The organism is Nocardia sp. NPDC059229 (genome assembly GCF_042754165.1).
In the GTDB taxonomy this organism is placed as follows: Bacteria; Actinomycetota; Actinomycetes; order Mycobacteriales; family Mycobacteriaceae; genus Nocardia.
This window is the reverse complement of sequence record NZ_JBHZAK010000004.1, coordinates 281963-331257: the sequence shown is the minus strand read 5'-3', so window position 1 is coordinate 331257 and position 49295 is coordinate 281963. Positions and strand designations below refer to the sequence as shown.

General features: G+C 69.1%; 46 protein-coding genes and 2 tRNA genes (1 of these 48 cut by a window edge). 27 read left to right on the top strand and 21 right to left on the bottom strand.

The annotated features are described in order from the left end of the window. Positions 1-195 precede the first annotated feature (195 nt). A complete protein-coding gene (locus tag ACFXHE_RS12825) occupies positions 196-1032 on the top strand; it encodes a phosphoribosylaminoimidazolesuccinocarboxamide synthase (RefSeq protein ID WP_354834694.1) in 837 nt (278 codons plus the stop codon). Here the strand turns inward: ACFXHE_RS12825 and ACFXHE_RS12820 are convergent. Continuing rightward, positions 1029-1724, bottom strand: coding sequence for an NAD(P)H oxidoreductase (locus ACFXHE_RS12820; RefSeq protein ID WP_379382610.1), 696 nt, complete (start codon positions 1722-1724; stop codon positions 1029-1031). The genes ACFXHE_RS12825 and ACFXHE_RS12820 overlap by 4 nt on opposite strands. A 120-nt stretch (positions 1725-1844) precedes the next feature. Between ACFXHE_RS12820 and ACFXHE_RS12815 the strand changes: the two genes are divergently transcribed. Then, positions 1845-2798, top strand: a complete 954-nt coding sequence (locus tag ACFXHE_RS12815) for an AraC family transcriptional regulator (protein ID WP_379382608.1) — start codon at positions 1845-1847, stop codon at positions 2796-2798. Positions 2799-2969: 171 nt separating this feature from the next. On the opposite strand, the gene ACFXHE_RS12810 is transcribed toward ACFXHE_RS12815, so the two are convergent. The 3 genes from ACFXHE_RS12810 to ACFXHE_RS12800 form a co-directional block, all read right to left on the bottom strand. Further along, positions 2970-4226 (bottom strand): RNA polymerase sigma factor, encoded by a 1257-nt coding sequence (locus ACFXHE_RS12810; RefSeq protein WP_379382606.1) that lies wholly within the window; start codon positions 4224-4226, stop codon positions 2970-2972. Next, positions 4226-4627 (bottom strand): YciI family protein, encoded by a 402-nt coding sequence (locus ACFXHE_RS12805; protein WP_354834706.1) that lies wholly within the window; start codon positions 4625-4627, stop codon positions 4226-4228. Before ACFXHE_RS12805 ends, ACFXHE_RS12810 begins: the two co-directional genes overlap by 1 nt. Before the next feature lie 105 nt (positions 4628-4732). Further along, positions 4733-5929 (bottom strand): NAD(P)/FAD-dependent oxidoreductase, encoded by a 1197-nt coding sequence (locus ACFXHE_RS12800; RefSeq protein ID WP_379382604.1) that lies wholly within the window; start codon positions 5927-5929, stop codon positions 4733-4735. A gap of 169 nt (positions 5930-6098) precedes the next feature. Here ACFXHE_RS12800 and ACFXHE_RS12795 point away from each other — a divergent pair, with 169 nt between their 5' ends. After that, the gene (locus ACFXHE_RS12795) at positions 6099-6746 is read left to right on the top strand and encodes a DsbA family protein (protein ID WP_379382602.1); all 648 of its coding nucleotides are present in this window, start codon (positions 6099-6101) and stop codon (positions 6744-6746) included. 181 nt (positions 6747-6927) lie between these two features. Here ACFXHE_RS12795 and ACFXHE_RS12790 read toward each other — a convergent pair whose 3' ends face one another. Next, positions 6928-7941, bottom strand: a complete 1014-nt coding sequence (locus ACFXHE_RS12790) for a M48 family metallopeptidase (RefSeq protein WP_379382849.1) — start codon at positions 7939-7941, stop codon at positions 6928-6930. A 238-nt stretch (positions 7942-8179) separates the two neighbouring features. Between ACFXHE_RS12790 and ACFXHE_RS12785 the strand changes: the two genes are divergently transcribed. Both ACFXHE_RS12785 and ACFXHE_RS12780 read left to right on the top strand, forming a co-directional pair. Next, positions 8180-8650 (top strand): ribose-5-phosphate isomerase, encoded by a 471-nt coding sequence (locus tag ACFXHE_RS12785; protein ID WP_040860227.1) that lies wholly within the window; start codon positions 8180-8182, stop codon positions 8648-8650. A 3-nt stretch (positions 8651-8653) separates the two neighbouring features. Then, a complete protein-coding gene (locus ACFXHE_RS12780) occupies positions 8654-9466 on the top strand; it encodes an Fpg/Nei family DNA glycosylase (protein WP_379382600.1) in 813 nt (270 codons plus the stop codon). A gap of 100 nt (positions 9467-9566) precedes the next feature. On the opposite strand, the gene ACFXHE_RS12775 is transcribed toward ACFXHE_RS12780, so the two are convergent. Continuing rightward, positions 9567-10460, bottom strand: coding sequence for an NAD(P)H-binding protein (locus tag ACFXHE_RS12775; RefSeq protein WP_379382598.1), 894 nt, complete (start codon positions 10458-10460; stop codon positions 9567-9569). Between the two features lie 67 nt (positions 10461-10527). Between ACFXHE_RS12775 and ACFXHE_RS12770 the strand changes: the two genes are divergently transcribed. Further along, positions 10528-11334 carry a LysR family transcriptional regulator gene (locus ACFXHE_RS12770; protein WP_379382596.1) on the top strand — a complete coding sequence of 269 codons (807 nt, stop codon included), beginning with the start codon at positions 10528-10530 and terminating at the stop codon, positions 11332-11334. 169 nt (positions 11335-11503) lie between these two features. Here the strand turns inward: ACFXHE_RS12770 and ACFXHE_RS12765 are convergent, their stop codons facing one another. From ACFXHE_RS12765 to ACFXHE_RS12745, 5 genes are all read right to left on the bottom strand, one after another. Next, positions 11504-12790 (bottom strand): glycosyltransferase family 87 protein, encoded by a 1287-nt coding sequence (locus tag ACFXHE_RS12765; protein WP_379382595.1) that lies wholly within the window; start codon positions 12788-12790, stop codon positions 11504-11506. A 61-nt stretch (positions 12791-12851) separates the two neighbouring features. Beyond that, the gene (locus tag ACFXHE_RS12760; RefSeq protein ID WP_379382847.1) at positions 12852-14174 is read right to left on the bottom strand and encodes a phosphatase PAP2 family protein; all 1323 of its coding nucleotides are present in this window, start codon (positions 14172-14174) and stop codon (positions 12852-12854) included. A 168-nt stretch (positions 14175-14342) separates the two neighbouring features. After that, a complete protein-coding gene (locus tag ACFXHE_RS12755) occupies positions 14343-14510 on the bottom strand; it encodes a hypothetical protein (protein ID WP_379382593.1) in 168 nt (55 codons plus the stop codon). 23 nt (positions 14511-14533) lie between these two features. Next, positions 14534-14610, bottom strand: a tRNA-Pro gene (locus ACFXHE_RS12750). Between the two features lie 38 nt (positions 14611-14648). After that, positions 14649-14719, bottom strand: a tRNA-Gly gene (locus ACFXHE_RS12745). A 394-nt stretch (positions 14720-15113) separates the two neighbouring features. On the opposite strand from ACFXHE_RS12745, the gene ACFXHE_RS12740 reads away from it, so the two are divergent. Both ACFXHE_RS12740 and ACFXHE_RS12735 read left to right on the top strand, forming a co-directional pair. Further along, positions 15114-16127 carry a diguanylate cyclase domain-containing protein gene (locus ACFXHE_RS12740; protein WP_379382592.1) on the top strand — a complete coding sequence of 338 codons (1014 nt, stop codon included), beginning with the start codon at positions 15114-15116 and terminating at the stop codon, positions 16125-16127. 98 nt (positions 16128-16225) lie between these two features. Then, positions 16226-17038 (top strand): DUF1542 domain-containing protein, encoded by an 813-nt coding sequence (locus ACFXHE_RS12735; protein WP_379382845.1) that lies wholly within the window; start codon positions 16226-16228, stop codon positions 17036-17038. Positions 17039-17054: 16 nt separating this feature from the next. Here ACFXHE_RS12735 and ACFXHE_RS12730 read toward each other — a convergent pair whose 3' ends face one another. Continuing rightward, positions 17055-17957, bottom strand: a complete 903-nt coding sequence (locus tag ACFXHE_RS12730; RefSeq protein WP_379382590.1) for an alpha/beta fold hydrolase — start codon at positions 17955-17957, stop codon at positions 17055-17057. A 114-nt stretch (positions 17958-18071) separates the two neighbouring features. Here ACFXHE_RS12730 and ACFXHE_RS12725 point away from each other — a divergent pair, with 114 nt between their 5' ends. The 3 genes from ACFXHE_RS12725 (at position 18072) to ACFXHE_RS12715 (ending at position 20788) form a co-directional block, all read left to right on the top strand. Continuing rightward, complete coding sequence (locus ACFXHE_RS12725; RefSeq protein ID WP_354834734.1) at positions 18072-18665, top strand: TetR/AcrR family transcriptional regulator; 594 nt, start codon at positions 18072-18074, stop codon at positions 18663-18665. A gap of 57 nt (positions 18666-18722) precedes the next feature. Further along, complete coding sequence (locus ACFXHE_RS12720) at positions 18723-19553, top strand: hypothetical protein (protein ID WP_379382588.1); 831 nt, start codon at positions 18723-18725, stop codon at positions 19551-19553. A 215-nt stretch (positions 19554-19768) separates the two neighbouring features. Beyond that, complete coding sequence (locus ACFXHE_RS12715) at positions 19769-20788, top strand: zinc-dependent alcohol dehydrogenase family protein (protein WP_379382586.1); 1020 nt, start codon at positions 19769-19771, stop codon at positions 20786-20788. Between the two features lies 1 nt (position 20789). Here ACFXHE_RS12715 and ACFXHE_RS12710 read toward each other — a convergent pair whose 3' ends face one another. Next, complete coding sequence (locus ACFXHE_RS12710; protein WP_379382584.1) at positions 20790-21269, bottom strand: hypothetical protein; 480 nt, start codon at positions 21267-21269, stop codon at positions 20790-20792. A 332-nt stretch (positions 21270-21601) separates the two neighbouring features. Here ACFXHE_RS12710 and ACFXHE_RS12705 point away from each other — a divergent pair, with 332 nt between their 5' ends. Next, on the top strand, positions 21602-22813 hold the full coding sequence (locus ACFXHE_RS12705) for a GAF domain-containing protein (RefSeq protein WP_379382582.1): 1212 nt from the start codon (positions 21602-21604) through the stop codon (positions 22811-22813). Between the two features lie 27 nt (positions 22814-22840). On the opposite strand, the gene ACFXHE_RS12700 is transcribed toward ACFXHE_RS12705, so the two are convergent. After that, positions 22841-23593, bottom strand: a complete 753-nt coding sequence (locus ACFXHE_RS12700) for a hypothetical protein (protein ID WP_379382580.1) — start codon at positions 23591-23593, stop codon at positions 22841-22843. Positions 23594-23804: 211 nt separating this feature from the next. Between ACFXHE_RS12700 and ACFXHE_RS12695 the strand changes: the two genes are divergently transcribed. The 6 genes from ACFXHE_RS12695 (at position 23805) to ACFXHE_RS12670 (ending at position 28867) form a co-directional block, all read left to right on the top strand. Continuing rightward, the gene (locus ACFXHE_RS12695) at positions 23805-24284 is read left to right on the top strand and encodes an NUDIX domain-containing protein (protein ID WP_379382578.1); all 480 of its coding nucleotides are present in this window, start codon (positions 23805-23807) and stop codon (positions 24282-24284) included. Between the two features lie 123 nt (positions 24285-24407). Continuing rightward, positions 24408-25598, top strand: coding sequence for a cytochrome P450 (locus ACFXHE_RS12690; RefSeq protein ID WP_379382576.1), 1191 nt, complete (start codon positions 24408-24410; stop codon positions 25596-25598). Positions 25599-25613: 15 nt separating this feature from the next. Next, a complete protein-coding gene (locus ACFXHE_RS12685) occupies positions 25614-25808 on the top strand; it encodes a ferredoxin (RefSeq protein WP_379382572.1) in 195 nt (64 codons plus the stop codon). Continuing rightward, entirely contained in the window at positions 25808-27004 is a 1197-nt protein-coding gene (locus ACFXHE_RS12680) for an NAD(P)/FAD-dependent oxidoreductase (RefSeq protein WP_379382570.1), read from the top strand. The genes ACFXHE_RS12685 and ACFXHE_RS12680 overlap by 1 nt, the downstream gene beginning before the upstream one ends. Positions 27005-27023: 19 nt before the next feature. After that, positions 27024-28196: a sensor histidine kinase gene (locus tag ACFXHE_RS12675; protein ID WP_379382843.1), complete on the top strand. Its 1173-nt coding sequence runs from the start codon at positions 27024-27026 to the stop codon at positions 28194-28196. Next, the gene (locus tag ACFXHE_RS12670; RefSeq protein WP_379382568.1) at positions 28193-28867 is read left to right on the top strand and encodes a response regulator; all 675 of its coding nucleotides are present in this window, start codon (positions 28193-28195) and stop codon (positions 28865-28867) included. The genes ACFXHE_RS12675 and ACFXHE_RS12670 overlap by 4 nt, the downstream gene beginning before the upstream one ends. Before the next feature lie 9 nt (positions 28868-28876). Here ACFXHE_RS12670 and ACFXHE_RS12665 read toward each other — a convergent pair whose 3' ends face one another. Next, on the bottom strand, positions 28877-31456 hold the full coding sequence (locus ACFXHE_RS12665; protein WP_379382566.1) for a polynucleotide kinase-phosphatase: 2580 nt from the start codon (positions 31454-31456) through the stop codon (positions 28877-28879). Continuing rightward, a complete protein-coding gene (locus tag ACFXHE_RS12660; protein WP_379382564.1) occupies positions 31456-33072 on the bottom strand; it encodes a 3' terminal RNA ribose 2'-O-methyltransferase Hen1 in 1617 nt (538 codons plus the stop codon). Before ACFXHE_RS12660 ends, ACFXHE_RS12665 begins: the two co-directional genes overlap by 1 nt. 302 nt (positions 33073-33374) lie before the next feature. Here ACFXHE_RS12660 and ACFXHE_RS12655 point away from each other — a divergent pair, with 302 nt between their 5' ends. The 6 genes from ACFXHE_RS12655 (at position 33375) to clpX (ending at position 39975) form a co-directional block, all read left to right on the top strand. Beyond that, positions 33375-34565, top strand: coding sequence for a hypothetical protein (locus ACFXHE_RS12655; RefSeq protein ID WP_379382562.1), 1191 nt, complete (start codon positions 33375-33377; stop codon positions 34563-34565). A gap of 126 nt (positions 34566-34691) precedes the next feature. Further along, entirely contained in the window at positions 34692-35261 is a 570-nt protein-coding gene (locus ACFXHE_RS12650) for an FKBP-type peptidyl-prolyl cis-trans isomerase (RefSeq protein ID WP_379382560.1), read from the top strand. 162 nt (positions 35262-35423) lie between these two features. Next, the gene (gene tig, locus ACFXHE_RS12645; protein WP_379382558.1) at positions 35424-36833 is read left to right on the top strand and encodes a trigger factor; all 1410 of its coding nucleotides are present in this window, start codon (positions 35424-35426) and stop codon (positions 36831-36833) included. Between the two features lie 230 nt (positions 36834-37063). Continuing rightward, positions 37064-37654 carry an ATP-dependent Clp protease proteolytic subunit gene (locus ACFXHE_RS12640; protein WP_379382556.1) on the top strand — a complete coding sequence of 197 codons (591 nt, stop codon included), beginning with the start codon at positions 37064-37066 and terminating at the stop codon, positions 37652-37654. 37 nt (positions 37655-37691) lie between these two features. Further along, positions 37692-38366, top strand: coding sequence for an ATP-dependent Clp protease proteolytic subunit (locus tag ACFXHE_RS12635; RefSeq protein WP_354834779.1), 675 nt, complete (start codon positions 37692-37694; stop codon positions 38364-38366). Between the two features lie 328 nt (positions 38367-38694). Continuing rightward, positions 38695-39975: an ATP-dependent Clp protease ATP-binding subunit ClpX gene (gene clpX / locus ACFXHE_RS12630; RefSeq protein WP_033086574.1), complete on the top strand. Its 1281-nt coding sequence runs from the start codon at positions 38695-38697 to the stop codon at positions 39973-39975. 423 nt (positions 39976-40398) lie between these two features. Here clpX and ACFXHE_RS12625 read toward each other — a convergent pair whose 3' ends face one another. The 5 genes from ACFXHE_RS12625 to ACFXHE_RS12605 form a co-directional block, all read right to left on the bottom strand. Beyond that, positions 40399-40923 carry a hypothetical protein gene (locus ACFXHE_RS12625; RefSeq protein ID WP_379382554.1) on the bottom strand — a complete coding sequence of 175 codons (525 nt, stop codon included), beginning with the start codon at positions 40921-40923 and terminating at the stop codon, positions 40399-40401. A gap of 73 nt (positions 40924-40996) precedes the next feature. Continuing rightward, entirely contained in the window at positions 40997-41368 is a 372-nt protein-coding gene (locus tag ACFXHE_RS12620; RefSeq protein ID WP_379382552.1) for a nuclear transport factor 2 family protein, read from the bottom strand. 101 nt (positions 41369-41469) lie between these two features. Next, a complete protein-coding gene (gene fdhD / locus ACFXHE_RS12615; RefSeq protein ID WP_379382550.1) occupies positions 41470-42282 on the bottom strand; it encodes a formate dehydrogenase accessory sulfurtransferase FdhD in 813 nt (270 codons plus the stop codon). Then, positions 42279-44582 carry an FdhF/YdeP family oxidoreductase gene (locus tag ACFXHE_RS12610; RefSeq protein ID WP_379382548.1) on the bottom strand — a complete coding sequence of 768 codons (2304 nt, stop codon included), beginning with the start codon at positions 44580-44582 and terminating at the stop codon, positions 42279-42281. The genes fdhD and ACFXHE_RS12610 overlap by 4 nt, the downstream gene beginning before the upstream one ends. Before the next feature lie 541 nt (positions 44583-45123). Continuing rightward, complete coding sequence (locus ACFXHE_RS12605) at positions 45124-45660, bottom strand: hypothetical protein (RefSeq protein ID WP_379382546.1); 537 nt, start codon at positions 45658-45660, stop codon at positions 45124-45126. A gap of 61 nt (positions 45661-45721) precedes the next feature. Between ACFXHE_RS12605 and ACFXHE_RS12600 the strand changes: the two genes are divergently transcribed. The 3 genes in view from ACFXHE_RS12600 to ACFXHE_RS12590 are tightly spaced (each overlapping or abutting the next) and all read left to right on the top strand, a layout consistent with a single transcriptional unit that may run on beyond the window. Next, positions 45722-46201 carry a hypothetical protein gene (locus tag ACFXHE_RS12600; RefSeq protein ID WP_379382544.1) on the top strand — a complete coding sequence of 160 codons (480 nt, stop codon included), beginning with the start codon at positions 45722-45724 and terminating at the stop codon, positions 46199-46201. Next, positions 46198-47904, top strand: a complete 1707-nt coding sequence (locus ACFXHE_RS12595; RefSeq protein ID WP_379382542.1) for a hypothetical protein — start codon at positions 46198-46200, stop codon at positions 47902-47904. The genes ACFXHE_RS12600 and ACFXHE_RS12595 overlap by 4 nt, the downstream gene beginning before the upstream one ends. After that, on the top strand, positions 47901-49295 hold the 5' portion of the coding sequence (locus ACFXHE_RS12590) for a protein kinase (RefSeq protein WP_379382540.1). The gene runs 954 nt beyond the window's last position; only the first 1395 of its 2349 coding nucleotides appear in the window; its start codon is at positions 47901-47903; its stop codon lies beyond the right edge, outside the window. Before ACFXHE_RS12595 ends, ACFXHE_RS12590 begins: the two co-directional genes overlap by 4 nt.

Genomic DNA, 49295 nt, shown 5'->3' with positions numbered 1-49295 from the left:
CGGCCTTGTGCAGCCCCTATCCCTCCGGGTCGGGGGCCGGGGTGGGGGGGGCGCCGGGGTGGGCGTTGACCGCCGCCCCGCGCGGGCCGGTTGCTCCAGGTCGACTGCGATCGGGCGTTCGACCGGGCGTCGAGGCGGACGGTGCCCGTCGGTAAGCTCTGCGGCGGCAGCAATCGCCCAGCACGAGGAGGACCGTTGAAGCACATCCACGCCGGTAAGGTGCGCGACCTGTACGAGGACGGCGATTCGCTGATCCTGGTCGCATCCGACCGGGTGTCGGTGTACGACGTGGTGCTGCCGACCCCGATTCCGGACAAGGGCGCGCTGCTCACCCAGCTGTCCAACTGGTGGTTCGGGTTCTTCTCCGATGTGCCCAACCACATTCTGTCCACCACCGATGTGCCCGCCGAGTTCGCGGGCCGCGGGGTGCGGGTCAAGCCGCTGAAGATGCTGAAGGTGGAGTGCATCGCGCGCGGCTACCTGACCGGCGGCGGCCTGGCCGAATACCAGCGTTCCGGCACCGTGTCCGGTATCGCGCTGCCGCCCGGCCTGCGTGACGGCGACAAGCTACCCGAACCCATCTTCACCCCCACCACCAAGGCAGACGCCGGGCACGACGAGCCCATCAGCTTCGCGGACGTGGTGAACCAGGAGGGCAGGGAGGTCGCCGAGCAGCTGCGCGACCTGACCCTCGAGATCTATGCCCGGGGCGCCGAGCACGCCGCCGCGCGCGGGGTCATCATTGCCGACACGAAGATCGAACTCGGTTGGGACGGCGACGTTCTCACCGTCGGCGACGAGGTGCTGACGTCGGACTCGTCCCGCTTCTGGCCCGCCGACGACTATGAGCCCGGCCGCCCGCAGAAGTCGTTCGACAAGCAGTTCGTGCGCGACTGGTCCACCTCCACCGGGTGGAACAAGGAGTACCCGGGCCCGGAGATTCCGGCCGAGGTGATCGAGGTGACCCGCCAGAAGTACGTCGCGGCCTACGAGCTCATCACCGGCAATACCTGGAGCGGCGTTCAGGGCTAGGCCGGAACCGCTTCGGCGGCAAGGAAGTTCGTGACGAAGGCGTCGGCCCGGCGCTCCAGCTCGGAGTACTGGGCCACGCGTTCCGCGCCGGCGGTGGCCGCGTCGATGAGGAGCTGCCCGTCGGCGTCGAGGCGCTGGCGGCGCTCCTCCGCATCGGGGAGCAGGCCGACGGCGGAGTACGAGAATCCGCAGTAGTAGGCGATTCCCATATTGAGCTGGCCCTCCAGCGCCTGCTGCATGAAGTCGACGGTCGGATCGCCCGCGGCGACTCCGCCCAGGCCGAGCCACAGCATCCGCTTGCCCGCGAGGCGAGGCTTGCTGCGGCCGTAGGCGAATCCGTAGTTCCACACCCGATCGATCCAGCCCTTGAGCAGCGCGGGGACGCTCGCCCAGTAGACCGGGAAGACGGCGACCACGACGTCGGCGGCCAGGATGCGGTCCATGTGCTCATGGACCTCGGGAGAGTAGGTCTTCTCGCGATTACCCCAGTCGGGTTGGTCGGCCTCGGTCATGCGCGGGTCGAAGCCCTCGGCCCGCAGATCCAGCAGGTCGACGCGGTATCCGGCGGACTCGAGCCGGGCGACGGTCCGGCGGGCGATGTGCGCGCTGAGGGAATCGGATCGGTGATGGGCAACCACGACCAGGCCAGTGCGGATCTGCTGGCCGACCTGGTCGATACCGTTGTGCGACAAGGGGTTTCCTCCTGGATCGAGCGGTAGTGCATTCCGATGGCCTTCAGTACACCGAAATCGACGTGGACGATCCATGGGTAAAGCGCTCCACTGGATAGGAATTCGTCTACCGTCGACGGGGTGGATCCCCTGAGCAAATTGCTGAGTGGTGTTCGAGCCGAGGGCTCGATCGTGACGCACGCGGTCATGCCCGCGCCCTGGATCATCCGCTTCGCCGATCACGCCCCGTTGACTATGGTGACCGTCATGCGCGGCGGCGGCACGCTGCTGCTGCCGGGCGGTGGCAGCCGGCCGCTCGTGGTAGGCGACACCGCGCTGGTGCGCGGACCCGGCGAATTCCGGCTGGTATCAAGCGATGTCGGGAACGGCGCCGCCGCCCGCCCGGGAGTTCGTGATACCGCGCCCACCGAGTACGAGATCGCCTGCTTCCATTCCGATTCCGAGTGCTCCGGACAGGAGCTCACCGGAATCCGGTGGGGCAGTGAGGCCGACGCCACCGCCCTGATGGTCGGGGCCTACCGGACCTCGACGCGCCGCCACGAACGCCTCCTGCGGGCGCTCCCACCGGTCGTGGTGATCAGCGAGGATTTCCAGACCTGCGGCTGGTACGAGTCGGCGGCCGCCGCGGCGGTCGGGCAGAGCGCGGGTTCGCAGGCGATGATGGACCGCCTCTTCGACTGGAGTCTGGTCTGCACGCTGCGCAACTGGTTCGAGCAGGCCGGACCGGAGGCCCCGACCTGGTTCCGCGGTCTGTCCGACCCGATCGTCGGCCCCGCATTGCACGCCATCCACACCGATCCCGGCGCGCCCTGGACCGTCGCCTCGCTGGCCGCCGAGGCGGGAGTCTCCCGCTCCCTGTTCGCCAAGCGCTTCACCGCGGTCCTGGGCCGGCCGCCGCTGAACTACCTCACCGAATCCCGCATGGAAGAGGCCGAGGAACTGCTCACCGACACTGATCTCACCATCGCCCAAATCGCCAAAGCAGTTGGCTACGCAGACCCTTTCGGCTTCTCCGCTGCTTTCAAACGCCACCGCGGGCAGAGCCCCACCGCCTTCCGCGCCACCGCCGCCTGACCTGCAGCGGTACCTGAATATGTGGTGCCGCAGCCTTCTGGCCATGTCACCGCTGGGTAGCGAACGGCCATGGACCCGGGTGCATGCCGCGAGCGCGCCGCGATGGCGCGGAACAATCCGCGCCGCAATGAATCCGCGAGGCGAAACGTCGGCCGCACAACGACGGGTCGGTTACTGGCGGCGGAGGCGGGCGGCGCGGATGGTGAGGTAGTCGCGTTCGGGGAGGCTGGTGGTGTGGCGGGCGGCGGCGGTGTAGGCGGCGATGGCTTCGTCGGGATCGCCGGCCATTTCGTGGAGGTGGCCACGGACGGCGTCGAGGCGGTGGTTGCCCGCGAGCGAGTCGGTGAGGGTGTCGGTGAGGTCCAGGCCCGCCTGGGGTCCGTGGACCATGGCGGTGGCGACCGCGCGGTTGAGGGTGACCATCGGGTTGGGGGACTGGCGTTCGAGGGCGTTGTACAGCAGCAGGATTCGGGGCCAGTCGGTGTCCTCGGGGCGCAGCGCCTGGGCGTGCAGGGCGGCGATCGCGGCCTGGATCTGGTACGGGCCGATGAGGCCGCTGCGCACCGACGCGGTCGCCAGCCGCACGCCCTCGATGATCATTTCGCGATCCCAGAGGCCGCGATCCTGTTCGGCGAGCGGGATCAGTTCGCCGCGGCTTCCGGTGCGCGCCGCCCGCCGGGCATCGGTCAGCAGCAGCAATGCGAGCAACCCGGTGACCTCCGGATCGTCCGGCAGGACGCGGGACAGGGCCCGCGCCAACCGAATCGCCTCGCTCGACAGATCTCCCCGCCGCAGTCGCTCGCCACCACTGGTGTGCCCCTCGGTGTAGATCAGATAGAGCACCCGCAGCACACTGCCGAGCCGCTCATTCCATTCTTCCCGTTGCCCGTTCGACCCCGCGGGCGTGGCGAAGGGCCGCTCCTCGGCCGCCAGGCGCTTCTTGGCCCGCGTAATCCGCTGCGCCATGGTCCTTTCCGGTAGCAGGAAGGCTCGCGCGATCTCCTCGGTGGTGAGCCCGCCCACCGCCCGCAGCGTCAGTGCGATCGCACTCGCGGGCGACAGGGCCGGATGGCAGCACAGGAAGAACAGCGTCAGCGTGTCGTCGCGATCCTCGGCGATGACGGCGTCGGCCGGATCGGGGGCGGCGGCACCGAGTCGTTCGGGATCGCGGATGGCGTTGGCGGCCTCGCGGTTTCGGCGGGCCGACTCGGCGCGGATGGTGTCGATGAGACGCCGTGCGCCGACCTGGATGAGCCAGCCGCGCGGGTTGTCGGGCAGGCCGTCGGCGGGCCACTGGGTGGCAGCGGCGAGCAGGGCCTCCTGGAGGGCGTCCTCGGCGGCGTCGAAGTCGCCGTAGCGGCGGACCAGGGTACCGAGGACCTGCGGCGCGAGGTCGCGCAGCAGGTCCTCGATCGCGGTGTCCGGCATCAGAGATCGGCGGCGGGGGCGCTCATGATCGGGCGGATCTCGATGTACTCGCCGATCGGCTTGCCGCCGGGGCCGGGCGCGGCCGATGCCTTGGCCGCGATCTCGAGCGCGCGGTCCGGGCTGTCGACATCGACGATCCAGAACCCGGCCAGGAACTCCTTGGTCTCGGGGAAGGGCCCGTCGGTGACCACCGGCGCGGAACGGCCGTCGGACGTGACGGTGCGGGCCTGGCCCGGGTCGGCGAGGCCCTGGGCGTCGACGAGTTCGCCGGACTTGGCCAGCTCCTCGCCGAGGGCGCGCTGGAAGTCGATGTGGGCCTGGATCTCCTCGGGCGCCCACTCGTTGATCGGGGTGTCGCAGTAGGCGGCGGCGGAGTAGGTCTTGATCAGGATGTACTTCACGGTCGGCTCCTTTCGTCGGTGCACCCTCGCGGGCGCTCTCGTCCAGAGGTCGGAGCCCAGTACGCCGGGACGACGTACTCCGTACTCCGGATTATATGAGGGTCGTCACAGCTCCTCGGGGTTCACGGCCTCGCCGCTCAGGATCAGCTTCTTGATCTTGTCCTGCACATCCCAGATGTTCACGTTCATCCCCGCCAGCACCCGGTTTCCCGAGTCCAGCCAGTACGCCACGAACTCGCGCTTGCCGAGGTCACCGCGCACCACCACACGCGCCTGCTGCCCGGGCGCCACGTACCCGGTGTACTCCATCCCGAGGTTGTATTGGTCGGTGAAGAAGTAGGGCAGCCGGTCGTACACGGCGGGCTTGCCCAGCATGGTCAACGCCGCGACCGCGGGCTGGTTGAGCGCATTCGCCCAGTGCTCCACCCGGATTCGCTGTCCCAGCACCGGATGCTGCTGATCGGCGATGTCACCGACCGCGACGATATCCGGGTCGCTGGTGGCCAGGCTCTCGTCGACCAGGACGCCGCCGCCGACCGCCAGCCCGGCATCGGCGGCGAGCTCGATATTGGGCCGCGCACCCACGGCGACCAGCACCGCGTCCGCCTCGATATGGGTGCCGTCGTCGAGCCGCACCCCGGTGGCCCGGCCGTCGGCGGTGGTGATCTCGCCGACCTTCACCCCGAGCCGCAGATCCACCCCGTGTGCGCGGTGCAGTTCGGCGAACACCGCGCCCATCTCGGCCCCGAGCGCGGCCTGCAGCGGCACCGATTCCGCCTCCAGCACAGTCACTTCCACACCAGCGGCGCGTGCGGCGGCAGTCACCTCGAGCCCGATCCACCCCCCGCCGATGACGGCCAGTCGCCGCGCGGAGTCGAACATCGCGAGCAGGGCGTCGGACTCCTCGATGGTGCGCAGCACGTGCACCCCCTCGGCGTCCGCGCCGGGCAGCCGCAGCAGCCGCGGCCGCGAACCGGTGGCCAGCGCCAGCTTGTCGTAGGGCAGTGTCGTACCGTCCGGCAGCGCAATGGTTTTGGTGCTGCGATCCAGCGCGGTGACGGTGGTGCCGGGCATCATCTCGATATGGTGGTCGCGATACCACTGCGCCGGATCCACGGTGAAGTCGCTGAGCGCCTGCTTGCCCAGCAGATGCTCCTTGGACAGCGGCGGCCGCTCGTACGGCAGATGATCCTCCGCGCTGACGAGCGTGACCGAACCATCGAAATCATTGGCCCGCAAGGCTTCCGCGAGCTTTGCGGCGGCCAGTCCACCGCCCGCGATGACGAACCTGGATGTGGTCATGCCGAAACCTCCCTGCTAGTACGGTCGGGACCGCCGTCGATGAGGCCGATAGTCCGACCCTAGCCCGGGTGGAGTCGGGCGGAGCGGAAATATCGGCAACAATCGGGGTTGTTGCGCATTGAGTACGGCCCTGCCCTCGGCCGTCGATCGACTGCGAAAGGACTTCCCTGTGAGCGACACCAAGAAGGACCGGGTCGACTTCTGGTTCGACCCGCTGTGCCCGTGGTGCTGGATCACCTCCCGCTGGATCCTCGAGGTCGAGCAGGTACGCGATATCGAGACGCACTTCCACGTGATGAGCCTGTCCGTGCTGAACGAAGGCCGCGAGGGCCTGCCCCCGCAGTACGAGGAGCTGCTCGCGACCGGTTGGGGCCCGGTGCGGGTCGCCATCGCGGCGGCCCAGGATCACGGCGACAAGGTGCTGGCCCCGCTCTACACCGCCATGGGCACCCGCCTGCACAACCGCCGCGCCGAGTACGAGCGCGCGGACGGCTCCCGCGCGGACCTGCTCGCCCAGATCATCGCCGAGTCGCTGGCCGAGGTGGGCCTGCCCGCCGACCTGGCCGAGGCCGCCAAGGGCACCGACTTCGACGAGGCCCTGCGCGCCTCGCACCACGCCGGCATGGACAAAGTCGGCCCGGATGTCGGCACGCCGACCATCCACATCAATGATGTCGCCTTCTTCGGGCCGGTGCTCTCGCGCATCCCGCGTGGGGAGGAGGCGGGCAAGCTGTGGGACGGCGCGGTCGCGCTGGCCGCCTACCCGCACTTCTTCGAGCTCAAGCGGACCCGCACCGAGGATCCCGTCTTCGACTGAGCTCCCCCGCCTCCCCGGGTCTTCAGCGCACGGCCGGGAGCCGTTCACCGGCGGGCCCGCGTGCCTGCGGTGGAGCAGCAGCCCGATTCCCGGCGGTACTCGGGGAGGCACCCTCGCCTCACGAAATGAATTGTGCCGTCACATATTTGGAGACGTCGCCCGATCACGCTGCCGCGAGACGTCATTGCGGCCGGTACTCGTGATATGTGGTGGTATCGCCGTATCCGGGCGGCGGACCGCCGTATCCGCCCGGGTGCGGCGGCTGGTACCCGCCGTAGGGCGGGGCCGCGACCGGACGCTGCGGCACGTCGGGCCGCCAGAACAGCTTGCCGTGGCGGCTGCGGTCGCGCAGCGCCCACATGCGCCAGGTCAAGACCGGATGACTGGACATGGCGTTCACGATCCAGACGAAGAAGCCCTTCTCCTGGGCCGCCCGGTCGGCCATCTCGTCGAAGCCGACCAGATTGTTCAGGTACTTGCCGCCCGCCAGCGTCTGCATGGCCGGGGGCGCGCCCTGCGGCCGGTTGCAGAAGCCGTGATTGTCGGCGGTGTACTCCTGGGAGCGGATCAGCGAGCTGCCCAGGATCGGCAGGAACGGCGCCATGAACATGCCCAGCTGCCGCCAGTACGAGACGTGCCCGGCCGCGATGTGCCCGACCTCGTGGCCGATGATGAAGGCCAGCGCCTCGGGATTGCGTGCCGCGCCGCCGATTTCGAACAGATCGCTGTACACCACCACGTAGCGGCGGAAGCCGTGCCCGGAGGCGAACGCATTGATCTGGCCGTTGCCCAGCACCACGTAGGCGTCGGGCACCTTCGGCATACCGAACCGGGCCGCGGCCTCCTGCACCATGCGATAGCCCTCGGGGAACTGGGTCGGCGACATCTTCACGCCGTTGACCCGCTGGGTCGCGTAGTTCAGACCGCGGCCCAGGTAGACCAGCAGCGGCGCGAACACCGCGGCCAGCACCAGTTGACCGGCATAGCCGGACACCAGCAGCAGTAGCGCGAACAGATACGCCAGCACGGTGGCCACGATCACGACCACCAGCAGCGGGATCTCCCAGCTGTGCCGTGCCGGCATCCCGAACGGGGACAGGCCCCGGGTCTGCTGCACCACCGGCGGCTGGGGCGGCGAATACGGTTGCTGCGGAGCCCATCCCGGCGGGCCCAGCCGCGGATCCCATCCGGTCATGCCGGTCACGGGGTTCCAGGCCGGACTGCTTCCGGCGGTCGGCGGTCCCGGTAGGCCGCCAGCGGATTGCCCCCCGTAGGCGTTCGGCGGTTGTGAACTGTCGTCGGACGTCATGCCTGGATAGTACGTTTCACCGGCGTCGACGCGCGGTCGTCGCTGCGGGGCAGCTCACGCGACGGGCTGCGGGGGTGAGAGCCCCGTGCGGACCGGGGGCGGGCGTGCTGACAGAATCGCAGCCATGCGCGTATACCTGGGTGCCGACCATGCCGGCTTCGAACTGAAGAACCACGTCAAGGCTCACCTCGAGGGCCAGGGCCACGATGTCGTCGATTGCGGCGCGCTGGAATACGACGCCCTCGACGACTACCCGGCCTTCTGCATCGAGGCCGCCCGCCGCGTGGTCGCCGAGCCGGGTTCGCTGGGCTTCGTCTTCGGCGGCTCCGGCAATGGCGAGCAGATCGCCGCCAACAAGGTGCCCGGCGCCCGCTGCGCCCTGGGCTGGAGCGTGGAGACCGCGCAGCTCGCCCGCCAGCACAACAACGCCCAGCTGCTCGGCATCGGCGGCCGCATGCACAGCACCGAGGAAGCCCTCGCCATCGTCGACGCCTTCATGACCACCCCGTGGTCCAACGAGGAGCGCCACCAGCGCCGCATCGACATTCTCGCCGAGTACGAGAAGACCGGCGTGCCCCCGGCCCTCCCGAACTGACCTGTGCCCGAAGGCCATACGCTGCACCGCCTGGCGAAGCTACACCACAAGCGCTTCGCCGGCGGTCAGGTCCGAGTCTCCAGCCCGCAGGGGCGATTCGCCGAGGGCGCGGCGCTGATCGACGGCCGGGTGCTGACCCGCGCCGAGGCGTGGGGTAAACACCTGCTCCACCACTATGATTCGGGCGTCACCCTGCACATCCACCTGGGGCTGTACGGCAAGTTCACCGAATCCGCTGTGCCCATGGACGATCCGGTCGGCGAGGTCCGCATGCGCCTGATCGGCGGCGGCCGCACCGGCGACCTGCACGGCACCGACCTGCGCGGCCCAACCGCGTGCGAGATCCTGCTCGACCCCGAGGTCGAAGCGCTCACCTCCCGCCTGGGCCCCGACCCGCTGCGCCGGGACGCCGAACCCGACCGCGCCTGGGACCGCATCCGCCGCTCGCAGCGGCCGATCGGCGCGCTGCTCATGGATCAGAAGATCCTGGCCGGGGTCGGCAATGTCTACCGCGCGGAAGTCCTCTTCCGTCACGGCATCTCGCCCGATCGTCCGGGAACCCAGCTCTCTTACGAAGAGTGGCAGGCGATCTGGTCCGACCTGGTCGACCTGATGAAGGTCGGCGTGCGTCGCGGCAAGATCGTGGTGGTCCGCCCCGAAGACGACCACGGCGCACCGGCTTACGCCAAGGACAAGCCGCGAACCTACGTGTATCGGCGGGCGGGAGATCTGTGCCGTCTGTGTGGCACCACCGTCCTGCATTCGGTGCTGGACGCCCGAAACCTGTTCTGGTGCCCCACCTGTCAGCCCCGCTGAACCCGTCGCGGACCGGAGTGGCACGACCGTCTCGGGCTGGATCCGAATTGGTGTTCCCACCAACGCACGCTCATGGCGAGATCCGCGCGGTTCGGGGTGGTTATGCGCGGACCGCCGGCGCGAGGATCTGTTCGCACCATTCGCGGAAGGTTGTCGGGCTCGTGGTTGCGGCGGTGCGGGGGACGGCGTCGTCGAGGCCGTTGTTCTTGGCGTGCATCATGTCGACGTAGGCGGTCGCGATCGGGTCGCCGATGCCGCGCGCGGTCAGGGTGGCGCGGAAGTCGTCGAGAGATTGCTGCTGGTAACGGATTCGGCGGCCGAGTACCTCGGACATGGTGTGCGCCATCTCGTTCGGTGTCAGGTCCTGCGGGCCCAGTACCGGGACCTCGCCGGTTCCCGTCCAGGAGCGGTCGAGCAGCAGGCGGGCGGCCGCCGCGGCGATATCGCGGGTGGCGACCATCCGCGTCGGGCGGTCGGCGGTCTCGGTGCCGGTGAACACGCCGTCGTCCCGGATCGAAACCGCCTGCCACAGTAGGTTGTCCATGAACGACGGGTTCGCCAGTGCGCGGTAGGCCACGCCCGTGCTCGCGATGAGATCGTCCAGCGCCAGCGATGCCGTCACGTGCCCGGCCCGACCCGCGAGGGGAGTGCCCCGCCCGAGCGACGAGACGCCGACGACGTGCCCGACCCCGTGGGTGGTGAACGCCTTCGCGGCGGCGTGCGTGAATCCGGTGAACACGTCGTCCAGGCTCGGCGCGTCCAGGTCGGGCGGGGCCAGCCAGAAGACCGCGTCCGCGCCGGCGAAGGCCCGGTCCACGACATCGGCATCGCCGTGCGATCCGGTGACGATGTCGACGCGGGCGCGGATCGCCTCCGGGAGCTTCCCGGGATCACGCACGATGACGCGCAATTCTTCACTGCGAGTAGATGTTTCGAGTAGGCGGTCCAGCAGCTGGCTGCCGATCTGGCCGGTGGGGGAGGTGATGACGATCATGCTTCGAGTCTGGTAACGGTTCGTCGCGGCGTCCAAGACCCTTTCCGCGCATTGATACCGTGAGGGTATGGATCTGGATCTGCGCAAGCTCCGCTACTTCGCCGCGGTGGCCGAGCATCGGCACTTCGGCCGGGCGGCGGAGAAGCTCTACATCGCCCAGCCCGTGCTGAGCCGTCAGATCAAGGCTTTCGAGCAGGAATTGGATTGCGCGCTGCTCGTGCGGACCACCCGCACGGTGGAGCTGACCGCCGCCGGACAGCAGCTCTACGAGGAGGCGCAGGGGATTCTCGCTGCCGTCGACGCGGCGGTGCGGCGCGTGCACGATGCCGATCACGGCGTGCGACGCCTGGTGGTCGCCTTCTCGGCCGGACTGTACGTCTCGGAGGCGATCCGGGAATTCTCGACACGGCACCCGGAGGTCGAAACCGATGTCGTGCCCGCACGCTGGTGGGAGCCGGACGCGCCGCTACGGGACAGCCGAGCCCAGATCGGTTACCTCCGGAGGCCTTTCAACGAATCCGGACTGCACACCATCCCCGTCGGCCACGACCCCAGGGTCGCCTGCATGCCCGCCACCCATCCGCTGGCCGCGCGCCGGGAACTCACCCTGGCCGATCTCGACGGCGAGCGAATGCTCGACACCCCGAAACGCCGCACCGCCTCGCTGGAAGAAAAGTTCGAGCTGATCGCCTCCGGCCACGGCATGGCCCTGGTTCCCCGCAGCGTCGCCCGCGCCTACGTGCGCCCCGACCTCGTCCACCGCCCCGTCACCGACGCCCCCAGCGCCGAAACCTGCCTGGCAGTCGCCTCGGACCATCGCGACAAGCTCCTCCGCGAATTCCTCGACATCGCCACCGCAACCCTGCGGTCCTGAACCATGCCGGAATCCGCACGCTACGGACCGCTGGAATTCGCGACCGCACAGGGCATCCGCACCTCCGGGATGATGGCGTTGAAGAACGCCTGAACCTGACCCGGGTCGGAAACGTCGGCAGCGCATCCATTTTCGTCATCCTCGACGAGAGGATGATCGAGGGCATGATCTACGCGGTCCGATCGAGGACGGCGCGGGCCCGCAGCCTGAGCAGCTGCCCGACACCGACGGCGAGCAGGGCCGCGGTGGCGATGATGTAGATGTCGCCCGGAATGTGCTGCCACCACGACCACGCGAGTTCCTGATGCTTGCCATTGGGGACGATGCCCGGGCCGATCAGGAAGAACAGCGCGAAGGCGCTGGTCACCGCGAACGGGGTGACACGTGGATTCGTGGTGGTCCAGGCGGCGGCCGTGATCAGGGCGGGCGCCACCCAGACCCAATGATGAGTCCAGGACACCGGCGAGATCAGCAGCAGGACCGCGGCATTCACGAGCAGTGCGGTCACCGAGAGAATGGTCACCGGGCCCGCCGGGCCGGTCGAGTCCGCGGTGCGGCGTTCGAGGCCGACCAGGTGGTGCATCAGGGCGGCGCCCGCGCAGACCGCCACCACGGCCAGGCCCAGCCAGACCGCGGTGGCCGCGGGGTTCGACAGGCCGAGGCGGAAGACCATGCCCTTGAGGGATTGGTTGCCGACATAGTCGGGGGAGCCGATGCGGTTGGTGTCGGCGATGGCGTGCAGCCAGTAGTCGCGCGATTCCCTTGGGAACAGTACGAATCCGGCGCCGATCACGCCCGCCGCGGTGGCGGCCGCCGTGCCCGCGGCCTTCCAGTCGCGGCGGATGAGGAAGTACAGGACGAAGGCGGCGGGCGTCAGCTTGGTGACCGCGGCGACGCCGATCAGGACGCCCCGCGGCCAGCGGGGCTTCTCGGTCAGGCAGTCGAGGGCGACGGCGGCCATGAGAACGAGGTTGATCTGCCCGAACCACAGTGTGGTGCGGACGGGTTCGACAGCCAGCATGAGCACGACCGCGGTCACACTGAGCGTGAGTTTCGCGCGCGGGTCCAGGTCCGGGCGGACGCGGGAGAGCACCAGCCAGATCGTGACGCCCAGACAGGCCAGCGAACTGGCGGTCACCATGAGCTCGGCCAGCCACAGCGGCATGATGGCGAGCGGGATCATCAGCACCGCCGCGGACGGCGGGTAGGTGAAGGGCAGGTCGGTGTGGCCCGCCACCGGCAGGGTCGGGCCGTACAGGGTGCCGTGCTCCAGCCAGCCCCGGGTGTCGACCCGGTACACCTGCAGGTCGAGGAAACCGTGCATGGCGGAGAAGATCGCCGTGATCGCCACCGACACCAGGATTCCGATCACGATCGGAATGCGGGGCAGGCCCGGGCTGCCCTCCGACTTCAGATTGCGCAGCAAGTTACGTTGCCCCGCCCGCGTAGTGATCATCAGGGAGACAGTAACCCTTTCGGCTGGTGCGCAGGATGTCCGGATTGCATTGGGAGACTGGTTAATCGATGGCAAATCCATCGATCGGGGTTCGGCCGCCCCAGTGCGCCAACCGGCTGCCCGGACGCGCGAACCAGGTCGCGTAGAAGAGGAAGGATACGGCGGCCAGCGCGCCCAGCACGACACCCCCTGCGGGTACCGGATACTCCGCCATGGTTGCCGCCAGGAACCGATAGGACAGCAATAAACCGGCGAGCACCGCCGCGCCGAGCGACACGATCCGGGCCCGGGACAGGTCCCAGCCGCGCTCCGGATCGCGCAGCGCCGACTCCACCGTCAGGCACAGCACCGCGCCCGCCACCAGATCGCTGCCGTAGTGGTAGCCGAAGCCCAGCGTCGCGAGCAGCGTGCACACCAGCCAGAAGGCGCCGGCCCAGCGCAGCCAGCGCGGCGCGGTGCGGGAGTGGATGAACAGGGCCGTGGCCCAGGCGGTGTGCATGGAGGGCATGCAGTTGCGGGCGGTCTCGGAGTCGAACAGCATCGGCTGCGGATCGTGGGTCAGCGCGGGCCAGACCTGCGGCCAGTCACCGATCTCCAGGCCGTGGCCGAGCGGGCCGTAGGCGAAGACCGGACCGACGACGGGGAAGAGCACATAGCCGAGCGGGCCGATCACGCCCAGCACCAGGAAGGTTCGCACCAGGTGGTGCCGCGGCCACGCGCTCGTCGAGACATGGCGCAGCTGCCAGACCGCGACGACCACCGCCGCCACCGGCAGCTGGATGTAGACCACGTGCAGCACGTGCGAGGGCACCGGGCCCAACGCCTCGAGCGCGCGGCCGACCAGCCATGCCGGTTCGCCCAGCGCCTGGTCGGCCAGCTGGACGTACTGATCGAGCACGCGGGGTCCGGCGACGATGCTGACCATCAGCCAGGTGTCGGCGAGCTTGGAGGCCATGACCAGCAGCACGCCGAAGGCGATGGCCTGCAGGGCGGTTCGGCGACGCTCGCCCTCCCAGCGGAGCACGACCACGGTCAGGGCGGTCAGGGCCAGCGTCGGTCCGGTGCCGATCGATATGTGCCAGCCGCAGGCCGCTTGCAGAGCCAAGGTCAACAGGTCCAGCACCGCGGCGGCAACCAAGCTGAATACCCGGACCCGGGTGGGCACCCCGATGCACGCCAGCCCCAGTCCGGCCCATGAAACGGCCGCCGACTGCGGGTTCGCGAAGTAGTCGTCGATCAGGCTGCGGAGCGGGCCCATCACCCCGTGTGCCGACGCCCATACCTGCGCGACGGTCAGCAACACCACCGCCACGCCCAGCCCGGCGGCCGGGAGGAGCCGAGAACGAGTCCCGGTGCCGGACAGCACCGAGCTGGAAACGTTCATCTTGTGGTCGACCAGCACTGTAAATCGATAACACAGCGCAAACGGAGGCACAACATCCGGTTACCGGAATCCCATTTTCGGGCGGGTCCGGCGTGTGCGATGCCATAGTGTCGCCCGCCGATCGCGCGGCGCGTGTTCGCCGCCGGTTCGGGCGACGCCACGGGTTGATCACCAGGGCTGCCCGTTCACCTGGGACGGGTCCGGAGGCAGCGGAATCGTGGATCGATCACCGGTGAACGGATTCCGGCGGGCATCGAGGTGGACGCTGACCACGCAGGGTGCGAGGACCGTAACGCGCTGCGCCGCATGGCCATTGCCCGCGGTGAGCGGTGACATCCGTGGTGGTGCGAATCGAAAGATGGTCGGGGTGACAGGATTTGAACCTGCGACCCTCCGCTCCCAAAGCGGATGCGCTACCAAGCTGCGCTACACCCCGTTGCGCGTCGAACTCGACGCTCCCGCTGAACGGGAAAGAGCGGGTGACGGGAATCGAACCCGCACCATCAGCTTGGAAGGCTGAGGTTCTACCATTGAACTACACCCGCAACGACCGCATCCATGGATGCCGTGTGCGTTGAGCACTGTACCGAACCTCACTCCTGGAATGCCAATCAGGTGCCGTTGCCGCATGTCGCGGCTGGTAGGACGAGTCGTTCGGCGAGTCGCCGAAGACCCGCCGAAATTGGGTGTAACACCGGGGCCTCACCAGCGATGAGACATCCGATCGCCATTCGCGAGGCAGCGGGAACCTGTTCTGAATCAGGGGTTTTCGATGTCGGGTGGCTTGCTAGGATCCTTTTTGTCCGGACGGGGGTATCTGGAAAGGGGGCGGTGAGCATGCACCACTGGTGTGGCCGACCGCGTAGTAGTGAGTTCGATCCGAAGGGCGTGACCGGCGTGGCGGCCGGTCCTGGCATCTTCTGCGTCGGGTGAGCGCGCATGTCCATCCGTCTCGACACCCGAACCTCCGCCATTGTGGCGGCGACCATCCGCGAATGGGTGCGGGCAGTGCACCCCGGCGCGAGCAACGCCGCGCTGGGCCAGGCGCCTGCGGTTCCCTCCGATGAACTCGAGCGCATCTTCGGCCGGATCATCGACGATCTGCTGGAATTGGCCGGGTCCGAACCGTTTCCGGTGAAGGCCGCCCGCCGCATCGGCCGCAGTCTGGCCGAGTCGCCGTTCGAACGCACCCGCATGCTCGCCCCCGCCAGCCGCGCGCTGCTGGGGCTCTCGCCGGGCCAGCGCGGTTCGCTGATCGCCACCCGCTGGTCGTTCATCGCCAGCCAGGCCATCGACGCCTATGCCGAGGCGCTGCAGCAGCGCGCCCTGGCCCAGCAGGAACGCAGTCTCTCGGAGGCGGTGTCGGTGCGGGTGCAGGAGATCGCGGCACTGCAGACCCGGCTGCGGCACGAGGCCACGCACGACGCTCTCACCGATCTGGCCAATCGCTCACTGCTGCAGGAGCGGGTCCGGGTGATGTCCACCGATCCGGCGCGCGGGGTGGGGCTGCTGCTCATCGATCTGGACGACTTCAAGGTGATCAACGACACCTACGGCCACACGGTCGGCGACGAGGTACTGGTCACCATTGCCCAGCGGCTGCGCTCGACCTGCCCGCCCGACACCGTGATCTCGCGCTACGGCGGCGACGAATTCGTGGTCGCACTGCCGTCCCGCCGCAATACCCTGGGCGAGCTGGCCATGCGGGTGCTGGCCGCGCTGTGCGAGCCGGTGCCCACGGCGGCCGGTCCGGTCCCGGCGTCGGCGAGTGTGGGCACGGCGTTCTGTCCGCCCGGACGGGAGTGCGACTTCTCCGATCTGCTGCGCAGCGCCGACCGGGCCATGTATTCGGCGAAAACGGCGGGCAAACGTCAGTTCGCGGTGTCGGAGCTGGACGAAGAGGAGGTTGATCCAGGTCGCCGTAACTCGCGTTTTGCCGCGGTGGCTGGATAATTCGGGGCTCAGGGAAGCTCGCAGTGAGTAGCAATAGTTCGGCGAATTCTGCCGCGTAGGCTGGTCGCGTGGCTACGGTCGTCGTTCTGCTCATTGTCATGGTGGTTGTCCTGCTTGCGGTGGTGGCGGTCAACCGCGCGCAGCAATCGCGTTCCAACACCCAGCTCGAGGATGCCAAGGCCGATGCGCGCCGGGTGATCGAGCGCCTCGGCGGGCAGGTCTACAACCTCGTCGGCACCGACGATGCGTCGAAGCAGGCCCTCGCCGATGCGGGGGAGCGGTTCAATGCCGCGGGCTCGCAGATCGAGCAGGCCACCACGCCCGCGCAGGCTCGGCTTGCGAAAGAGACGGCGCTCGAAGGGCTTTACTACGTGGGGGCCGCGCGGACGGCCATGGGCCTGGACCCCGGTCCGGCCGTTCCGGAGCTCGACGGCCAGCGCAGTGCCGGCCGGGTCACCGAGGACCGCGCGATCGAATACGACGGGCGGCGCATCGAGGCCTCGCCCACGCCGTCGGCCTCCACTCCGAACTATTACCCGGGCGGTCGCGTCGCCGGCCGTCCCGTTCCGGCTGGTTGGTACTCCGAACCGTGGTGGAAGACCGCCCTGGTCGCCGGTGCCTGGGGCGTCGGCTCGGCGGTGCTGTTCAACGCCCTCTTCAGCGGCATGTCCGGGGTCGGGTACGACTCGGCCGCCTTCGAAAGCGGTTACGGCGACGGCTACCAGGCCGGACTGGACGCCGCCGACGGCGGATATGCCGACGGCGGCTACGACCAGAACGCCTCGGACCCCGGCTACGACCAGGGCGGCTATGACCAGGGCGGCTACGACCCCGGGGCCGACCTGAGCGGCCAGGACTTCGGCGACTACGGCAATTTCGGCGGCTTCGACGGATTCGACAGCGACTTCTGACGCCTCGGGACCGGAATCAGTGCCGGGTCTCGGCGCGGGTCGTGTCCAGGAAGAAGCGGATCGCGCTGGTCAGCTGTTCGGGCTGATCCTCGGGGGAGAAGGTGCGCGAATCGTGGATCCATTCGATGCGGGCGTCGGGGAATTCGGCGGCCAGGCGTTCGGCGTAGCGGTCCGGGAAGAAGCGGTCGCCCGCCGACCAGGCCAGTAGCACCGGCTTCTTGAAATCGGCGAAAGTCTTTGCGGCGGCGAGGGTGTACTGGCTGTCCAGGCCGCCGATGGCGCGGCGGACGTCCTCGCGGATGGCCTTGGTGCCGACCGGCAGGGCGTACGAGTCGCTGACCGCGCGGTCGATCGGGCCGCGGGCCAGCCAGCCGTAGGCGATGGGCAGGCGGCGAACGGCGCGGATGCGCAGACTCAGGGCCAGCGAGGCGAGCGCCCCCGGAGTGCGGGCAGCCAGGCCGATGTAGTCGAAGAACGGCGGCGGGAAGTTCTCGTAGGCGTCGCAGGAGGTCAGTACCAGGCGGGCGATGAGGTCCGGGCGGGCGGCCACGACCAGCTGGCTCACCGCGCCGCCGGAGTCGTTACCCACCAGGGTGACCGGGCCGAGGCCCAGTTTCTCGATGGCCTGGATGACCAGCTGGGCCAGGCCGGGGGCGCTCAGGTCGGCGCCGGGCATGGCGGTGGTGTGCGAACCGAAGGGCAGATCGATTGCCACGCAGCGGAATTCGCCGGCGAGCGCTGGAACGACCCGGCGCCACAGGTTGGCATTGACCAGCAGTCCGTGCACGAAGACGACGGGATCGCCGCTGCCGCTGTCGAAGACGGTCAGCGTGCCCTGCGGCAGGGTGAGCTCGCGTCGGGAGCCGAGGGCGGGGTCGCGCCAGGCGGCGCGGGATTCGGGGGAGATGGTGTGCGTCATCTGGATGACTCCTCTAGGAGCAGTGACGGTGAAGACGATTTCAAACTAACAAACAGGCTGCCTGTTTTCAATGGTTTCGCGTTACGATCCAGGCACCGAGCCAGAAAGGTGTCGATGATCAGGCAAGCCGAACGGTCCGAGTCGACCCGCGCGAATCTGATGGCCGCCGCGCGCGAACTCTTCGCCGAGCGCGGCTACGCGGCGGTCAGCACCCCCGAGATCGTGGAGCGCGCCGGCAGCTCCCGCGGCGCGCTGTATCACCAGTTCAAGGACAAGAAGGACCTGTTCCGCGCCGTCTACGAGCAGGTGCAGCAGGAGATCCTCCAGCAGGTCGCCGAGACCATGGCCGAGGCCCCGCCGACGGACACCATGGCCGTTCTCGAAGCCGGACTGCACAACTTCCTGCTCTCTTGCGTCGACCCCGAACGCGTCCGTATCACTCTCATCGACGCGCCGTCGGTGCTCGGCTGGCAGGAGTGGCGCGCGGTCGACGAGAAGTACGGCCTGGGCTTGGTCGTCGCGGGCCTCGAATCCGGTATCCAGGCCGGCATCCTGCGGGCCGACCTCGACGTCCGCCCCCTGGCCCTGATGATTCTCTCCGCCCTCGGCGAGGCCGCCATGTTCATCGCCAATGCCGACGATCCCGAAACCGCCCGCGCGCAAACCGAACCCGCGGTGCTGGCCTTGATCAACGGTCTACGGGTCTAGACACCGAATCGCGCGACACGCCCCGGAATCCGAGCCGGCGGCCCCAGACTCGATGGGGTGACGGACCTGGCGCTCACCCCGCAACGCCGAGCCGAACTGGTCGCCCTGCTCGGCGACGAGCTGCGGCTGCGCACCGAATTCCCCAGGGTCGCAGACTATCTCGACACCGCCTCCCGGCTGTCCGGCAACGGCGACGAACACGCCGACGCGGCCTTCGACCTCCGTCTGGTCCACTACCTGACCGGCGACAGCGCGGCAAACCCGTACTGGGACATAGTCGGACCATCCGTCTCCACGGTTGCGGGCCGCCGCGTGGTCGATGGCGGTCGCGCCACCGGCAGCACCAGACTCGGCTTCGCCCAGACGATCCTGCAATCCGCCTACGCCTACGCCATCCCCGCCCCGGAAACCATCGCCTGGATCGCCACCCGCTGCGCCGGCCGTCCACTGACCGAAATCGGTGCCGGCCGCGGCTATTGGGCCGCCCAACTGGCCCACGCCGGCCTCACCGTCCGCGCCTACGACACCGACCCCCCGAACACCACCGAAAACCCGTCCTTCCCACCCTCTCCCGGCCAGCGCTCCCTCTGGCACCCCGTCGGCCCCGCCACCCCTGACGCGGCCGCCACCGCCGGCCGCGACCACCACACCCTGCTCCTGTGCTGGCCCCCCGGCTGGGGCAATCACATGGCCTCCACGGCTCTCGCCGACTTCACGACCGCCGGCGGCACCCACCTCATCTACCTGGGCGAACCCCGAGGCGGCAGAACAGCCGACACCGCCTTCTTCGACACCCTCGCCTCCACCTGGCACCTGGATTCCGAAGATTCCCACTACGTCTCATGGTGGAACCTCACCGACACCGCTCAATCCTGGACCCGCCCCTGACCCACCACTCCGAGATCGGAACCTCATGAACACCCGTGGGCCGATCCGCCACTGCAAGGGAGGCGGACCCAACAACCCCTGCGTGGCAGCATTGGAGGGTAGTAGGGCTGGAATTGGGCCGCGCTGTTTCGAATCTTCGCCGTCGTAGGGCGGGGCGACGATCTGCACGTCGAACCGCTGTGGGACCTGGATCCGACCGAAGGAGCGTCAGGAAGATGAGAACCATGCAGTCTGTCGTCGCCGACACGGTGGGAGAACCGTCCGAGGTTCTGCGCCTGCAGACCCGCCCCATTCCGGAGCCTGGTCCCGGCGAGGTCCGGATCCGGGTGGCTGCTGCACCCGTTCATGCCAGCGACCTGCATACCGTCCGTGGTAGATACGGATTCGCGCCGGAGTTCCCCACCGTGCCCGGAATCGAATCCGTTGGTGTGATCGACGAACTCGGTAGCGGCACAGACGGTCTGACCGTCGGGCAACGTGTCATTACGGTCGGAGTCAGGGGAACGTGGCAGGAGTATGTCGTTGCCGATGCCGAGCGGGTCTTGCCTGTTCCCGTCGGCATGAGCAATTCGACGGCCGCCCAGATTCTCAGCAATCCGCTCACCGCCGTGATCCTGACCGGCGATGAACTCGATGTTCGACCGGGTGAATGGCTCTTGCAGACGGCGGCCGGTTCAACCGTGGGCCAGTCGGTCATCCAGCTCGGCGTGCACGTCGGCTTCAAGACCCTCAATGTGGTCCGCCGTCGATCCGCGGTCGAGGACATCCTCGCGTTGGGCGGCACCGCGGTGATCTGCACGGAGGACGAGGACCTGCGCGAACGGGTGGCCGACATAGCGGGCCACGACGGCGTGTCCAAGGCGATCGACTGTGTCAGCGGTCAGGTGGGTGCGGACGTGTCGCGTGCGCTGGCACCACACGGTGAGCTGGTCGTCTTCGGTGCGCTGTCCACGCACCGCCAAACCGATCCCGACAAACTCACCATCCCCGTCTTCGCGCGCTCGCTGATCTACGAAACCAAGACCGTTCGGGGGTTCTGGCTGTTCCGCTGGTTTACCGAGACCCCGAAGGATCGGATGGCCGCAACGATCGACCGGACACTTCAGCTCGCCGGCAGCGGCGCGTTGCGGGTGCCGGAGGGCCGTCCGATTCTCGTCGAAAAGTTCAGCGAAGCTGTCTATCTGGCCGAAGCTCCCGCACACGGGGGCAAACCGCTGCTGGTATTCGAACCGTAGTTCACCTTCCTGGCGTCTGCGTGTTCTTTCCACTCGCGCCGCCGCCGCGAGCTTCGATGGCCTTGATGGACTTCTCGAACGGCTTTCCCAGGACGCGGGTGCCGAAGAGTCCGAGCACCATCGCGAGCAGCCGTCCCCTGAGGTTCTTACCGTCGCGGACCACGACGGCGTCCACGTCGGTCATGCCCGTGGGCAGCTGCGTGAGGGTGTAGGTGTGGCCCGAGGCGCCACCCCACAGGTTGGAGTCGGTGGTCGTCATCACCACGTGACGGGGGTCGCTCCAGTCGTAGTGCAGGCGTTCCCAGATGCCGGTCGAGCCCTCCGTGACATCAGCGTCATGGGGGCCTTCGTGATGCACCTCGAGGTAGCTGTCTGCGCTGTTGCCGAAGAGTTCGTGCCGGCCCGGCCCGAAGTCGGTGAGGCCGGCCAGGAACTGCTCGGGCGTCGCGGTGGTCGTCTTGTGGAGATGGATCGTGGTCATGGCGCACGCCTTCCTTGACACTCGAATGATCCGCTCCGGTTCTGAAGACCGGGGTCGGTGACCCACATCCAGAACACCACTCGTTCGAGCGTCACGGAAGAGGTCTGCTCGACCTGATCTTGCGCGTCCACCATCACCCGGTGATGACGACTGTCCCCCGGGTGGCTGCAGTGCGATCGCGGGAAGCGTGGATAAGCCTGCGCCCCAGTCGCTCTCACAGCGACTGCGGCTCTGTCTCCTCGGTCCGAAAGGTCTGATTTCATTGTTCTTCTCGGCGACACCCGGCCCGAGAGACAAATATCCTCAGGTTGCCGGTGGGTAGCCTGTGCCACATGTCCGATGAGCTGTGGGGTGTCGTACCGGACGAGCTGCGTGAACTGACGGCCTCGCGAGAACGGCTACACGATCTGGTCGAGGCGGTGTACACGGTGGTCTCGGACCTGGATGTGGATCTGGTGCTGCGGCAGCTGGTGACCGCGGCGGTCCGGCTGGTCGGTGCCCAGTACGGCGCACTGGGTTTGCTCGAACCCGAGAACGGGACCGGTGAACGGCAGCTGGCGCAATTCGTCCCGGTCGGTATGGATGAGGAGACGATTCGCCGGATCGGGCACTGGCCGCACGGCCGGGGCGTGCTCGACGCGGTGCTGTCCGGGGAGCATCCGGTCCGGCTGGCCGACCTCACCAAGAGTCCCGCCTTCGAGGGCTGGCCCGACGGGCATCCGCCCATGCGCAGCTTCCTCGGGGTGCCGCTGCGCTATCGCGGCACGGTCCTGGGCGACCTGTACCTGACGAACAAGCGCGGCGGCGCGTTCAGCGACGAGGACGAACGGATCATCGAGGCGCTGGCCGTCATCGCGGCCGTGAAGATCGTCAATGTGCGCATGTACGACCAGGTGCAGCGCGACACCGTACGCCGCCGGCAGGACTCGGCCACGATCGCCGTGCTGGCGGAGCGCGATCGCATCGGCCGCGACCTGCACGACTCCGTGATCCAGCGCATCTACGCCTCGGGCCAGGCCCTGCAGGGCGCGCTCCGGATGAACCCGGCGCCCGAGATCGGGGAGCGGCTCGCCCGCGTGGTGGCCGACCTGGACGACACCATCCAGGACATTCGTGCCACCCTCTTCGCGCTGCCTCCGACCGCCGGTGGGCAGGGTGGATTACGCAGCGAGATCACCGAATTGGTGTCCACCGCCGCCCGCCACCTCGGCTGCACACCGAGCCTGCGGCAGGACGGTCCCCTCGACACCCGGGTGCCGCCGGAGACCGGGCGGCAGGCGCTGGCCGTACTGCGTGAGTCACTGTCGAATGTGGCGCGCCACGCCGAGGCCACCCGCATCGACGTGGACGTCAGCGCGGCCCGGGGGGAACTGCGAATCTCGGTGGCGGACAACGGTATCGGCGTGGGCGACGCGCCCCGGCGGGGCGGGCTGCGCAAGATCGCCGAACGCGCCACCGATCTCGCCGGCGCGCTCGAACTTGGGCCGGGTCTGGACGGGTACGGCACCACGCTGGTCTGGCGGGTGCCGATTCCGCAGGTCTGAGCCGCCGGCCGCTTCCGGCCGGGTGCGTCAGTTACTCGGCTGCGCAGGCTGCGCAGCCGCCGGGGTCGTGGTCTTGTCCGCCCACTTGGTGGTGCCGTCGGGGGCCTGCAGGGTGGACAGCAGATCGATGCCCGAGGCGATGAGGGTCGGGCCGCCGAGGACGATGGTGCCGATGATGCCGCCCGCCGCGGCGCCTGTGGTCAGACCCGGGACACAGCCCGCTACCAGGGTGGCGATGCAGCCGATGGTTGCGCCGATGGCGGTGCCGACGAAGGCGCCGATGGTGGTGGCCAGGCTGAACTGGGTGGTGAAGCTGCTCAGCGCGCGGTCGTTCTCCATTTGCGAGGCAACCGGTTTCACAACCAGCGGCTGCGACACCGACACCCCGGCCGGTTTGTCGGGAGTGAGGGCCAGCACGGTGCCGTCCTTCTGCACCTCGGATTTGACCGGAATATCGATGGGTCCCAGATGGAATTTCAGCGGCACCGTGAGCAGCACCTTGCCGTCGGCGTCCTTCACGTTCACCACGTCGGCGGGCTTGGCCGCCGGGTCCGAATCGGGGGCCGCCGGCGCGGCATCCTCGGCCGCCTGCGACAGCTCGAAGGTGCCGCCCTTGAGCGTGGTGACGACGGTCTTGTCCACCAGCTTGGCCGAGTACACCAGGCCGGGGGTGGCGGGCTCGGCGTTCGCCGGGCCGGTTGCCACCGACAGTGCGGTGGCCTGGGTCACGAGTGCGCCGATCACCAGGGTGGCAGTCGCGCAGGTGTTGCGGAACTCCATGCGGTATCCAATCCGTCAACAGGTGTGGGCCGTCCGAACCCAGGAGCTTAATGGAATTCGATGGTGCCGAACAGGTTTCGGGCGCAAGACACCGCGCGGGAAATATTCGTCCGTTATCGGGAAAATATCCCTGGCGTCCGAATTGCCGCAGTGTCGCTCACAGTAACGCCCGCGGTGTGCGCCCGCGCGCCGATTCGGCAAACTCCTTGCCATGAGCCTCAGATTCAGCGCCGGAGTCCTGCTGTTCCGCCGCACCACCGGCCTCGAAGTGCTGATCGGGCACATGGGCGGACCGTTGTGGGCGAAGAAGGACGCCGCCGCCTGGTCCATCCCCAAGGGCGAGTACGAGCCCACCGATGAGCAGCCCCGCGACGCCGCCCGCCGCGAATTCGGCGAAGAACTCGGCCTGCCCGTGCCCGATGGCGAATGGATTCCGCTCGGCGACGTCCAGTACGGCAGCGGAAGCAGCAAGAAGCAGGTCACGGTGTGGGCCGTCGAGGGCGACCTGGATCCGGAACAGGTGGTGCCGGGCACGTTCGAAATGGAGTGGCCGCCACGATCCGGGCGAATCGCCGAATTCCCCGAAATCGATCGGGCCGCCTGGTTCGACCTCGACACCGCCCACGAGAAACTCGGCAAGGGCCAGCGCCCCTACCTCGACCGCCTGCGCGAGCACCTCGCCGGCGCGTAGCCCGGCATACCGCGTTCGCGGTATGCCGAAAGTCCACGTCCGGACGACGACGGCCACCCGGTCCCGGCGGCAGGGTGGTTGTTACCGCGATCAGCGGATCGCCACCGTTCGGAAAGGACGTCGATGACCCATACCCAGCTCGCCGGGAGCCAGCCCGTGGTCCGGACCTGTCCGTTCAGCCCGCCCGGGGAATACCGGGAATTGCGCGAGCAGGATCCGGTCGCGCACGTCACCCTGCCGGACGGCATCGACGGCTGGCTGATCACGCGATACGCCGACGTGCGGGCCGTGCTGTCCGACCCGCGCTTCAGCTCGAGGCGCCGCGGTGTCACCGGCAATCACCGTGGCTCGCAAGAGATTCCGCCGCCTCCGCCGGGCTGGTTCATCTTCATGGACGCGCCGGAGCACAGCCGCCTGCGCAAGATGCTCACCGGCCAGTTCACCGTGCGGCGCATGCGCGAGCTGGCCCCGGCGGTCGAGCGGATCGTCGCCGATCACCTGGACGCCATGGCGGCGGCCACCGGTCCGGTCGACCTCGTGCAGGACTTCGCGCTGCCGATTCCCTCGCTGGTCATCTGCGAGCTGCTCGGGGTGCCGTACGCCGATCGTGCGGAGTTCCAGCACAATTCGGCCACGCTGCTGCGGCTCGGCGCACCCGCCGAGGAGGTGGCGCAGGCCCAGCTGGAACTGAACCAGCTGATCCATCGCCTCGCCGTCCAGAAGCGGACCGAGCCCGCCGACGACATCCTCAGCGCCCTGGTCCGGGACGGGGACCTCACCGATGAGGAGCTGGCGGGCATCGGCGTGCTGCTGCTGGTCGCCGGGCACGAGACCACGGCCAACATGATCGCCCTGAGCACCCTGTGCCTGCTGCGCGACCCCGCCCAGCTGGCCCTGCTGCGCGCCGAGCCCGAGCATGCCGACGCCGTGGTGGAGGAGCTGCTGCGCTTCCTGAGTGTCATCCAATTCGGTATCCGCAGAACGGCTTTGGCGGATGTCGAGGTGGGCGGTCAGCTGATCCCGGCGGGCGGCACGGTGGTCGCGCACCTGCCCGCGGCCAACCGCGACCCGGAGCTGTTCCCCGACGATCCGGAAAGCCTGGACCTGCTGCGCCCCCACCGGCCGCACGTGGCGTTCGGCTTCGGTATCCATCAGTGCATCGGCCAGCAGCTGGCCCGGCTGGAGCTGCGCATCGCGCTGACCGCCCTGTTCGAACGCTTCCCGGAACTGCGGCTCGCGGTGCCGCTGGAAGCGGTTCCGATGCGCGACGAGATGGTTGTCTACGGCGTCCACGAGCTGCCGGTTACCTGGTAGGGGAGGGGATATGCCATGAAGATCCACATCGACGAGAACAGATGCTGCGGTGGCGGTCAGTGCGTGGTGGCCGCACCGGAGGTGTTCGACCAGCGCGACGAGGACGGCATCGTCCTCCTGCTCGATCCGCGCCCGGCCGAGGAGCTGCTGCCGCAGGTGCTCGATGCCGCCGCGCGCTGCCCGGCCCTCGCCATCCGGGTGGAGCAATAGTGCCCGGCCCCGATCACCTTGTGGTGGTGGGCGCTTCGGCCGCTGGTCTGAGCGCGGCCGAGGCCCTGCGGCGCGAGGGCTTCACCGGCACGCTCACCCTGATCGGCGAGGAGACCCACGCGCCCTATGATCGGCCGCCGCTGTCGAAACAGCTGCTCACCGGCGACCGGCAGCCGCCGGATATCGCGCTGCGCGATGATGCGGCGCTCGCGGGGCTCGCTCTCGAACTGCGATCGGGTTGCCGCGCAACAGGTCTCGACACCGATGCGCGCACCGTCACCCTCGCCGACGGCGACCGGGTGCGCTACGACGGCCTGATCATCGCGACCGGCCTGCGCCCCCGCCGCCTGCCCTTCGGGCACGACCTGGCCGGAATGCACGTGCTGCGGACCCTCGACGACGCCCTCGCCCTGCGCGCGGAACTGGCGGCCGGACCGCGGGTGGTGGTGCTCGGCGCGGGCTTCCTCGGCAGCGAGATCGCCGCGTCCGCACGGGAACTCGGGGTGGACGTCACCCTCGTGGACGCCGAGCCCGCGCCGCTGATCCGCCAGTTCGGTGCCGAGGTCGCGGACCTGGTGGCCGCGACGCATCGCGACCATGGAGTGCGAATGCGGATGGGCCGCAAGGTTTCCGACATCGAGGGCGCGGAAGGCCGGGTCACCGCCGTGGTGCTCGACGACGGGACCCGGCTGGCGGCCGATGTCGTGGTGGTCGCCATCGGCTCGGTGCCCGCCGTCGACTGGCTGGCCGGATCCGGTGTTCCGGTCGGCGACGGAGTGCTCTGCGACGAATACTGCCGGGTCGCGCCGGGGGTGTACGCCGCCGGTGATGTCGCCAACTGGCCGCATCCGGGCCTCGGCGCGCGGGTCCGGTTCGAGCAGCGCACCAACGCGGGCGAGCAGGCCATGGCCGCGGCCCGCAATCTGCTCGCCGAACCGGGACGGGAAACACCCTATGCGCCAACCCCTTTCGGCTGGACCGACCACTACGACAGCAAGATCCAGATCCACGGCTGGTGTCCCGCCGGCGCCCGGACCGAGATCGTTGCGGGAGACCCCCGCGAACGCAAGTTCGTCGCGCTCTACCGCATCGCCGACCGGGTCGTCGGGGCGGTGGGCTGGAACAGTGCCCGCACCCTGCGGGAATACCGTGGCCGCGTCACCGCGCCGGGTCACGCCGATGCGTGCGGCGGGTAGGTACCTTGACGACGTGCGGATGATCGCCCAGCTGCGGTGCTGGCTGCGAGTCCGGCCGTGGGCGGCCGACCTCGCGGTCGCGATCGGATGCTTCCTGGTCGCCACCCCGGTGGCCGCGAGCATGGCGTATCTGCGGCACAGCCCGATGGACCGGGCGGTCAGCGGGCTCGCGCTCACCTGTGTACCGCTGCTGGTCCGCAGCCGATGGCCGATCCCGGTGGTCGCCGCCACCGTGCTCGTGGAAGTCGCTCGCTACCTGGTGATTCCGTACTCCACTCCGCCGCCCGCGGCCACCGCGGTCGCGCTCTTCACGGTGGCGAACCGGATGGATCGGCGCACCGCCTGGCTGGCCGGCGTGTGTGCCGCGGTGCCGCTGGTCGCCGCCATCCTCATTTCGCAGCCGAGTCCGCCGGATCTGCCCCAGGCGCTGTCCCAGATCGCCTGGACCCTGCTCGGCGTCGCCGCGGGTGATGCGGTGCGCAGCCATCGGAAGCTGCTGGCCGCGGCCCTCGAACGGGCCGAAACCGCCGAACGCGACCGGGAGGCGGAGGCCGCCCGCCGCGTCGCCGAGGAACGCCTGCGGATCGCCCGGGAGCTGCACGACGTGGTCGCCCACCACATCACGCTGGTGAACGCGCAGGCCAGTGTCGCGCACCATCTGATGCGCACCGATCCGGACCACGCCTACGAGGCGCTGGAACGCATTCGCGACACCAGCCGGACCGCCCTCGACGATCTCCGCGCGACCGTCGGAGTGCTGCGCGCGGAAGACGATTCGGGCCATCCGCGCGCCCCCTCACCCGGCCTCGGGGAGCTGACCGAGCTGGTGGAGTCCTTCCGGCACGCCGGGCTGGACGTCACCGTCGAGCGTTCCGGGGAGCCGTTCGAGCTGTCCTCGCTGACCGACCTCACCGCCTACCGAATCATTCAGGAGGCGTTGACCAATACCCGCAAGCACGCTGGGGTGCGGACCGCGCGGGTGCGGCTGGACTATCGACCCGACCGGGTGCGGATCACCGTCGAGGACGACGGCCGCCTGCACACGGAGACCGGCACCGGCTACGGGATGATCGGCATGCGGGAACGCGTGAAGGCCGTGGGCGGCACGCTCGATGCGGGCCCGGGCCCGCACGGTGGTTTCCGGGTGGACGCCGAACTGCCGCATCGCAACGGCCGAGAGGGCGGGTCATGACGATTCGGGTAGTGCTGGCCGACGACCAGGCGCTCCTGCGCGACACCTTCCGCATGCTCATCGACTCCACCGAGGACATGCGGGTGGTCGGCGAGGCCGCCACCGGCCGCGAAGCGGTCGAACTCGCCCGCACCCACCGGGCCGACGTCGTGCTGATGGACATTCGCATGCCCGAGCTGGACGGCCTGGCCGCGACCCGGCTGATCAGTGCGGACGAGGACCTCGCCGGCGTGAAGGTGCTGGTGCTCACCACCTTCGAGTACGAGGAGCACGTCGTCGAGGCCCTGCACGCCGGGGCGAGCGGATTCCTCGGCAAGGGGATGAACGCCGACGAACTGCTCGCCGCGATCCGCACGGTCGTCGCCGGCGACGCCCTGCTGTCGCCCACCGCGACCAAGGCGCTGATCGGCCGCTTCCTGGCCCAGCCGGATCCGGTGCGCTGGGAGCCGCCGCCCGCACTGGCGGCACTCACCCCGCGCGAACGCGAGGTGGTCACGCTGGTCGCGCTGGGCCTGTCCAACGACGAGATCGCCGAACGCCTCTTCATCACCGCCCTCACCGCCAAGACCCACGTCAATCGCGCCATGGCCAAACTCGATGCGCGCGACCGGGCCCAGCTCGTCGTCATCGCCTACCGCACCGGCCTGGTCCGTCCCGACACTCCGAGCTGAACCGGTCGGCTACAGCCGAGGGTCGAGCGGCTCGGTCTCCAGGGCCAGGATCGCGAACACCGCCTCGTGGACGCGCCACAGCGGCTCCCGGGCCACGAAGCGGTCCAGAGCCTCCAGGCCCAGGGCGTACTCGCGCAGCGCCATGGAGCGCTTGCCGCCGAGGCCGCGGGAGCGCACGCGGTGCAGCTGGTCGGGGCGCAGGTACTCCGGGCCGTAGATGATCCGGAGGTATTCCGGGCCCCGGCATTTCACGCCCGGCTGCACCGGCCGCCCGCTGCGGGTGCCGGTGCCGGACACCAGCGAGCCGAGCGGCTTCACCACCATGCCCTCGCCGCCGGCCGCGGTGAGCTCGGTCCACCACGCCGTCGCGGCGGCCTCGGCCTCCGGGGAGGCGAGGTCGACCAGGCGGCGGCCGGTCGGGTTGAAGAACTCCGGGTCGGCGGCGACCAGGCGATCGATGCGCTCCAGGTGCCAGTTGTGGTCGCGCCCTGCGCAATTCGCGCCGGAGGCGGCCAGCAACTGGAACGGGGCCAGGCGCACGCCGTCGAGGCCGTCGGTGGGCCAGCAGTAGCGGCCGTAGGCGGCGGTGAAGGCGTCGGCGTCGGCCCGGCGCGCTCCCGTGCGCGCGGCGAGATCGCCTGCGTCCAAACCGCGTTCGATCGCGGCCGCCAAGACCTCGGCGGCCCGGCCGAGCGAGGCCCGGGCCGCCGCGCCGACCGCGGCGTACTGGTTGCGCAGCAGCCCCAGCGCCTTGGCCGACCACGGCAGCAGCTCGGTGTCCAGCAGCAGCCAGTCGGTGTCCAGTTCCTCGAACAGCCCGGCGGTTTCGGCCGCCGCCCGCACCCGGGCCAGCAGCGATTCGACGCGCGCCGGATCGTCGAAGAACGGGCGGCCGGTGCGGGTGTACACCGCGCCGGTGCTGCCGTCCTCGACGCCGAACCGGTCCCGCGCCGCCTGGGCCGACCGCGAAACCACCACGACCGCACGCGAACCCATGTGCTTCTCCTCGCACACCACGGTGTCCACGCCCTCGGAGCGGTAGTACTCGAAGGCCTGGGCCGGGTGCTCGAGATGGCCGTCCAGGGTGGAGGTGGCGCACGGCGACATGGTCGGCGGCAGGTACACCAGCCAGCGCGGGTCCACGGCGAAGCGGCTCATCACCTCGAGCGCGGCGCTCGCGGCGTCCTCCGGCACGGTGACCCGGCCGAGGTGGCGGGTCTCCACCACCCGCCGGCCCAGCACGTCGTCCAGGTCGAGCACGCCCGGATCCCGCTGGACCACCGCCTCGCCGGTGGCGAAGGTGGCGGCCGCGAGCGGGCGCACGGGCTCGAACCAGACCTGTTCGGCCGGCACCGACACCGGCTCCCGCTCCGGGTAGCGCAGCGCGGTCAGGCGGCCGCCGAACACCGCGCCGGTATCCAGGCACAGGGTGTTGTTCACCCACACCAGTTCGGTCATCGGCGTGTGGCCGTAGAGCACCAGCGCCTTACCGCGGTAGTCGTTCGCCCACGGGTACCGTACCGGCAGCCCGTATTCGTCTGTCTCTCCGGTGGATTCGCCGTACATGGCGAACTCGCGCACCCGGCCCGAGGTACGGCCCTGGTACTCCTCCTTCAGACCGGCGTGCGCGACCACCAGCTTGCCGCCGTCGAGCACATAGTGGCTGACCAGGCCGCGCATGAATTCCTGTGCGGTCTTGCGGAATTCGGCGCCCTCGGCTTCCAGCTGGGCGAGCGACTCGGCCAGGCCATGCGCCACCGTGACGCGGCGGCCGTCGAGCGCGCGCACCAGCTTGAACTCGTGGTTTCCGGTGACGCACAGGGCGTTTCCGGATCCGGCCATGCCCATCACCAGCCGCAGCACGCCGGGCGTATCCGGCCCGCGATCGACCAGGTCGCCGACGAACACCGCGGTGCGATCCTCGGGGTGCCGCGCGTCGACCGCCCGTCCCTCCGCGTCCCGCGCGATGACATAGCCGAGTTCGCCCAGCAGCGTCTCCAGCTCGCTCCGGCAGCCGTGCACGTCACCGATCACATCGAAAGGCCCGGTGAGATCGGTCTTGTCGTTCCACAGGCGCTCGTCCGCGATGGTGGCGGCCTCGATCTCCTCGACGCCCCTCAGCACGTGCACCTTGCGGAAACCCTCGCGCTCCAGGAACTTCAGCGAACGCCGCAGATCGCGCTGGTGGCGCCCCACCACGTGCGGTCCCAGATCCGCGCGATCCACCCGCAGCGCATTGCGCTGCACGCACACCGCTTCCGGCACGTCCAGCACGATCGCCACCGGCAGGACATCGTGCGCCCGCGCCAGCTCCACCAGCGCCTGCCGCGCCTTGGGCTGCACATTGGTGGCGTCGATGACGGTGCGCAGGCCGCGCCGCAGGCGCACGCCCGCCACGTGGTGCAGCAGCTCGAACGCCTCGGCCGTCACCGACTGATCGGCCTCGTCATCGCTCACCAGCCCCCGGTAGGCGTCCGACGACAGCACCGCCGTCGACCGGAAGTGCTTGTGCGCGAACGTGGATTTCCCGGAGCCGCTGCTGCCGATCAACACGACCAGCGACAGCACCGGAACCGACAGCTCTGCCATCACGCGACTCCTTTCTCATCGCCGTTCTTCCCGTCCCGTTTGGTGAACACAGCCATCTGCGTCGACGGCCCCACTTCCGCATCCTCGGGCCCGATCGGCTCGAACCGCACGGCATACCCGTACGTCGCACCGACCCGGTGCGCCCAGTCCGCGAATTCTGCCCGGCTCCACTCGAATCGGTGATCCGAATGCCGGAACGCGCCCGCGTCGAGCCCGTCGTAGCGCACGTTGTACTCGCTGTTCGGCGTCGTCACGACCACGGCGCCCGGAGCGGCAGCCCCGAACACCGTGTGCTCCAGCGCCTGCAACCGGGGCGTGTCCACATGCTCGATCACCTCCATGAGCACCGCCGCGTCATAACCCCGCAAAGCGGCGTCGGTATACGTCAGCGCCCCCTGCCGCAGCGTCACCCGCCGCGACTGCCACTCCGGCACCCGCCGCAGCCGCCGTGCCGCGATCTTCAACTCCCGCATCGACACATCGATCCCGACGATCTCCGTGAACGCCCGGTCCGCCACCAGCTCCAGCAGCAACGCCCCCTGCCCGCACCCGAGATCGAGTATCCGGCTCGCCCCGGTCGACAGCAGCGCGCGATGCACGGCCGCCCGCCGCAATACCGCCAGCGATGGGCCGCGTTCGCCGGCCTCCGCGGAACAGGAAGCCTCCGCCCGCGGATCGGTCGGCGGGACCGGATCGCCGGTTCCACCGGAGGCCAGGCCGAGGTCGGTTGCCTGCGCTGGTATCAGCTCCGTTGCGGCCGGGGAGATTTCGCCGCCGAGGTCGGGCGCGGGCGGCGTGGTCTCGATACCGGCCCCCTCGTCGTCGAAATCGTGCTCGATCGCGCCGAGCTCCTCCGGGTCGGCGTCGTCCAGCTCGGCGAGGCGGGCGAGGGCGGCGCGGACCAGGGTGTGGCGGCGGGTGAGGTAGCGGCGGGTGATCCACTCGCGTTCGGGGTGGGTGGTGAGCCAGCCCTCGCCGAAGCGGAGGAGTTTGTCGATTTCGGCGGTGTCGAGCCAGTAGTGCTTGCTGCCGTCGAGGACGGGCAGCAGGACATAGAGGTGCGACAGCGCGTCGGACAGGCGCTGCGTTCCGGTGAGTTCGAGCCGCAGGTAATGGGAATCGCCCCAGTCCGGGAAGGCCGGGTCCAGGGGGAGGGGAGTGGCCACGACTGTCCAGCCCAGGGGCGCGAAGACCCGCTCGGCGTACTCGGCCCCGCCCTTGCAGGGGACGGCCGGGAGCTCGATACGCAGCGGGAGCGCGGTCTCGGCCAGCTCGGGACGCTGCTTGCAGCGGCCGTGCAAGGCGGTGCCGAACACCGTCGAAATGGCCACGGACACCAGCGAAGACGCCGCGTACGGGCGATCGTTCACATACTGCCCCAGGCTGAATTCGGGGGTGCTCTTCGACTTTCCGCGCACCAGCCGGACGGGATCGATCTCGAGCAGCAGCGCAGCCGTGCACCGGTCGTCGCCCGCCTCCGGATAGAGCACGTGCGCGATGCCGTAGGACTGCTCGAAAGTCTGTATGCGCGAAGGATTCTTGTGCAGCAGGTACCCCAGATCGGAGGCCGGCCAGGCGGCGCCCTCGGGTCGCGTACAAGAAATCGTCAACAGCATCCTGAGATGCTCCCGTAGGCCGAGAGCGCCCGCAAATACATTTCCGTCTCGACCTGCGCCGATATCAGCGACGGGCGCGGACCCCTCAGTGTAGGGGGCTTGCCCGGCAACACGATCGCGCTCACACTCGAAAACAGGTGTCCGGGGGAGGTTTTCGTCGGCGATCCGAGGGGCCGGGGCGAAACGCCGTTCGGGCTCACCGTGACTGGTGAGCTGGGACCCGGGCGGGGAGCTGTGCGACAGGCGGTGGCAGCATGCACCGATTCGATTCGACCCGTCGGCGTGTCCACGCCGGATCGCTCGTGGCGGTCGCGGCACTGGTCAGTGCCTGCGGGATCGCCGGGGCACCACGGGCGGCGACGCCGCAGGTGGGGGCACTGGATCTCGGCGGCTACAGCGGGCGTCCGCTCGTCGCGCCGGGGGCGGCCGGGGAAACCTATGGGCGGCTGATGGAATCGGTGCGGATGGCGGACGCCGTCATCGCGCCGCGCGCCGTCGATCCGACCCTGGCGCAGACCGCGGCCATTCCGGTACCCACACCGGAGGACGCCGTCGGAATCCTCGCCGACGCCACCCGCGCCACCCTGGCCGCACACGGCATGCTGGCCGGATTCAGCATCGGCGGCACCGACGATCCGACCGGCATCCCGGAGATCGGCACGGCCCGTTCGGTGCGCCTCACCGTCCTGCGCATGCGGGACAATATGACGGCCATCGACGCGGCCCGCGAGATCGATGGGCGCGACTTCGACGTCAACCACGACAATGTCGTCGTACCCTTCTCCGAATACTTTGCGACACACGGTCATTGGCGCACCTTCGTGCCGACGATGGCGGTCACCCTCGCCCACGGCCCGTTCGTGGTGACGCTGTTCGTCACCCATCCGGCCACGGATCTGGCGGCCCTGAAGCAGCTGGCCGAGGCCACCCTCGACGCCGAACTGCCGAAGCTGGACGCCTTCACGCCGACACCGGCCGAGGAACTGTCCGCGCTCCCACTGGATCCCGGCGGCATGCTGAGCCGCCTGCTGCCCGCCGACCCCGGGACATGGCCCTATCCCGAGCTCTTTCACGACGTACAGCAACCCATCGCCGGTTGGGGCGGACACCGCAGCGCACGCGGCATCGTCTACGGCCCCGTCCTCGCCGAGCTATGGGTCGACAGGTCCGGCGCGGACCCTCGCATCCCGGTCGAGAGCATCGCCGTCACGGATTCGGCTCGGCTGCTGCGGTTCCCCGACGCCGTGGCCGCCCGGCACGCGCTGAACCGACTGTCCCAGCCCAGTCCCGGCGGGTCCGTCACGACCCCGCCGGACGGCGTCCCGGACGCGGTCTGCCTGCGGGGTCCCGGCTCGAATCCCGCAGCGCGCGAAGGCGAATACACCTGCCTCGTCCTGGACGGCCGCTACCTGGCGCAGGTCTCCGCCCCGACCGAGCAACTCGTCCACCGCATGGCCGCGGCACAGTACGCGCTGCTGGTCACCGATCGCTGAGCCCGCGGATCGCCGATTCGGCATCCGCTCGGCCGCGTCCTCCCCGGCAAAGAACGATCCCGGCGTGTAGGTTCGGCGCGGCGTCGCAATCCGTGCGGCAATCCGGACTGACGGACAGGAGCGGGAATGCGCTTGGTGGGCAAGGTCGGTGTGATCGGTGCGGTCGCGGCCGCCACGGTGCTGGCCGCGGGGTGCGGCAGCAGCAGTGACAACAAGGCGGCGTCGACCACCACGGCCAAGGCCACGCCCAGCGCGGCCGTCGCCACCACGACCCAGAGCAAGGGCCGCGAGTGCACGGCCGACGACATCAAGGTCGACGGCGGCTTCGGGCAGGCTCCCAAGATCACCATCCCGGACGACTGCGACCCGCCCAAGCAGCTCATCGTCAAGGACCTGGTCGCGGGCAGCGGCCCGGCCGCCAAGGCCGGGGATCAGCTGACCATGAACTACACGCTGGTCACCTGGTCCGACAAGAAGGTCCTCGACTCGTCCTTCACCCGCGGTGAGCCGTTCGAGCTGCCGCTGGGTGCGGGCGAGGTCATCAAGGGCTGGGACCAGGGCCTGGTCGGCGTCCAGCAGGGCGCCCGCCGGCTGCTCATCGTCCCGCCGGACCTCGGCTACGGCGCGGGCGGCCACGGCATGAAACCGTACGAGACGCTGGTCTTCGTCACCGACGCCGTCAAGGTCGGTAGCTAGACCCGAACCCCGGGTACCAGGGCGACCGGTCGACCGACCGGCGTCGCGATGCCCCGTGCAGCGACCGGTTACACGGCCCGAGGGGCCGTCAACTAACCTGGTCGGGATGCGTTCGGGGGGAACCTAGACGTCAACCATGAACTACGAACAAGGAGCATGTCCGTGAAGAGCACCGTCGAGCAGCTGAGCCCGACTCGGGTCCGCATCAATGTCGAGGTGCCCTTCGAGGAGCTGAAGCCGGACTTCGACCGCGCCTACAAGGCTCTCGCGCAGCAGGTCCGGATCCCGGGCTTCCGTCCGGGCAAGGCGCCGGCCAAGCTTCTCGAGGCCCGTATCGGCCGCGGCGCCGTGCTGGAGCAGGTCGTCAACGATGTGCTGCCCAAGCGCTACAGCGAGGCTGTCATCGCCACCGAGGCCAAGGTCATCGGCCAGCCGGAAATCGAGATCACCAAGATCGAGGACGGCGAGGAGCTGGCCTTCACCGCCGAGGTCGACATCCGCCCGGAGATCACCCTGCCGGAGTTCTCCTCCATCGCCGTCTCGGTCGACCCGATCGAGATCACCGACGAGGACATCGACGAGCAGCTGCAGTCGCTGCGTCAGCGCTTCGGCACCCTGAAGTCGGTCGAGCGGGCCACCGAGAACGGCGACTTCGTCTCCATCGACCTGTCCGCCACCGTCGACGGCGAGACCGTCGAGGAGGCCTCCACCACCGGCCTGTCCCACGAGGTCGGCTCCGGCCAGCTCATCGAGGGCCTGGACGAGGCCCTGATCGGCCTGAAGGAGGGTGAGTCCAAGGACTTCACCTCCACGCTGGTCGCCGGTGAGCACGCCGGCAAGGAATCCGTCATCACCGTGACCGTGCAGTCGGTCAAGGAGCGCGAGCTGCCCGAGGCCGACGACGAGTTCGCCCAGCTGGCAAGCGAATTCGACACCATCGACGAGCTGAAGGAAGACCTGAAGACCCGCGTCGAGCGCGTCAAGAAGGTCCAGCAGGCCGGCGAGATCCGCGACAAGGTGCTCGAGCAGCTGCTCGAGACCGTCGAGATCCCGCTGCCCGAGGGTGTCGTCAAGGCCGAGGTCGACGCCGTCGAGCACGACGCCGTCCACGGCTTCGACCACGACGAGGCCAAGCTGGCCGAGGCCCTCGAGGCCCAGGGCTCCTCCCTCGAGGAGTTCAAGAAGGACACCAAGGAAGCCGCCGAGAAGTCGGTCAAGACCCAGCTGCTGCTGGACGCCGTCGCCGAGGCCGAGAACACCCAGGTCGGCCAGGACGAGCTGTACGAGCGGATCATCTTCCAGGCGCAGCGCTACGGCATGTCGCCCGATCAGTTCATTCAGCAGATCCAGCAGGCCGGTCAGCTGGGCGCGGTCTTCGCCGACGTGCGCCGCGGCAAGGCCCTTGCCGGTGTCGTGGTCCAGGCCGCCGTCACCGACACCGCCGGCAACGTCGTGGACACCGCCGAGATGTTCGGCAACCCGGCCGAGGAGGCCGAGGAGGTTTCCGCCGAGGAGCTCGCCACCGTCGCCGACGCGACCGAGGCCGCCGAGGCCGAGGCCGAGTCCGAGTAATAAATGCCGGCACCCCGGTGTCCGGGGTCTCGGGTGACACCCCGAGAACCCCGAACGCGGGAACGTGAGGTGTTGACGTAAGTTTGCGCTGTGAGCGAAGCAGGGCGGTACCGGGAGTTCGGTGCCGCCCTGCTTCGTTAGGGTTTGTGTCAGCGAATCAGTAGGGGCTTGTTAACCGAGCCATTGAGAGAGGGCAGGTATCCGTGACAAATCATCAGGCAGGGGTGCGCATGACATCCGCGACTGCTGGTCTGAACCTCAGTGATTCGGTGTACGAGCGCCTGCTGCGCGAGCGCATCATCTTCCTGGGCACTCAGGTCGACGACGACATCGCCAACAAGCTGTGCGCGCAGATTCTTTTGCTGTCGGCCGAGGACCCGACCAAGGACATCTCGCTCTACATCAACTCCCCGGGCGGTTCGGTGACCGCGGGCATGGCCATCTACGACACCATGCAGTTCGCCGAATGCGACATCCGCACGGTCGGCATGGGCCTGGCCGCCTCCATGGGGCAGTTCCTGCTCGCCGCCGGCACCAAGGGCAAGCGCTACGCGCTGCCGCACGCGCGGATCATGATGCACCAGCCCTCCGCCGGACTGGGCGGTTCGGCCGCTGACATCGCCATCCAGGCCGAGCAGTTCGCCTACACCAAGCGCGAACTCAACGAGCTGCAGGCTCAGCACACCGGCAAGTCCATCGAGCAGGTGACCGCCGACGCCGACCGCGACCGCTGGTTCACCGCCGCCGAGGCGCTCGACTACGGGTTCATCGACCACGTGGTCACCCACGCGAGCCAGACGAACGGCAGCAGCAGCAAATAGTTCCGCAGCCCATCACACAGACTTTGGAGTGACGCGTATGTCCAACATGATCGATCCGCGGGCCGCGGGGATCACCTTCGCCGCCGCCGGCAACCTGCCTCAGTCGCGCTACATCCTGCCGCAGTTCACCGAGCAGACCAGCTTCGGCCAGAAGGTCTCGGATCCGTACAACAAGCTCTTCGAGGAGCGGATCATCTTCCTGGGCAACCAGGTTGACGATGTGTCGGCCAACGACATCATGGCCCAGCTGCTGGTGCTCGAGTCGATGGATCCGGACCGCGACATCACCATGTACATCAACTCGCCCGGTGGTTCCTTCACCGCGCTGATGGCCATCTACGACACCATGCAGTACGTGCGCGCCGACGTCGCCACCGTCTGCCTGGGCCAGGCCGCCTCCGCCGCGGCCGTGCTGCTCGCCGCCGGCGCCCCCGGCAAGCGTGCCGCGCTGCCCAACGCCCGCGTCCTGATCCACCAGCCGTCCACCTCGGGCGGCATCCAGGGCCAGGTCTCCGACCTCGAGATCCAGGCCGCCGAGATCGAGCGCATGCGTCGCCTCATGGAGACCACGCTGGCGCGCCACACCGGCAAGGACGCGGACACCATCCGCAAGGACACCGACCGGGACAAGATCCTCACCGCCGACGAGGCGCAGGAGTACGGGATCGTCGATCAGGTTTTCCAGTACCGCAAGCTCAGCGCCCAGAAGTGAGCTGGGCGGGTGGCGGGGTTTCTGTGTGTCCCAGGCGTCCCCGCCACCCCGGCAGAGGTGAGCCCACGCACATGTCCGGCGAGAAACGTGCCCAAGTTGTCGACCTCGGTCAGCCGAAGCGGGTACGGTCACTCTAGGGACCTTTGCTCGTGGTTGTCGGCTCTGCCTCTGCATCCAACACAGGTGCTTGTAATGGGCACCGTGGATACACACAGCCGAATTGCCGGATCCGCAAACTCAGGGGTCACGGCTTACGCTCGAAGAAGGCAGCTCGCCGGCAGCCGGGGACAGACGGTTGCACGCGGACAAGGAAGTAGGGACCCAGGAGATGGCGCGCATCGGTGATGGCGGCGATCTGTTGAAGTGCTCGTTCTGCGGAAAGAGCCAGAAGCAGGTCAAGAAGCTCATTGCGGGACCGGGGGTGTACATCTGTGACGAGTGCATCGACCTCTGCAATGAGATCATCGAGGAAGAGCTCGCCGAATCCAGCGAGGTCAAGCTCGACGAATTGCCCAAACCCGCGGAAATCCGGGATTTCCTGGAGCAGTACGTGATCGGGCAGGACGCCGCGAAGCGAACCCTCGCAGTGGCGGTCTACAACCACTACAAGCGGATTCAGGCCGGCGACAAGGGCCGCGACTCCCGGGGCGAACCGGTCGAGCTGGCCAAGTCCAACATCCTCATGCTCGGCCCGACGGGCTGTGGCAAGACCTATCTGGCGCAGACGCTGGCCAAGATGCTGAACGTGCCGTTCGCCATCGCGGACGCCACCGCGCTCACCGAGGCCGGCTATGTCGGCGAGGATGTCGAGAACATCCTGCTGAAGCTGATCCAGGCCGCCGACTACGACGTGAAGCGCGCCGAGACCGGCATCATCTACATCGACGAGGTCGACAAGATCGCCCGCAAGTCGGAGAACCCGTCCATCACCCGTGACGTGTCCGGTGAGGGCGTGCAGCAGGCGCTGCTGAAGATCCTGGAGGGCACGCAGGCGTCGGTGCCGCCGCAGGGCGGCCGCAAGCACCCGCACCAGGAGTTCATCCAGATCGACACCACCAATGTGCTGTTCATCGTGGCGGGCGCGTTCGCCGGTCTGGAGAAGATCGTCCAGGATCGAGTCGGCAAGCGCGGCATCGGTTTCGGCGCGGAGGTCCGGTCCAAGGCCGAGATCGACACCGCCGACCACTTCGCCGACGTGATGCCCGAGGATCTGATCAAGTTCGGTCTGATCCCCGAGTTCATCGGCCGCCTCCCCGTCGTCGCCTCGGTCACCAACCTGGACAAGGAATCTCTGGTCCGCATCCTGGCCGAGCCGAAGAACGCCCTGGTGAAGCAGTACGTGCGCCTGTTCGAAATGGACGGCGTGGATCTGGAGTTCACCCAGGACGCCCTGGAAGCCGTTGCGGATCAGGCGATCCTGCGCGGCACCGGCGCCCGCGGCCTGCGCGCCATCATGGAGGAGGTGCTCCTCCCGGTCATGTACGACATCCCCAGCCGCGACGATGTCGCCAAGGTGGTCGTCAATGCCGACACCGTGAACGACAACGTCCTCCCGACGATCGTCCCGCGCAAGCGCCAGACCCCGGAGCGCCGCGAGAAGTCGGCGTAAGGCCCTTCCGCAAGCAAAGAAACCGGCCCCGCGAGAATCCCTCTCGCGGGGCCGGTTTCGTTCTCCCGCCACGCGGCCGCGCAGGAGTTACCTGCTCGAGCTGATCACCGTGGAAGGTAGACGCGCGGACAACCTTGTGGCACCGAGTGCTTGATAGACACCGCCGAGGGTGACGAACTGGGTGACCGGCAGTTCCATGTGTGTTCTCCTGTGGGCTGTCCGTTACCGGAAAGCCAGGGAGTCGGTGACGGTCGGTGGAGCCGATCGCGCCCGTCGCGAGGATCGCCGTTGATCCCCCGTGGTTCGCCGTTGAACCTCTACTCCGTTACTTCAGAAATCGGTGTGGCTGGGTCACCTGTTACGACGGGGTGACGTCGCTGATTTCATCGGCATCGGGGAAAGAGAATTTCGCGGCGGGCGGGGTCAGCGGCGGGGGAATTTGAAGGTGAAGGGGGCGGGCTCGGGGACCGGGAAACGCTCGCGCGGGGCGACGAGCAGAATGGCCAGGCCGAGGGCGGGCATGGCCAGTGCCGCCAGCAGTTCGAGGGTGAAGTTGAGTCCGCTCAGTGTCGGCGGGCGGTGGAAGGCGTGGTAGATGAAGTGCGGCACGCCGAAGACCAGCCACGCCAGCCCGGTGACCCGGGCGATGACGCTGTCGCGGTAGTAGAGCGCGGCGCCGGAGATGGCGCCCAGGGCCAGGAAGAAGGCCCCCACGTCACTGGCCAGGTGATGGTTGTACGGACCGTCGGCGCGCACCCAGTGCAGGCCGAATCCGGGGAAGCTGGTGTAGAACGATTCGGGCGCCACGACGGCCCACAGGCCGGTGATCACCCCCGTGGCGGTGAGCACGCCGAGCATGATGAGCAGGGCGATCCAGCGCCGCCGGTTGATCTCCAGCCGCATGCTGACCCGCACCCCGTCACCGGTGCCGCGCAACGAGATCCGCACAGGCCCTCCCGCCCTCGCCGAATCACTGTGCTGCCACCGTAATTCGGGGAGCGGGAGGGGACAACCCCGTGGGTCAGATCTGCTCCATCTTCATGTCGTCCGGACCCCAGTAGGCCTTCATGCTGATGATTTTGCCCTCGTCGTTGAGCTCCATCACGTCGATGGGCGAGAGGGTCATGCGGTGCCCGTTGGACACGGTGACGAGGGTGAAGGACGCCGCCACCTTGTTGCCCGCCACCTTGACGGTGTGCAGTTCGGTCTCGCGGTCGAGGTTTTCCAGGGCCTTGTACATCTCGCCGATGGCCTCGTGGCCGCGGCGCTCCGGCGTCCCGATCGGATCCTCGATCACCGCGTCCTCGGCGTACAGGTCCACGATCGCCGACGTGGGCCCGGTGGCCACCAGCTTCACGTACTGCTCGACCACATCGCGGGGCTGCGCTGCCATGGATGACTCCCATCAAGAATTGAAACGTGTTCTATTTCGGAGAGTAACAGCCGGAACGCGCAAAAGTACCCCGCTGCCTCACCCTGTGGAACGGGCGACGATCACATCGCCAGACGGTCCTCACCGGTGTACACATTCATGGTTTCGCCGCGCAGGAAGCCGACCAGGGTGAGGCCGGCGTCGGCGGCGAGATCCACGGCCAGCGAGCTGGGGGCGGACACCGCGCCCATGACCGGAATGCCCGCCATGACGGCCTTCTGCACCAGCTCGAAGGAGGCACGGCCGCTGACCATGAGGACGAGATCGTGTGCGGGAAGCCGATTCTCGCGGATCGCCCAGCCGACCAGCTTGTCCACGGCATTGTGCCGGCCGATGTCCTCGCGCACGGCCAGCGCCGCGCCCTCGGGGGTGAACAGGCCCGCGGCGTGCAGCCCGCCGGTGGCGTCGAAAACCTGCTGGCGGGAACGCAGTTCGTCGGGCAGCTTGGCGAGAGTCTGCACGTCGACGCGCGGCGAATCCGCGGGCATGGCGTGCCGGATCCGGGTGCGCACCTCGTCGAGGGCGGTCTTGCCGCACAATCCGCAGGAGCTGTTGGTCAGAAAGGGCCTGGGCTGCACCGGGACCGGGGTCCGGAGCCGGATGTCCAGCACGTTGTAGGTGTTCTGCCCGTTCTCGTCGGTGCCGGCGCAGTAGCGGGCGCTGACGATGTCCTCGGCCGAGTCGATGATGCCCTCGGCGTAGAGGAAGCCGTGCACGAGGTCGATATCCGCGCCGGGGGTGCGCATGGTGATCGTCAGCGACTGCCCGCCCGTACGGATTTCGAGCGGTTCCTCCACCGCCAGGGTGTCGGGCCGGGTGACAGTGCCGCTGGGCGAGATGCGCAGGGTGCGGCGGCGCGCGGTGACCCTGCTCATGCGACCGTGTGGGTGTGGCGTTCCAGGCGGATGGTGACCGCCTTGGAAACGGGCGTATTGGAGCGCCGGGCGACGTGGTCCAGCGGGATCAGGGGGTTGGTCTCGGGGTAGTAGGCGGCGGCATTACCGCGCGGGGTCGCGTACGCGACCAGGCGGAAGCCGGTGACGCTGCGCTCGGTGCCGTCGTCGAATTCGGAGATGACGTCCACCAGATCGTTCTCGGCGAAACCGAGGGCGGCGATGTCCTCCGGGTGGACCAGCACCACGCGCCGCCCGCTGTGGATGCCGCGGTAGCGGTCGTCCAGGCCGTAGATGGTGGTGTTGTACTGGTCGTGGCTGCGCAGCGTCTGCAGGATGAGCCGGCCCTCGGGGACCGGCAGCCAGTGCAGGTCGTTGACCGCGAAATTGGCCTTGCCGGTGGCGGTCCGGAATTCGCGGGCGTCGCGCGGCGGGTGCGGGAGCTGGAAGCCGTTGCGGCCGCGCACTTTCCGGTTGTAGTCGGTGCAGCCGGGTACCACCCGGGCGATGGCGTCGCGGATCTTGTCGTAGTCGCGCCGGAACTCGCCCCACGGTACGGAGTGGCCCGGACCGAACACGGCCTCGGCCAGCTCGCACACGATGGCGACCTCGCTGTGCAGCTGGTCGCTCACCGGGTCCAGCCGGCCGGTGGACAGGTGCACCATGGACATCGAGTCCTCGACCGAAACCTGCTGGCGCACACCGTCCTGCAGGTCCGCGTCGGTGCGGCCCAGGGTGGGCAGGATCAGGGCGGTGCGCCCGTGCACCACGTGGCTGCGGTTGAGTTTGGTCGACACCTGCACGGTCAGTGCGCAATTGCGCAGTGCGGCCTCGGTGACCTCGGTGTCGGGGGTGGCGGAGACGAAGTTGCCGCCCATCCCGAAGAACACCGTGCCGCGGCCGTCGCGCATGGCCCGGATGGCATTGACGGTGTCCCAGCCGTGTTCGCGCGGGCTGGTGATGCCGAATTCACGGTCCAGGGCGTCGAGGAAGGCGTCGGGCATCTTCTCCCAGATGCCCATGGTGCGGTCGCCCTGCACATTGGAGTGGCCGCGCACCGGGCACACGCCCGCGCCGGGCTTGCCGATCATGCCGCGCAGCAACAGCAGGTTGGTGGCCTCCTCGATGGTGGCGACGCCGTGTACCTGCTGGGTGAGGCCCATGGCCCAGCAGATGATGGTGGCCTTCGATTCGGCCAGCAGCTTCGCGGTGCGGTCCAGGTCTGCGCGGCTGAGGCCGGTGGCCTGCTCGACAATGCCGAGATCGACCGCGCGCATCTGTTTTTCGTATTCGGCGAAGCTCGCGGTGTGCGTATCGACGAAGGCGCGGTCCACGACCGTGCCGGGCGCGCGGTCCTCGGCCTCGAACAGCAGCTTGGCCAGGCCCTGGAACAGGGCCATATCGCCGCCCAGGCGGATCTGCAGGAAATCGTCGGCGATGGTGATGCCGCCGGTGAAGCCCTTGACGGTCTGCGGGTCCTTGAAGCCGATGAGCCCGGTCTCCGGCAGCGGGTTGACCGCGATGACCGTCGCCCCGTGCGCCTTCGCCTCGCCGAGCGCGGACAGCATGCGCGGATGGTTGGTGCCGGGGTTCTGCCCGGCCACGATGATGAGGTCGGCCTTGGAGAAGTCGTCGATGGTGACCGAGCCCTTGCCGATGCCGATCGAGCCGGTGAGCGCGGTGCCCGAGGATTCGTGGCACATGTTGGAGCAGTCGGGCAGGTTGTTGGTGCCGAAACTGCGGACCAGCAACTGGTAGAGGAACGCCGTCTCGTTGGCGGTGCGGCCGGAGGTGTAGAAGACGGCCTCGTCGGGGGAGTCCAGGCCACACAGGGTGTCGGCGATGAGGCGGTAGGCCTCGTCCCAGCCGATCGGGGAGTAGTGGGTGTCGCCCTCGCGCAGCACCATCGGGTGGGTGAGGCGGCCCTGCTGGCCGAGCCAGTAGCCGGATTTGCCGGCCAGGTCCTCGAGGGAGTGCTCGGCGAAGAACTCCGGGGTGACGGTGCGCAGGGTCGCCTCCTCGGCGACGGCCTTGGCACCGTTCTCGCAGAACTCCGCGGGGCGACGCCGACCGGTCGGTTCCGGCCAGGCGCAGCCCGGACAGTCGAACCCGTGCCGCTGATTCACCCGGGCCAGCGTGCGCGCGGTGCGCACCACGCCCATCTCCTCGACGGCGCGCTCCAGTGCGACGGTGACCGCTTTGACGCCCGCGGCCTCGGTCTTCGGTGCGGTGACCGTCAGCGCGGACTCGTCGATATCGCTCTTCGGCGCGGCACGATACATGGTCCCGATTGTCCTCTCCGGCGCGATGGGGCGTCCCAGTCGGTACCCGCATCGTAGGGCGCGAAACGCGCGAACCAGCGGACTGGTCGGTCTCGAGTGTGAACGCGGGTGATCACTACCGCGATAGACAAGGCAGCGGGCACGTGGATGGCCTTACCATCGAACAAGCGAGGTCACGCCGAATGAAGACATGTGCGCATTCTGCTCGGCGTGCCGGTGGGGACCGGCATGCGAAACTGGCCTGCGCGGTGAGACTTTCACCCCGGACCCTACACCTTGTTCTGCTGTTCGTGGCGGCCATAGCGCTCGCGCTGCCGGCCGGCATCGGCTGGGCGAATCCGGGTGCCACCCAACCCGTTCCGCTCACCACCGCCTCCGTCCCGGCGCCGCAGGAGCGCGCACCGGTGAAAGTTCCTCCCAGCACGCCGAATCCGCCGCCGGTCATCACCCAGCAGCCGGGCAACGACTGCACCTACACCGATTGCACCGGCACCCACGACGGCCCGCCCAGCCACGGCAACGGCAAGCCGAATCCCGGCGGTCAGTGCGGCGACTCGTGCGACAGTGGCGGCGACCCTGGCTGCGGCTGGACCACTTGCACCCAGCCGCAGTACTGCCCGAACGGTTCGGTGAAACCCTCCAGCGGGGTGTGTCCGTCAGCGCAGCCGCAGTACTGTCCGGATGGTTCGGTCAAACCTGCGAGCGGGGTGTGTTCGTCGGCGCAGCCGCAGTATTGCCCGGATGGTTCGGTGAAGCCCGCGAGTGGAGTCTGTCCGTCGGCGCAGCCGCAGTATTGCCCGGATGGTTCGGTGAAGCCCGCGAGCGGAGTCTGTCCGTCGGCGCAGCCGCAGTATTGCCCGGATGGTTCGGTGAAGCCCGCGAGCGGAGTCTGTCCGTCCGCGCAGCCGCAGTACTGTCCGGACGGCTCGGTGAAACCCTCCAGCGGGGTGTGCCCCTCCGCACAGCCGCAGTCTTGCCCCGATGGTTCGGTCGAGCCGTCGAGCGGGGTGTGTCCGTCTGCGCAGCCGCAGTATTGCCCGGACGGTTCGGTCAAGCCCGCGAGCGGAACTTGCGTCACAGCCGTCATACCTCCTGGCACCACGCCGGGCGGGAATCAGCCGCAGCCGCAACCCAATCCGGTGCCGAGCACGCCGGTGCTGACGACCGCCGCGCCGCCGCCGACCACCACCGAGGCGGTTCCGCCGAGTTCGGAGGCCAAGCCGCCCGCCTCGACCACTCCCGTTCCCGCGCAGACCTCCGGGCTTTCCCTAGAGCCGCCCGCAGTGGCGCCCGGGGCGCCGGTGCAGGCCAGCGGCACCGGCTGTGATCCCGGTGCCAACGTGAAGCTGTCGATCGGCGGGACCACCGCCGCCGACACCACGGCCCGGGCCGATGGCGGCTTCGCGGCCACCCTCGCCACCGGCGGCACCGATATCGGCCAGCACGAGGTGACCGCCGAGTGCGGGCGAAAGCTGGCCGCGCCCTTGGCCATCGTGCTGGTCAGCCAGGTCGGCGGCGGCGCGGCGACGATGACGGTGCTGCTGTTCTTCCTGCTCGTCGGCGGCTGGTTCTACGGCCACCGCCTGATCTCCCATCTCCCGGCACGGAGGCTCCGATGACCAGTCGCACAACCGCGCCGCACCAGGTGCAGCCGCCCAACTTGCCGGAATTCCGGTGCGCGAGTGACCGATGCGTCCGGTGGGAACGCGATACCGGATGGGACGACGGCTGGTCGGCCGCCGAGCGACCCGCCGAACCTGTCGGCGCCGAGAGGGAATCGCGGCCGGTCGCTCGTGCCGGCAGCTACCGGGCGATCGGCGGGACCGTGCTCGGCGCCCTGCTCATGGTCGCCCTCGTGGTGGTGGCGGTCGTCTTCGTGGCCGGACCCGCCCGCGCCGCCACCGGGGTGAGCGCGACCGCGACCCTCGACGGCCGGGCCATTGCCGGTGCCAATGCCGGGAATCCGGTGCGTCTGGATCCGAAGCGGGTCGCGCAGGTCGTCGTCGAGGTGACCAATGGGACCGCGAATCCGGTGTCGGTCCGCCGCGTCGATCTCGCCGGGCACGTGCTCGGCCTGAACTTCTATTCGTATTCCACGACAGTCGAATTGACGGTCGCGGCGGGCAAGACCGAGAAGCTCACCTACCGCTTGGATCCGGCCGGGCTGGACGGGCAGGCGAGCGGGCTCATCGGCTCCGACCTCACGCTCATCGGTGCGGACGGCAAGCCGCTCACCGCGGTGCACACCGTCGTCGATGTGCGCGGTTCGCTCGCGTCGGTGTACGGGCTGTTCGGCATCATCATCGCGGTCCTGACCGCCCTGGCCATTGTCGACGCGGCCCTGACCGTTGCGCGCCACCGTCTCTCGGCCAATCGCTGGCAGCGCGGCCTGCGCCTGCTCGCGCCCGGCCTCGGCATCGGCCTGATGATCGGGTTCACTGGTTCGGTGGCGCGCTGGTGGGTTCCCGGCACCGCCCTGTGGCTCGCCCTGGCGGGTGCCACTGCCGCCCTGTTCTTCGTGGCCGGATACCTCTCGCCGACCCCGCGGCAGCCCGACGATCTCGGCCTCGACCCCGAAGATCTCGCCGCCGCGAAGGAACTCGATGCCAATGCCACCGCGGCAGGCCCCAATCCGCCCTATGGCGGCACCTTCCGCGACCTCGGTGCGGTGGGAATCCCGGGCGGCACCTACCCGGACCTGGACGTTCGTGCTCAATCAGACTCCGGTGCAACGGAGTTCGTGCCGTATCACCCGCCCGGCGGACCAGATTCGGGAGAGGCCGCGACGCAGGTCGGTCCCGCCGGGGCCCCGGGCGCGATGCGGGTCTTCCCTGGCGGGCCCGCTTCGGGCCCGATTCCCGGCGGTTACCCGAGCGGTGAGACGACCCGGATCGCGCGTCCGGGAATCGGGGGAGGCCGATATCCGGGCGGTGGGCCGCTGGCGTCGGCCATGCAGCCAGACACCGCTGAAAGTGCCACTGTGGCAACGGATTCGCCGGGATCGGGCAGTTTGCCCGAGATGCAGGCCGGAACCGGTCCACATGCCACGGGGTCGGGCGGGCTGCCGACGGTCGGTAGACCGAGCGGCGAAGGATTCCGGTACTCGGCGGCGGGCGTGGATGATTCGACGGTCGGATATCCCGGCGGGGTGCAGCGGCCGCGGTCCGGGGCTGGGCTCGGGGAGACGACGATCGGGCGGGATCCCGCCGGTGGAAAGAACGATCCGGGACCGGCAGTCCAGGCGGCGGATCCGGGGGACGAGCCGACACTGCGCAGCGGGCCCGGCGGACCGGGCTTCCGGTCGGAGGGTGCGGGCCGATGAGCGTGGGGAATACCGGCACCGCCGAGCTGGCCCGGGTGCGGGCGGCGCTGCCGGGGTACGAGGTCGGCGGGCAGATCGGGCGTGGCGGCTGCGGGGTGGTGCTGGCCGGCGTGCATCGCGGCTTGCACCGGCGGGTCGCGATCAAGCAGATTCCGCCGCAGTTCGCCGACGATATGCAGGTGCGGCGGCGGTTCGTCGACGAGGCGCGGATGATGGCGGCGCTCGACCACCCGCACGTGGTGCCGGTCTACGACTACGTCGAGCACGAAGACCTGTGCCTGCTGGTGCTGGAGTACCTGCCCGGCGGCACCGTCGAGAACCGTTTCATCACAGCGGGATTCGAGGCGACTGCGGCGGTGGCGGTAGCGCTGTCGTGCGCGGCCGGGCTCGACGCCGCACATCGCATCGGCATCCTGCATCGAGACGTGAAGCCGTCCAACCTCATGTTCGCGGCGAATGGCGCGCTCAAACTTACCGATTTCGGGATCGCCAAGATCGTCGGCGGCGCGGACACACTGGTGACTCGGGCGGGCGAGATCATCGGCACGCCCTCCTATATCGCGCCGGAACAGGTGCGCGGCCAAGGGCTTTCACCCGCTACCGATGTCTACGCCCTGGCCACCATGCTCTACCAGCTGCTCTCCGGCGTGCTGCCCTTTCCACCCGGACCCGACGCCCTGTCCCTGCTGTTCGCCCACGCCTACGGCGACCCGATCCCCCTGACCGAGGTGGCCCCGTTCGTCCCCCAGCCCATCGCCGAGGCGGTCATGCGCGGCCTGGCCTCCGACCCCGCCGACCGCTACGACACCGCCGAAACCTTCGGCGTCGCCATCGCCGAGCCCGCCGCCCACTTCTGGGGCGCGAATTGGCTCACCCCCGTGGGCATCCCGGTCATCGGCGCGGACACCATCGTGGCCGCCGCCACCGGCAGCGCCCGCAGCCCGCGCAGCCCCGGCCCCTTCACTCCACAGACCCCACTCCCGAGACCCGGCTCCCACGATCCCTACACCCCGCCGCCCGGTGCGATGCCCCCACCGCCCGGCGCGGTGACCCGTGACCGCGGCGCCGGGCCGACAACACCTCCGCCGCAACCGATTCGCCCGCACCACCTGCCGAACGCACCCATCGCCGACTCGATGTCCTGGGAAGAGCTTGGCCGCACCTCCGGCGGGTCCGCCACGCCGCACGGATCGCCGTCGAGCCCGAGCGCGGGGCAGGGTAGCGCTACGCCCGCCGACCCCCGCTCAGAGCCGACACGGCGAGCTGACCGAGGCGTGCCGGCACCCGCCTCCTACGGCGGGCCCGCTGCGCCCCAGCGGCAGGGTGGAGCCGGAATGCCCGCCGAACACGGATTCGGCAGTGGCCCAGCGGGATTCGGGCACGGAAGCGGT

What these genes read in the sequence shown, in the direction of transcription:
- ACFXHE_RS12810 (WP_379382606.1), bottom strand. Translation starts at nt 4,226, where the DNA reads ATGCCGGACACCGCGATCGAGGACCTGCTGCGCGACCTCGCGCCGCAG.
- ACFXHE_RS12800 (WP_379382604.1), bottom strand. Translation starts at nt 5,929, where the DNA reads ATGACCACATCCAGGTTCGTCATCGCGGGCGGTGGACTGGCCGCCGCA.
- ACFXHE_RS12790 (WP_379382849.1), bottom strand. Translation starts at nt 7,941, where the DNA reads ATGACCGGATGGGATCCGCGGCTGGGCCCGCCGGGATGGGCTCCGCAG.
- ACFXHE_RS12785 (WP_040860227.1), top strand. Translation starts at nt 8,180, where the DNA reads ATGCGCGTATACCTGGGTGCCGACCATGCCGGCTTCGAACTGAAGAAC.
- ACFXHE_RS12775 (WP_379382598.1), bottom strand. Translation starts at nt 10,460, where the DNA reads ATGATCGTCATCACCTCCCCCACCGGCCAGATCGGCAGCCAGCTGCTG.
- ACFXHE_RS12770 (WP_379382596.1), top strand. Translation starts at nt 10,528, where the DNA reads ATGGATCTGGATCTGCGCAAGCTCCGCTACTTCGCCGCGGTGGCCGAG.
- ACFXHE_RS12765 (WP_379382595.1), bottom strand. Translation starts at nt 12,790, where the DNA reads ATGATCACTACGCGGGCGGGGCAACGTAACTTGCTGCGCAATCTGAAG.
- ACFXHE_RS12760 (WP_379382847.1), bottom strand. Translation starts at nt 14,174, where the DNA reads ATGAACGTTTCCAGCTCGGTGCTGTCCGGCACCGGGACTCGTTCTCGG.
- ACFXHE_RS12755 (WP_379382593.1), bottom strand. Translation starts at nt 14,510, where the DNA reads ATGTCACCGCTCACCGCGGGCAATGGCCATGCGGCGCAGCGCGTTACG.
- ACFXHE_RS12740 (WP_379382592.1), top strand. Translation starts at nt 15,114, where the DNA reads ATGTCCATCCGTCTCGACACCCGAACCTCCGCCATTGTGGCGGCGACC.
- ACFXHE_RS12735 (WP_379382845.1), top strand. Translation starts at nt 16,226, where the DNA reads ATGGTGGTTGTCCTGCTTGCGGTGGTGGCGGTCAACCGCGCGCAGCAA.
- ACFXHE_RS12730 (WP_379382590.1), bottom strand. Translation starts at nt 17,957, where the DNA reads ATGACGCACACCATCTCCCCCGAATCCCGCGCCGCCTGGCGCGACCCC.
- ACFXHE_RS12725 (WP_354834734.1), top strand. Translation starts at nt 18,072, where the DNA reads ATGATCAGGCAAGCCGAACGGTCCGAGTCGACCCGCGCGAATCTGATG.
- ACFXHE_RS12715 (WP_379382586.1), top strand. Translation starts at nt 19,769, where the DNA reads ATGAGAACCATGCAGTCTGTCGTCGCCGACACGGTGGGAGAACCGTCC.
- ACFXHE_RS12710 (WP_379382584.1), bottom strand. Translation starts at nt 21,269, where the DNA reads ATGACCACGATCCATCTCCACAAGACGACCACCGCGACGCCCGAGCAG.
- ACFXHE_RS12705 (WP_379382582.1), top strand. Translation starts at nt 21,602, where the DNA reads ATGTCCGATGAGCTGTGGGGTGTCGTACCGGACGAGCTGCGTGAACTG.
- ACFXHE_RS12700 (WP_379382580.1), bottom strand. Translation starts at nt 23,593, where the DNA reads ATGGAGTTCCGCAACACCTGCGCGACTGCCACCCTGGTGATCGGCGCA.
- ACFXHE_RS12695 (WP_379382578.1), top strand. Translation starts at nt 23,805, where the DNA reads ATGAGCCTCAGATTCAGCGCCGGAGTCCTGCTGTTCCGCCGCACCACC.
- ACFXHE_RS12690 (WP_379382576.1), top strand. Translation starts at nt 24,408, where the DNA reads ATGACCCATACCCAGCTCGCCGGGAGCCAGCCCGTGGTCCGGACCTGT.
- ACFXHE_RS12685 (WP_379382572.1), top strand. Translation starts at nt 25,614, where the DNA reads ATGAAGATCCACATCGACGAGAACAGATGCTGCGGTGGCGGTCAGTGC.
- ACFXHE_RS12675 (WP_379382843.1), top strand. Translation starts at nt 27,024, where the DNA reads ATGATCGCCCAGCTGCGGTGCTGGCTGCGAGTCCGGCCGTGGGCGGCC.
- ACFXHE_RS12670 (WP_379382568.1), top strand. Translation starts at nt 28,193, where the DNA reads ATGACGATTCGGGTAGTGCTGGCCGACGACCAGGCGCTCCTGCGCGAC.
- ACFXHE_RS12665 (WP_379382566.1), bottom strand. Translation starts at nt 31,456, where the DNA reads ATGGCAGAGCTGTCGGTTCCGGTGCTGTCGCTGGTCGTGTTGATCGGC.
- ACFXHE_RS12660 (WP_379382564.1), bottom strand. Translation starts at nt 33,072, where the DNA reads ATGCTGTTGACGATTTCTTGTACGCGACCCGAGGGCGCCGCCTGGCCG.
- ACFXHE_RS12650 (WP_379382560.1), top strand. Translation starts at nt 34,692, where the DNA reads ATGCGCTTGGTGGGCAAGGTCGGTGTGATCGGTGCGGTCGCGGCCGCC.
- ACFXHE_RS12640 (WP_379382556.1), top strand. Translation starts at nt 37,064, where the DNA reads ATGACATCCGCGACTGCTGGTCTGAACCTCAGTGATTCGGTGTACGAG.
- ACFXHE_RS12635 (WP_354834779.1), top strand. Translation starts at nt 37,692, where the DNA reads ATGTCCAACATGATCGATCCGCGGGCCGCGGGGATCACCTTCGCCGCC.
- clpX (WP_033086574.1), top strand. Translation starts at nt 38,695, where the DNA reads ATGGCGCGCATCGGTGATGGCGGCGATCTGTTGAAGTGCTCGTTCTGC.
- ACFXHE_RS12620 (WP_379382552.1), bottom strand. Translation starts at nt 41,368, where the DNA reads ATGGCAGCGCAGCCCCGCGATGTGGTCGAGCAGTACGTGAAGCTGGTG.
- fdhD (WP_379382550.1), bottom strand. Translation starts at nt 42,282, where the DNA reads ATGAGCAGGGTCACCGCGCGCCGCCGCACCCTGCGCATCTCGCCCAGC.
- ACFXHE_RS12610 (WP_379382548.1), bottom strand. Translation starts at nt 44,582, where the DNA reads ATGTATCGTGCCGCGCCGAAGAGCGATATCGACGAGTCCGCGCTGACG.
- ACFXHE_RS12595 (WP_379382542.1), top strand. Translation starts at nt 46,198, where the DNA reads ATGACCAGTCGCACAACCGCGCCGCACCAGGTGCAGCCGCCCAACTTG.